This window comes from Mesorhizobium sp. Arg314, assembly GCF_053714275.1.
The window spans coordinates 1-40,748 of the sequence record NZ_JBSKBP010000040.1 but is presented as its reverse complement, the minus strand read 5'-3'; the positions used below and the strand labels follow the sequence as shown (position 1 = coordinate 40,748).

Below are 40,748 nucleotides of genomic sequence, written 5' to 3'. Positions count from 1 at the left end.
ACCCATTAAATGGGCAGGGGCCAAATGCGGAGCAAGGCGAACAGGGTGAGGCCAGTGTCGAGGCGCAGCGCCGACCACACCGGAGCGAGCTTGAACCTGAAAACCCCAACGCCATTGAAGCGCGGCGCCTTCGTAGGAGCCGTGCAGGCTCCCCCGACCGGGACTACGAACGCTGAATATTGCCAGAGAGCGCAGGACGATGCCAGGCACAAATTTGAAGTTCACCACATTGTTGTTCGGCCTTGCGCTGTCATTGCCGCTCGGGCTAATCTTCGCCAGTGTGTATGTTAGCCTAAAGGCCGGCCTCAGCGTCCGGGGACTCCGCGAGTTCGACCTACTGGCGTTCTGGTATGAAACCCCCTTCTATCTCGGCTATGCCAGTGCGACCTTCTACACCGGCTTGATTATTGTCGGCATGACTGCGGTGATCATCATGGTCACCCTCGCCGTACTCATGCTTCGCGCCAAACACTTCGGAACCGCAAGATGGGCGCAGTTTCGCGAAATGCGCCAAAAAGGGTTCATCAAGCCTTACCGGCGCATCACTGGTCCGATATTCGGCAAAACGACCGGCCCGCGCGGTTTTGGACAATATCTCACCAATGGCGAGCAACCGCACAGTCTGGTCGTTGCGCCCACCCGAGCCGGCAAGGGCGTTGGCGTTGTCATTCCAACGCTTCTAACCTTCGATGGCTCAGTACTTGCGCTTGACGTCAAGGGCGAACTCTTCGAACTGACGTCGAGGGCGAGGTTGAAGCGCGGCGATCGTGTCCTCAAATTCTCGCCACTCGACAGGGAGGGGCGCACTCATTGCTATAATCCAGTGCTCGACATTGTCGCTACGCCGCCGGAGCGCCGCTTTTCCGAAACCCGACGATTGGCGGTCAATCTGATTGCGCCCAAGGGTAAGGGGGCGGAAGGATTCATCGAGGGCGCACGAGACCTTTTTGTTGCCGGTGTTCTGGCCTGTATCGAGCGAGGCACACCAACCATCGGCGCTGTGTATGATTTGTTTTCGCAGCCAGGTGAGAAATACAAGCTATTCGCGCAACTCGCAGAACAAAGTAAAATCCCGGAGGTGACGCGCATATTCGATAACATGGCCGGCAACGACACCAAACTCCTCACCTCATACACCTCCGTTTTGAGCGATGGCGGGCTGAACCTTTGGGCCGACCCGCTGATCAAGAATGCCACATCGAGATCGGATTTCTCCATTGGCAACTTGCGCCGGGACCCAACGACAATATATCTGTGCGTCAGCCCCAATGACTTGGAAGTGATCGCACCTCTCGTGCGGCTATTCTTCCAGCAAACTGTAGCGATCTTGCAACGCACTCTGCCGAAAAAGGACGAGGTTTTTGAGGTCCTGTTCCTCCTCGATGAATTCAAGCATCTCGGCAGGCTCGAAGCAATTGAAACCGCAGTCACCACAATTGCAGGTTATAAAGGCCGCTTCATGTTCATCATCCAGAGCCTGTCGGCTCTGACCGGCGCCTATGAGCAGCCTGGTAAGGAAAATTTCCTCTCCAACACCGGTGTGCAGGTGTTCATGGCGACAGCCGACGACGAAACGCCCCAATACATCTCAAAAGCTATCGGTGAATATACTTTTCACCAAAAGTCGAAGTCTTTCAACCCGAGGGAATGGTTAAACCCTAATATTCATATGTCCGACCAAGGAGCACCCCTCTTGCGACCCGAGCAGGTGCGATTAATCGAGGACGACAAGCAAATTGTGCTGATTAAGGGACAGCCCCCGCTCCAGCTGGATAAGGTGAAGTATTATTGTGACCGTCACCTGAAGCGCATTTTCGACAGTCAGGCGGGTAAATTGCCCGAACCAGACCCGATCCCGCTCATCGCGGAGATGACGACTCTCCCCGTAACTGCCAAACTACCAAATCCGGCCGCCGAGACTGCGCCTGGCACTCCCCATCCGCCAGCAGTGACCGCACAAGGCAACGGCGGAATCTCTTTGCAGGATGATAGCTATGCCCGTCGTGTGGATCCCGAGGAAGCAGGCGAGTTTGCCCCAAAAGACGATCTCGATCATGTGCAACAGCGCAGCACCGAGGAGCTAAAATCCCGGCCGTTGGGGCAAAATCTGTACCAGCCTGACAACAAGATCGAAGAAACCGAAGTGCAGCCGCCGGGCATAGCCGGCTCGTCCGAAAACGGGGTGCGACGAACTTCTGAGCAGCAGTCGGGAATGGCTGCGCAGCGCCAGTTGCTGGCGCAGATCGTCGCGCTTCAAGAACGTGCCATTTCCAACAGCAACAGCGGGAAAGATCACGCCCCGACAGGTGGTGTGCCCCGCAGTAGCGAAACCGCTAGCTGAAAAGGCGCGCATTCTCGACGAATTTGTTGCCGTGAGCAGGTTCCCGCGGCGAGGCTTGGTCGAAGGCTCTGTCCAGATCAAGCGCGCTATTCCGACCTTGGCCCGAGCGGGCGTATTAGAAAACGGAGGCCTGTGGACGCGGGGTTTTCCTGACCGGTCAGCTTCTCGAAAGCTAGTTGCGATAGCTTGTCCTAGGCGTCCAATCCCAGTCCAGAAGTGTCAGCGCCCAGCCGGCTTCGGTGGCCTCCTGCCAGTGCGCAACAAGCCCGTGCAGGTGTAGACGCGCGGCACGGTTGAGGCCGTCGTGAGGATTATGACTTGTCATCGGAAGCTTCCTTGAGCTGGTCATAGAGGTCGAGACGGGCGGGCCGGACAGGACTATCCTTGTCCTGAACATGCTGAGGAAGGGCGACATGCAGCAGCGGCGGTTGACGTCGCCGTTCGCGCTGGCGCTCGAGGATCAGTTGGACAGCATTCGGATGAGGCGATGGTCCTTAAAGCGCCAGGACCTCGAGGATCCCGGCCTGCAGTTCGCGGGCTCCGTAGTGCTGGAGCAGCCGGTTCAGCCCGATGACGGCGGAATGCAGGGAATGGCCACGCCAAAGGAGGTGCGCATCCTCGATGGAGCTCAGGTCGTTGCCTGCCACGTTCGCAGCTACGACAAGGGGGCTCAGGTGGAGGATGCCACCCATATCCAGGCGCTCGTCGACGAGAAACGTGCCGCCCGGCGACACAGCGCCACCGACCGGCTCGCGGTCGCCGTGCCTGCCACTACCGCGCTTCTTCAACTCGCAGCGCAGAATGGCCAGGGGACCAGAAAGTTGGGCGGTGCTCGCATCTCTTCTTCAAACGGCCCGGCTCAATGGCCTTGATCCCTACACATGGCTGAGTGACGTTCTTGAGAAGATCGTCTCCAGGGGGTAAAAAGCCACGAGCTTGGCCAGCTTTTGGCCTGGAACTGGAAAACGCAAAGGGAGACGGAAGGCAAACCCTTGTCGAGAGCAGCGTGAAACAGCCCCGGCGCGCACCGATAATGACACTTGAAGACCTGGAGGTCTGGTTCGACACGGCCAAGCCGCCGCCGCATTGCGGGGGCGTGTCAATGTTGAACGGTTTCCTTACGGGGCTCGCCGCGGGGCCGGTCTTCCTGCTGCCCAATGACTGGATGTGGCATGTTGTCGGCGATCACGAGCGGTGGGCATTGATCGGCAACAAGACACAGGCCGTGATCGGTACCATCGTTGATCATTACAACCGGATAGCCCACCAGCTCACGAGACCTGGTGCCTATACCCCGATTTACATGCGGACGGACGACGATGAGGTCCTCGCCGGCGACTGGGCAGATGGATTCTTCGGGGCGATAAACCTGAACCATGAGCAATGGGCACCGCTGTTTGCAGAAAAAAGAACCGGCGAACCGCTCCTTGCCATCCTGATGCGCTCGACCAAGCCCGAATTGACCGACATGCTTGCATCGACCTTCACCAGGCCGCCGGAAAGTCTGCTCAAGGAAGCCTGGCGCGCGTTACCCCATGCCGTCGACGAAATCTACGCCCACTGCAAGCCCATGCGCTTCAACCCAGGGGCACCCGCAAACCAAGCACGATGACGCATCAGCATGAATATCATGCCTATGCTTGCGGTTAACCGGGTGAGGGCACGCCACAATGATTGTCGAGCCGGTCAACGCGGACCTTGCGGAGCTGCGCGGTGTCCTTGGCAAGGCGGGTTTGCCGATCGACGATCTGGACGAACCCGGCCGCACGTTCTTTCGCTTCGCCGACGAGGGCCAGACGATCGGCCTCGCCGGATTGGAGGCTTACGGCGAGAATGTTCTGCTGCGTTTGATCGTCATCGTCCCGGAGGCACGCAGCAAGAGGCTTGGCCGCCGTGCGATAGGCCTGCTGCTTGAACAGGTGCGGGCCAGCCCAAACGCAGCGATGCAATGGATCGCTGCCTTGCAAATTGGGCAGCGGAAAGGTGCAGGTGTAGACCGGCGCTTCATGGGTGAGACCGCAGGCCGAGCCGTGCAAGCCGGCGTAATCCAAATTTGCCAGTTGCTGAGGATTTCGGAGCTGCGCTTCGTTGACACTGCACCGGAAGGCCGGTCCCTTATGTCGGCGGCGGGTGCAGAGCAGCGTCGGTGCCCGGCATCGGAGCCTGCAGCGCGATCTTCGGAACCTTGCCATGAGACCCAGACATTTCGCCGGGCCGGCCTGGATGGACCACCTTCGCCTGAATCACTGCCTTACGGATCCCACTTGCGCGTCGGCCCCGTCGTTCGCTCTATTCGCCATTTCCCCGCGGCCTGAACAGGATGGAGCCGCAAAGAGCACGCTCGCCTCTGTCCCGTCGGCTGGCAATTTCGCTCGTCACTCTGGGGTACCCAAGTGTGATTGAAGGGGTAAGGAATGTTGATAATAGTTGATAAAAGCCCTATCTCAGGTATGCCGTGACCGAGGGAGATTCATATGATCAGTGCTGATCTGGGCAAACAGCTTGAAAGCTACATTCAGCAACTCGTCGAAACGGGCCGCTACGGCTCGAAAAGTGAGGTTCTGCGGGAAGGCGTGCGACTGATTCAAGATCGAGAAACGAAACTGGCGGCACTGGATGCATCAATCATGCGTGGAATAGCCGATGCTGACGCAGGGCGAACCCATGCTGCCAAGGATGTTTTCAGCGAATTGCGGGAACGCTACAAAGCCATGCTGCCGGGCTCGGCCGAATGAAAGTCCGCTTTACAAGCGAAGCCAAGGCGGATTTGCGGCAGATAGGCGACCACATCGCGAAGGACAATCCGCTCCGAGCTTTGTCATTCGTGGATGAGCTGGAACAGAAATGCCTAACGATAGCAACATCCCCAAACGCTTTCCCTTTGGTGCCTCGCTATGAACGGCATGAAATCCGCCGCCGCGTCCATGGAAACTACCTGATTTTCTACCGTGTGAATGGCGAGCAGGTTGTTATCGTCCACGTCCTGCACGGTGCGATGGACTATGCCGCCATACTATTTGAGGGCTAGACCCTGGAGAAGCGGCCGGTCTGCGAGTTGCAAGGCGAAGAACCGTCCTAATCTCGCGACTTGCATGGGGCCGATCTGCACGCATGATCGGCTGCCGGCTGGTCGCGAATTTTGCCTGGCGACGGCCGACACACTCATCCCGGGTCGCGAGATCGACGCGTACATCCTGCTTTTGTTTGTTTGTCGCGGAGACGAGGGACGGCCAAGGGCCTTGCCTTCCGACTTGGCCCAGTCGGCCCAAAGCTGATGAGGTGGAGCGGCCCTTCTCAAACGACGTATCACCCCAAGCAAGGGCTTCGGCTTCATCCAGCCTGATGGCGGCGGCCAGGGCGTGCTTGTCCACGTTTCCGCCGTCGAGCGTGCGAAGCTTTCGACCCTCGCCGATGGTCAGAAGATCAATTATGAGATCGAGCAGGATCGCCGCACCGGCAAGTCCTCGGCGGGCAATCTCAGCAATGCTGGCTGACTTCGCAGCCCCCGAAACAAGGGCTGCGCAACTCACGGATGTGCCGACGGTCGCTCGACAAGCGCACTGTACCCTGGCTCAAGCGGGTGGCCGTGGCGGATTTGCATGGGAAGGCGACGACTTCTCCCGCCTTTTCATATTCGGCGTAGCAGTAGTGGGCAGCTGCTACGCGCCGAACGACGGATCGGCGATCAATCAGCTGTGGTGTTCTTGCGGGTCCGCTTCGCAGCTCTGGCTTTTCCGCTTCCTTGGGTTTGCGGCCGAGACCCATGGTCTTGGCCAATGCCGAACGTGCGGCTGCATAGTTTGGCGCGACCATCGGATAGTCCGCCGACAGACCCCATTTGGCGCGGTATTCGTCCGGCGTCAGGCCGTAGTCGGTCGACAGGTGGCGCTTCAGCGATTTGAACTTCTTCCCGTCCTCCAGGCAGACGATGAAGTCCGGCGTGACCGATTTCTTGATCGGCACGGCAGGCTTGAGAGCTTCTGGCTTGTCCGGCGCGACGCCACCGGCCGTACCCTTCAGTGCTGCATGCACCTGCCCGATTAGGGCCGGGAGATCGCCGACCGGAACTGGATTGTTCGAGACATATGCCGAGACGACATCGGCGGTGAGTTCGATGAGGGCATCAGTTGTGTTGTTGTCGGCTTCTTCTGTCATGGAACGCTCCTTATGGCATGATCAGCAGTCGGCGAAGTTCCACCCCATAGTGATGCCCGGCTGCGAAAGCAATGATTGCCCCGGCAGTGCCATGCACGCGCTCTGGCGGCGGAGCGCTCCATGACCATCGCGCCGACAGCCTGTTGGCTGCTTTCCACAATCTCACCCTCAATGCGATGCAGGACCTGACACACGCTACCGTAGGCCCCGGCTAACGATAATCAACGACATACCGCAGTTTGTCGCGCCTACCATCATGGGTTGAATAGCCCCTTGCCAGTCACAATCAAAACGGTATCCTCGGCAAGCGCGGCACCAGGCTGTCGTGGACCACACGCTATATCACTAACTCGGAAAGACATGACTTGGTCATGAACCCGGAAATCAAAGAACAAGTCCCTGGTCGGACAGCCTCACGGCTTACGGCAAAGAGCATTTCATGATCTACATGAGGCTCCTGGACGCATCCGCCGATGAGGCCAGCGTAGTGTTGATGGCACAGGTGATCTTTGGCATCGATCCGCTACGCGAGCCGGAACGCGCCCGAAATGTGGTGCGAAGCCACCTCGACCGGGCGAACTGGATAATCACCACCGGGTACAAAGAATTGTTCGCCGGCGCGCCAGGGGGATATTCTGCAACTTTACTCGACAAGTAAGTCTCCGAGAGCTGGCGCGGCTCTCAAGCAGGCATCCGCGACAGCGGAACGACGTGTAGCAACCCTGCCAAAGGATGAGACGCAGCAGGTCTCTGAAGACAGCCGAAATTCGCAAGGGAACTGGAGTCGTTACCGGCTACGCGACGCGCGATGTCTCTTCGAAATACCTGCCGATGATGGCGGCGACACTCTCGGAGGTAACCGGCGGGCTGAACAGGAAGCCTTGCAACTCGCCGCATTTTTCGGCGCGCAATGCCTCCAGCTGTGCGACCGTCTCCACCCCTTCGGCCGTGGTATCGATGCCGAGGCTGGCGCCGAGGCCGATGACGGCGCGGACGATGGCGAGCGACTCTGGACACCGGCCGATCTCGCGGACGAATGACCGGTCGATCTTGAGGCGGTTGAACGGAAACTGCCTGAGGTAGCTCAGGCTGGAGTAGCCGGTGCCAAAATCGTCGAGTGCAATGCGCACGCCGAGCGAGCGAAGCTGCTTGAGAATGGCGAGGTTGGTGCTGCTGGCCGACAGCAGCACCGACTCGGTGATCTCGATCTCCAATTGGTGGGGCTCCAGCCCGCTGCCGGCCAGGGCCAGTCCGACCGCTCCGACGAGGTCGCCTTTGCGGAACTGTACCGGCGAGACGTTGACGGACAGCACCAGCTCGCGCGGCCAGGTTGCCGCCTCCCGGCAAGCCACCGCAAGCACCCAGCGGCCGAGCTCGTCGAGGATGCCGGTTTCCTCGGCGATCGGGATGAAATCCGCGGGCGACACCATGCCGCGGCGCGGATTGTGCCAGCGCAGCAGGGCCTCGAACCCGCGGAGCTTTCCGGTTTGCGTCCGGATGATTGGCTGGTAATGCAACTCGAACTCGCGGTCGATTTCGGCGCCGCGCAGCTCTATCTCCAGCGCACGCCGCTCGCGCTGGCGCATATCCATCCCGGCTTCGAACCAGCGGAAGGTACCCTTGTCCGATTGCTTCGCCCGGTACAGGGCGAGATCGGCGCATTTCAGTAGGCTGTCGATGTCGGTGGCGTCGTCCGGTACCAGCGCTGCGCCGATACTCGCGCCGATCACTATCTCGGCGCCGTCGACCTTCCGGATGGTGGTGAGATCGCGGATAATGCGCTGGCCGAGCTCCTCGACGTCGGAGCGGCATTCGACCGCCGGCACCAGGATCGCGAATTCGTCGCCGCCCAGCCTGGCCACAACGTCGGTCTTGCGCACCAGTTCTCTTAGCCGGGCGCTCACCTCTATGAGGAGTGCGTCGCCTGCCGCGTGTCCGAGAGTGTCGTTGACCGTCTTGAAATTGTCGAGGTCGATCAGCACCACGCCGAACCCCCGTCCGTTCTGCTCGAGGCCGTCGGCCGCCCGCTCCAGCTCGCGCGTGAAGACTGTTCGATTGACCACTCCCGTCAGCGGATCATGATGAGCGAGGTAAGTGATATGGGCTTCGGCGCGCTTGCGCTCGGTGATGTCGACGATTGTCGATAGTATTGCCACCTGGTGGTCTACGAGGGTTTCGCTTGTGTACTCGATCACATCGAGCTCGCGGCCGTCGGCGGTGCGGTGCCGGAGCACCAGCTCGCGACCGTCCCTCTCGCGGTTGGTGGGGCAATCGACGCGGATTTCGGCAAGGCTGCGGTCCAGGAATTCGCCGCGACTGTAGCCATAGAGGCGCAACGCCGCTTCGTTGACGTTGAGAAAGATGCCGGTCGACTGGCTGCGCACGAACATCGGCACCGGATTATCGTCGAAAAGAGAGCGGAACAGGGTCTCGCGCGCCTTCAGGTCGCGAATGTCGGTCAGCGTGACCGCCAGCACGCCGCCGGCGATGTCAACGCCGACCTGCAGAGCGATCCTCTGCTGTCCCAGCCGATAGGCGAGCTCGAAGCTCGATATGCGCCCGCCGGAACCCGCGCGCAGTAGCTCCTGTGGTATCTCGCTTATGCCGACCTTGGTCAGCGCGTCCGAGAGCCGGGTGAACTGGAGGCTGTCGATGGTCGATCCAAGAAAGCCCGCCGCGGCCTCGTTGATGCTCAGTATGTGGAAGTCAGACGTTGCGCCCTGCCCATGATCGATCGGACTTAGCGCGATGACGCCTTCCTGCGTGGAGTTGATGAGCAGACTGGCAAGGTCGACCTGGCTGGCGCGCGGGCGAAGGAATAGAACAAAGTATTCGCCAGGCCAGCGGCACGACAACGGCAGCGCGACGATCTCGATCGTGGAAACCTTGCCGTCAAGGACCCAGTGGCAAACTGTGAGCCGCGGCTCGCCTGCTGAGCAGGCCTTATCGATGGCGGAGCCGATCGCCAGATTGAAGGCATATGGCAGTTCCGCGAGGCTGCGCGCGGACTCCGCAATGCCGACGATCGCGAGGAAGCGCTGGCCGCAGCGCAACAGGGAAGGTGGCTCGTCGCCCAAGCGACGAACGACAGCGATCTCATCCGAGAAGCGGCCGACGCTGCCCAACGCGATCTCCTCATAAGGCGGCAGCGCGGCTGCGCCGCAGGCGGATTGCCAGCGGCGCAGGATGAGCCTCACGTCGTCGAACTCCGTTTGGGCCGCTACGCTCTGCCCTGCAGCGTCGACCGTGCCGCGGCCCGTATGATCCACCCCGACCATCGAGTGTGTACCCTTCTGCGGGGAAACGTTTCTGAGAGCCGCAATCATGGTCGCATCTCGCCGGTTCCGCTGCGGGTCCAATCGGGTCGAGGGAGAAAAGCCTCGGCCAGCTAATAAGCAATCTGACGGTAGCGCAGCTCCGGTCGGCCGGAGCATCCGGCATTCTAGGCAAGCCGGTAGATCTGAGGGTCTGCCGCGGCGCGGACGCGCGCCTTGTCTGATCCCGTGCCCCAACTCGTCACAGAACCTATGGCGAGGACCCTTAACGTTCGACTAAACGAAGCGTCATGATCCTGTTACATCGAGTGCCGCGCAGGGGCAATGGTTCGTCGGCCTGCTCGTCGACATCACGCACTGGGACGCCACCGAAAGCCCGCCCCAATCTCGCTCGCAATCTGAGGGCCCGCATGTTTGTGAGGCCTGCTAACCTCTCCGAACTGGACGACGCCAGCCTCGAGATCCATTGCTTCTTTTCATCGCTTCTCTTGTGGGATCGGGACGATGGCTAGGGCTGCGAAGGGCACCTCTTCAAGGGCGCCCTTCGCATCGGCCGGCACGCTTCGGTCCAGGGGGCGAAGGACCGAGCCGCCGCCGATCTGCTTTTTTGTATCCCATTAGCCAGCGCAGGCTGGGTGGGGAAGGCACAGCGCACGCAGTCGTATGCTGCGGGCGCTGTGGTTCAAAGGTCGATCGCTAGAACGAGCGCTGGAAGCGGAGGATGCCGCCGATGCTGTTTCGCTTGTCGGCACCGGTCCAGTTGGTGACGGTGTCTTCCCCGACATGCAGATAGTCGACTTCGGCCGTGACCTTGAGGCCCTTGACGACTTCGTAGGCAATGTTCGCAGCAACGCCGAAGTTCTTGCCTTCGTCATAGGAGAGCTGAGCGTTGAACGAGGTCTTCTCGTTGAACTTGTAGGTGCCACCACCCCAGACAGCCCAGTTGCCGCTCCACTGCTTGTAGAAGCCGCGATCATGGGCATTGACGGCGTTGCCAATGTGGAAGGGGACAAGTGTCGTGTCGTTGCTGAGGTTGTCGTCCGTGCCATAGCCGCCCATCACGAACAGCGACAGTTCGCTGGTAGCGTTGACGTCCAAGCGGACCTTGCCGGCCACTTCTTCGTAGTTGCTGTCGTAAGCCACGACGCCGGTGATGGCGCCCCAGCCCTGCGTGTACTTCACGCCACCGACGACATGCGGAACATAGCTGTCGATCGTGCCCACCACGCCGGAGCCTTCTTCGAGCGAAGCGACGGCCGAGAAGCCGTTGCCGGCGTCGAAATAGTACTGCACGACGTTGGTGTCGAAGCCGCCATAGGGAACCAGCGTATCCTGGATGACATTGCCTGCGTAGCCGATGAACGTATCGAAGGCCGATTCGTCCTTACCGACGCGCAGACCACCAAGCTGGATCCAGGCGAAGTTCAGCGAGGGGCCCTTGAAGTGGGCGACATTGTCGGCTTCGAAAGCGTTGTCGTTGCCGAAGTTAAAGCGAGTCTCGGTGTAGGTCTTCAAGGTGCCGAGTTCGGTTTCCTGGCCGGTCCAGGTCTTCAGGTTGAAGCGGGCGTTCTTTTTCCAGGTGCCCTGCACATCGCCGTTCATCCGGTCCCTGGTTTTCGCGCCGTCGAACGAGCCCAGGTCGCCGCCTGCGATGTCGTAACGGACGTAGCCGCCGATGCGCAGGCAGGTTTCGGTGCCAGGAATGTAGAAGTAGCCGGCCCCATAGACGTCGCAGATCTTGACGTATTCAGCGGGCTCCGGCTCGGCGACGGTCACCGCATCGGCGGCGCGGGCACCGGAAACTGCGATCAGGGCCGCAGCTGAGCCGAGAAGAAGGCTCTTGATGTTCATTTTTCTGATCTCCAGACAAAAGTTAAAACGGGTTTGATATCTTTGCTGAAGGGCAGCGTTGCTACCCCATCCCCAACTATTGAAAAAGAAGCGCACCGCGCCGCCCTTTCGCCCCCGACATGTCCTAACCTGCGGCGGCGTTCAACAGAGATTGTCTCCGAAAACGGGTCTCTTCGACTCTTCTTGAAGTATTGTTGCGCAAATATCACGTTATCTACATGAAAAACGGCACATATTAAACAACTGGCACGAGTGAAACACGAAGTTAGATTTGAGCTATATAACGACTAAACCGATTTAGAGGATTTTATGAAGAATATCATGTTGGGGCGGAAAAGAGATTCGCACTCTGCCTGCCCCACCTTTCGGGAAATCCGAGGCATTGCCGCCATCCGACTGACCGGCGCTAAGAGAGCGCCTGTCTGTTCAGAGCCGCCTGTCCGAAGCTCGGGATTGTGCGGCGTTGGCGCCGCCGATCGCCGACACGCCCCCTATCGGTCATCATACCGGCAGAAGCGCTCACGCAGGATGGGATCGTACCGGCTTACACCATGCGAAGGCTGAAGGTGCCGTGGAACAGTACGTTGAACTTCCTGTTCTTGCGTGTGCCGGAAGCTGGAGCCGACGACATAGGCCCGGTGAAGAAGCTCAAGTCGATGAAAACTTGCGAGCAGCCGACACGACGTCACACACCATGTCCTGCTTGAGCCCCTCAATCGGAACGCGCCCGTGGAGTAGCGGCGAAGGGCGGGTCAGCCAAAACCACGCCAGCCGTGGATTCCCGATTGCCGACATCACTTCGCTAATCCCCGATGCCGGTCTGCCGTCGACGAACTGGGCGAGCGGGAAGACATGTTTGCGGCCGCCCTTGCGCAAGGCAATAACCTCATTGCGCCTTTGCCAACGATGCAGCGTCGAGCGCGGTATGCGGAAATGCTCTTCCAGATAGGTCGATCCGGCGACTTCGCCCGCCCAGTCCTCAATCAGCACCGATTGCAGATCGTTTGTCCGCTTCGCTGATGCGAGTGCTGGGGTTGCCGTCATCGGGCCATCATCCGCGCGATTGGCACCGGCGGGGCCGCAGCGTGTGAACTCCCCGAATCTCCGGAAGAATTCCGGGGCGAACGCAGCGCATTCGCCCTTGAAAGAGCCGATCGCGAGTCGCTGTGCCTGTGGAAGGAAGGGGACGGCGGCGGCGAGGCCGCCGGCGATGGCGCTGGCTGAAATCAGAGTTTGTGTGTCGAGAACAATGCCGTGCTGGATCAGGGCCTGTTGCACGGATTCCGCCACCAGGTCTGCCAAGGCACCCTGCGAGATCCCCTCTGTTCGTTTCTGAAACCTGGTCATGTAACTGTCTTGCGCGCCCCTCGCTCCCGTCACTGGCTGCGGCCGAGATTTGAACGGCTACAGCGGGAAGCGAAAATGGCAGCAGCAGATGCAGCGACCCCACAGGTTGCTGTATTGCATTTTGACATCCCCAACTGACTGTCAAGGCGTCCCGATATGTCAGTCACAGGACGCATCGGTTTCCGTTTAGGTGCGAATTGTGACGGCTGCGCGACAGAGGCGGCCGAAAGAACCTTCGTTCGAAGGAACGACCAAGGTTACCAAAAAAAAGGGCCACATCAGCGGCCCATTTTTACGTCACGATGTTGATTTACGTTCTATTTTTCTCCCTGCGCCAGAGCAATGAGAAAAATCGACCTCTCTTATGACTTTCCGTTTTCTGATGAGGTGCGCCAATCGTGAGCGGCGATGATGCTATCGCGGTGATCCTTTGCTCGGGCACAAAGCTCCCGCCTGGTCCTATCCATGCCTCAGACCTTCGCCTTGCGCTTCGAAGAAGACTTTTTGACTGGAGCCGCCTTTCTCCCCAAGCCTAGCGATTTCGCGAGCGCTGATCGGGTTGCCGAGTAATTCGGGGCGACCATGGGATAATCTTTTGCCAATCCCCATTTCGTCCGGTATTCGTCGGGCGTCATCCCGTGTCTGACTGCAAGGTGGCGCTTAAGTGACTTGTATTTCTGACCGTCTTCCAGGCTGATGATATAATCCGGGTAAATCGACTTTTTGGGATTAACTGCGGGCTTTAGGCTGGGCGCCTCAGGCGGAGTTGCATTTCCAATATTAGACAATGCCGAATTCACACTAGCGATCAAATCCGGCAATCCAGATGCCGGCACCGGGTTCTTCTGGACATAAGCGGAAACGATATCAGCAGTAAGTTCGATGAGATTATTGCCTGATTCCAGGGACATCTTTGTTCTCCTCAATTCCCCCGGGATTCCCATACCCGTCAAATCCGGAATGTGCAATATGCGAATATTCTGGCTAAGAGCTGTAGACGCGCAATTTCGCAGCGTTCGCGACTTTCTACTGAGGATGGCTCACGTCGTGGTCCACGTCGCACGGTTGAGAGTGCAAAGAATCCTGTTTCCGTTACTTGGCTGGAAAGGGCTCAGGCAGGGTCGAACACTTAACCGTAGTGCCAATGTGGCTTAGGCTCTGTACCCAAGAACATAACTCCGAGCTTGTCCCCTCGGCGCCACTGGACCACCGTTTTATAACCTACCCCATCAGTCGGGATGTAGAGAAGGAATTCGTTTGGAACGCGCGCATCAATTGACACTTGCAGCTCCGCGCCTTGCGAATGCATGTTGCGAACGGTGCACTTGACTTCAGAATTTGAAATGCCTGTGAGAATGGACGCTCCTTTGAGAACGCGCCGACGCCGCTGCTCCCTGGATTCTTTTCCCCCGTTCATAGAACACCCATCAAGGTAAGATCGGCTCGCGCTGTGCAACAGCCAGCTTGCGCTGCCGGAGGTCACGCCGCAAAAACCCGGTAACATTACTGTTGTCGGGTAGCAATAACCGAAACAGAGCCATGTATTACAGTTGCATTGTGAGTTGCACTACTCGCTTCCTCGTTGCGTGCGCGGAGTGAAAAGGATTATTAGCGCCGATTGAGCTGCAATCTCATCTCCCCACGGGATGGCGAACGTTTCTTGACGGCCTTGCGTCGTGCCCCAATCGCGATTTTAAGTCTGCAGCCATGCCTGCAGCATGGTGTAGCAGACTGCATGAGCTTCTCATTCCCGGCCGCACCTCCTTCGAACTGGATGGGGCGGCAGGTATGCATCTCACGACGGCCAGGACCGGGAGGAGGCGGCCTGATCGACGTGCAGTTCCAAGGCTACACGTGGCAGCTGCTCCATGGCGAAACCTTCATTTCCTGGGCTGGTTGTCGTCTGATGTGGCGCTCTAGCGTTTGGGTTGACGTTCTTCCCTTGTCTGTCGGCCAACGGCCTTTCCTGTTGCTGTCTTGCCCGGAGCTGATGACGTTTCTTTTATCCGGCCCAGCCGTCTTGTCCGATTCCTGCCCGCTCCATTCGCTGCGCTCCCGTGTTGGGGACAAGCCGGCTCTACGCGCCGTCTCCTTTGGAACCGTCCTCCGGGACAGAAACCAGCAACCAAAGGAAAAGACCATGACCAACAGACGTAACTCCGAAACGAAACCCGAGCCGAAATCGCCGCTCTACCACGCCTACACCGTGCGCGACGGCAAGGAAGGCCAGAAGGGCTTCTGGACCCGCATCGGCTCCTTCTTCGCCCATGACGACGGCGAGGGCGGCACGCTCCTCCTCGAGGCCTTGCCCATCGACGGCCGCGTTGTTCTCCGTGCACCGAAGTCCGACGAGTAGGAGGGGGCCATGCAGATCCTGACCCAGAGTCTGCGGGAAAAGCTGCTGGCGAATGGCCGCCAGCAGCAGCCCCTTCGCGGGACCGCACACGAAATCGACTTCGTCCCGGTCGTCAAGCTGTTCACCCCGGAGCCGGCGCGACCTGGCTCCTGACCGAAATCGACCCGGATGACCGGGATATCGCATTTGGCCTCTGTGATCTCGGGCTTGGTTGTCCGGAAATCGGCAACGTAAGCCTCTCCGAGCTGTCCGCGCTGCGCGGGCAACTGGGCCTGCCGATTGAGCGTGACCTGTATTTCAGCCCCGACAAGCCGCTGTCGGCATACGCCGATCAGGCTAGGCAGCTCGGTCGCATCAAGACCTGACCATCTCGTCGAAGCGGCGCCACCCCAAAGGGTGGCGCTTTCTTCGTCGCCCGCAAGTCCAGTGAGCCGTCAGATCGTGTCCCAGCCTTGGTCGCGAGCATTGCCGTCAAGTCAGAAACCAAAGGTTGAAAATGGTGCTGTTGACGATACTCTGACGCGTAGGCGGGCCTAGCTCAAGACTCAAAGCGAGATGTCGATGGAATTCAAATCACGCCAATCCTCGGGTATAGCCCTTGCCACCGAAGTCCCCTGGTCGGATAGCCTTACCGCATACGACAAGGAGCATTTCACAATCTACATGCGATTTCTGGACGCCGGTGGCGACAATGCCACCTATGAGGAAATGGCAAAGGAGATCCTCGGCATCGATCCCGACCTTGAACCTGAGCGCGCTCGCAGAGCCGCCCGCAGCCACCTCGATCGGGCAAACTGGATATTGACGACGGGTTACAAGGAGCTTTTCGCGAGTTAGCCGCTCAATATCTCAATGCGGGGCGCCACCTGCCAGCAAATATTTGAAACCGTTCGTCGTCATCCACTGCGCCCGCGCAAGATGCGTTTCCCAGGCCCGGAAGGCACGATCGGGCTCGGTCTCAGGGTCGATGTGCAGGACGATCTTGGCAACTTCCCGCCAATCGGCGTCCTCGGCGGCTGCATCGAGTAGGCGAATGTAGGTCAGTAAATGCTCTTCGTCATAACCGGTCAGGACCGGAAAATCTGGCGCCTCATCGGCGACATCTGGGTCGAGCAGCGGCTGGAGCATTTTTCCTTTCTAACGATCGTCGTTGGCGAGGGAAAGGGTCGACGCGGCATCCCCTGCGGCCGAGCCGCAACTGTGACGTCTCTATGCCGTCCCGAGTCCGATGCGACTATTCGGATTCATCGCTTCGATAGAGGGATTCGTAGTCCCTGCCGCCGTAGAAGATGTTGGTGACTTCCGCAGTATCTGCCACCCGGTAGGCGATGAGCGCCGTTCGTTCGAAGGAGACCGTGCGCAAGCCTGGCTCCAGATCGTCGCGCGGACGACCGCCATTGGGAACGTCACCGATCTTTCGGCACCGTGCCATGATCCGTTGCACAAATCCCGATGCCACCACATCGCTCTGGCTGGCCTCGGCGATAATCCGGTAAATGCCCTGTAAGTCGGAAATGGCCTGTGGTCGGTAGGTGACCTTAACGCGCCGCATGGCGCGCGGCTTTGCTTTCGTTTTCCATGAAGCGCGTCATTTCCGCTTCGGCCTCGTCCGCAGTCAGGCTCGGCCGTGGATCCTCGATCGACGCCTTGATCCGTGCCCGGAGAACCGCATTGATTGCTTCTTCTTCGCGGTCGAGGGCGCGCAACGCCGCCCGCATGACTTCACTGGCGGATTCGTAGGCACCTGAGGCCAACCGCGCGTCAACGCTTTGCTGCTGCTTGCCGAGGGAGACGGTGATGGGTTTGCTTGTTCGCATGATTGAGCCTCTCGTTCATGCCCCTTATAGCACATGGCAATTACACTGTCATACACTTTCCTGACAGGGTAGGTGCCACTGGCACCGGTTTTAATGCCGGCAACGACGGCCCCGTTCTGGGTATCTCGAAATGCGCGCTAGTGTTGCGTGGTCTCGCGATAAATATAGGCCTTTTGAGAAATCAGGTCCGCAACATGGAGAAGTGCAGTTGTCACCCTGGGAAGGCCGGTATTGGTTGACTGGATATAGGCTAGCATCGGGGGGCGAAGCTCTCAAAAAATTGCGCCATTGTCTCAATCTCATGGCCCCGCTCGGATGCATCGTAGGGTTGCAAAAATCGGAGCATCCGTTAAGTCACGTGAGAATGAAGCGCATGCGAGAACAGGACATTCCTGCTTTTGTGCAGGAGGTGGCCGCAGCCGGTTGCGACATCTGCGCCGTGGGACCGGGTCACTACGTTATGGGTGATGTCGATGTTCCGCGCGGCCAACGTCGAGGCTTGTACACAAAACTCAAGGAAATCGACGCTCGCTACGGCAATCGCGATCACTTACGAAACAAAATCGCGTCGCATCTGAGATCGATTGGGCGCTATATCGACGCGTCTTCATTGGGAGCCGCGGCTTGGGTGCAATTTCCCACCTCTCAACGCGAGATCGATGATGAAGCTCCGGACCTGGCAGCCGTTACCGCATATGATCAGGCGCACATCTCGACCTACGCCGCCCTGCTGGTCGCGGAGGCCCAGGGCGTCGATTGGAACCACGTAGCGCGCCTTATCCTGAATATCGACCCCCAGCGTGAGTCGGACCGCGCACGTCGGGCTTGGGCGTCGCACCTGGCGCGGGCGCAGTGGCTGGCGACGAGTGGTTTCGGGGAGAATTTGCTGCAATAGGCCAGGCTCGCGCCACATCAAACGTCCGGCCACATCAGCCGACTGTGTCAAGGCGATGGTGGCCCGGCCCACGGGATCGAGACGCAGACCGGGCCTTGCCCCGTTTGAGGGCGGAGCGGAGCAATCACATCGATGCATTTTCGAATGAGTCGAGCAAAGACAAAAGCTAGGGCGCCAGCGGGTCGTGTCTCACTTTGAAATTGAACTGGTGCCTTGCGGCGCGAAGAAGCAGGTCCACCTGAATCTGTGATAGGCCTCGAACTTGAAGTGAGGAATGATCGTCCGGTAAAAGGTCATCAAACGCTCGCATATATGGTATCGATCATCGGGCGACGTCTGGACTCGTTCTCTGGGTATAAACCATTCCGGTTCCTGGGGCTCATTCAAGTAAGCCGGGCGCGGCATCCTGACGAAATAGCCGTCTTTAGTCATCCTGACGTCGTTGGAATCGATCGGGTGGCAATCCTTGTTTCCGCAGCAGTCATACTGAAGGACAGGATCAGTCTTGCCTGTGTACCAATCGTGAGCGTTTGCATCGTCGGCAAAGACAAGGCATATGATGGCTAAATGCCGTGTAACCCGCGCCATGGATTTGACCCCTCACGTTCTGCCATAGCATATTAGTGAGGGCTAATCTGTTTAAATGTGGATGGTCCCTGTGCAGACAGGTGCGACTGGTTGCCGTACGAGGATCGCCGGGATTTCTCTTCTTTTTGTTGCAATCGGGATGATCGCAATTGCAGGTTTCATTATCTATGCAAAATAGCCAGGGGAGACCCCGGCTATCTTGCTCGCTTATCCGTGCTGATGCCCGCATATTCCAATTAATATTCCCAGCAGACATAGAAGAAAAAGGGCGATTATTGATCTAGTATCATTGAACATAATGTAATAGATGAGTCTTTTGAGCAACGTGCCTCCTGTATCGTCTAGTCATGATTGATAAAAAATCTTAACTGACTTGGTCCCGCTGGCGGGCATTTCGGTGCTTCCGCCTTGTACGCCCTTGTTTGTCTTGGACGGGAGAGAGGCGCGCGGCCCTCTCTCCCCGCAAGCCCCGCCGGCGGTCTCCCCCATCTTCCTGCGCTTCGCTCCGTGCAGACCGGGGATACCCCTCCGCCGCCAACGCTTGCCCCCTCGCTCCCCGCTGCTCGCCGCGAGGCAGGGGTTCAGGGAGGCCTGAACCCTTCAGGTCAATCCCTGAAAGCAATCAAGGAGCAAAACCATGACCACGACAGAAACGACCATCCCGCTTGGGAAGCTGGTGCCGAGCAAATCCAACGTACGGCGCATCACCGACAAGGGCGACCGTGCTGCGCTGGCCGCCAGCATTGAACACCACGGCCTCATCCAGAACCTCGTCGTTCGCAAGGCTGACAAGGGCAACAAATACGAAGTGGTGGCCGGTGGCCGCCGCCTTGACGCCCTGAACCTTTTGATGAAGGACGGGCGCAACGTTGAGGGCGTGGCCGTCACCAAAGACTATCCCGTGCGGGTGGTGCTGAAAGCCGATGGCAGCGACACCGAGCTTTCCCTTGCCGAAAACGTCCACCGCGTCGGCATGCACCCGGTCGATGAAATCCTTGCTTACCGCGATTTGGTCGAGCAGGGCGCGGAGGTCGAAAACATCGCCGCCCGGTTCGGGCAATCGGTGGTGACCGTCCGGCAGCGGCTTAAGCTGGCCAGCCTGTCGCCGCGTATCCTCGATGTGATGCGGGACAACGACATCACCCTTGAGCAGGCGCGGGCGTTGGCCATCAGCGACGACCACGAGGCGCAGGAGAAGGCTTGGTTCGAGCAGTCCAATTGGAACCGTGACCCGCGCAGCCTGCGGGCGTTCCTGACGCAGGCGCACGTGCGGGCGACCGACCGGCTGGCGCGCTATGTCGGGTTGGAGGCTTACGAGCAGGCAGGGGGCGGGGTGTTGCGCGACCTGTTCGCCGAGGACGCCACCACCTACCTTACCGACCGGCCCTTGCTGGTGACGCTGGCGACGGGGCGGCTGGAGGTCGTGGCCGAGGAACTGCGGCAGCGCGGCTGGAAATGGGCCGAGGTCTCGCTGGAGAGCAATATCACCGATGGCGGCGGGTTCGGGCGCATTCCTATGCGCAGGCGCGCGCTTGAAGAGGCCGAGCAGGCCGAGCTTGACGCCTTGGCCGCCGAGTTCGACGAACTGGCCGAGCGGATTGAGGGCTACGCCGAAGGCGACCCGCAGTTGGAAGCGGACGAGCAGCGGCAGCAGGAGGTGTCCGCGCGTATCGACGCCATCCAGTCGGCCAGCCAGTCGTTCGACCCGCAGGAACTGGCTTTGGCGGGCTGCCTTGTCGGCATCGGCTACGATGGCACGCTGGAGGTCGTTGAGGGGCTGGTCAAGCCCGAAGACCAGAAGGCGCTTGCTGCCTTGCGAGTGCCTGACCGGGAGCCGGAGAAGGACGACAATGACGGCGACGGCGGCGAGGCGGAGGACAGGGCGAGTGGCCTTTCCGCAAGTCTGGTGGAGGAACTGACCGCTATCCGTACGGCGGCGCTGCGCGTGGAGTTGGTGGCGCGCCCGGAGGTGGCGCTGGCGGCTATGCTGATGCCGCTCCTGAGCCGCACGTTCCATGCCTACGCGCATCGTTCGGGTATGGATGCCGCCGTGGAAGTCCGGGGCGAATGCCTCACCCTGTCGACCAGCATCAAGGAGCCGGATGCCTGCCGTGCCCTGTCAGGCTGGAACGACATCATCGAGGGCTGGAGCCACCATATCCCCGGTGAACCGGCAGACCTGTGGCCGTGGCTGTTGAAGCAGGAGTTGACGCGTCTGCTCGACCTGTTGGCTGTGGTCGCCGCTGCGAACCTGAACGCCGTGGCAGGCCGCTATAACGCTAGCCGCAGCAGGCTTGCCCAGGCGGAAGGGATTGCCGAAGCCGTGGAACTGGACATGCAGCGGTGGTGGGAGCCCGGAGCGCCGTTTCTGGCCCGTTTATCAAAGGCCGACATCGCTGATGTCCTGCGCGAAGCCGGATGCACCGAAACCACCGCCAAGGCGGCCGAGCGGTCACCTAAGGACGAGGCAGTAGCTCTGGCCGAAAAGGAATTGGCCGGGAAGGCTTGGCTGCCGATGCCACTGCGCGGCAGCCGCAAGGCCGAACCGTTTGTGGTTGCCGAGGCTGCTGAATAGTCAGCCGTATCTCCGCAGGAAAGCCCGGTGCCGGTGACGGCGCCGGGCTTTTTTGCTTAGGGCGAGGGTCCCACACCCACCCTCGCGCTCCCGCCCGCCCACAAAAGGGCCCCGCCGCGGAAGCGCCAGACGGCCTCCTGGCCCGGACGCTCAAGATACTTCATACGGCGTTCTCGCCAAGGGTGCGTTTACCGATGGCTCCGATAGTAGGGGCGCACATAGGTCCCGTTCTTGCGGAAATAGCCCCTGACATAGTTGGTTCGAGGCAACCCAGTGACGCAACTGATGGCGCCGTACTGATTGGGAGAAACGCAACCTGACGAGCTCGCGCCCGCTGGCGGCGTGTAGCCGCCAGGCGAGGCCGAAGCCAGGTTTTGCGAGGGTCCCGGGGCAACGTTGGGTCCGCCCGCAGAATTCGCTGGCGAAGCCTCGGCATTCGACGGCGCTATTGCCCCAAGGACAACGTCAGCGTTGTTGCCGAAGGCGACCTGGCCCGTTCGGCCGTCGGAGGTCGCAACGTAACCGGACCCGCTCATGCCGTCGGCAGCTCGAGTAACCACCGCGCGACCGAATTTCCCGTTGGAACAGGTTACGGGGACCGAGATGGTAGGCGAGGTGTCGAGCGCGTTGTAGGTGCCGCTGCACTTGAGCGACCCATCGGCAGTAGCGACTTTGAATGTTCCGCCGGAGACAGCAGCCGTGGTCGTTCCGACCATCGATGTGCCGTCCGATAGCCGGACCGCCGCAGGGAGGGTCATCGAACCACAGGCCGACAGCAATAACAGAGCGGCGGTCGCTCCCGCTAATCGAAGGCGCTTCATAATCAGCTCAAGTCGGAGGGAGTGCAATGTCGGAGAGCTTGCAGTTGTCGATCACCCGCTGCATAGCTGCTTTGGATCCGCGCGAGCTGAAGCTGGCGGAATCACGGTTTCCGGCAATGTCGTAGCCGACATTGACCTTGCCCTTCGTATTCTTGATTTCCTGTATTGCGGCCATCACTTCGGGTACGCGGCCAACAGCCACAATCCCAGCGTAGTTGTCGTTCCAGGCGCGGATCGACGCGTCGAGTTTCAAAGGAGCAGAACTGTTACCCTGCAGGTAGAGGGTCGCCGGGCCTTCAGTGACCGCGTCGAACTCCTTCTTGCGCATGATGTAGGCGACAAACAGCACGTCCTTGCTATCACATTGGACAACGAGGGATTCCCGGTCATTACCCTCTGCGGCGAGGACCTTGGTGACGCCAAACACGTCAGGACCTTCAGTATTAGCCTGCCAGGCCAGCGAAGGCTCAACACTGATCGCCACGACAAGGGACGCGAGCAAAACTATTCTGAACATCTGGAATCCCCGACCCGCGCAAATAGAAAGCAGAAACGCCAGGTGTTGTCGACCGGGCTGGAGAAGGATTTCTTATTGCTGCGCGGCAGTGCCCGCGATCAGAATGCGGATAGAGCTCTTATCTCAGTTTCCGGGTGGAGTTTGACGTCCACAAATCGTAACGATCGCGGCACTTCCCCAGACTGCGCGAGGGACAAACGTAATCGAATAGTCCCGACTGGTTGTCGTCGGACCGAACCAGAAGTAGGGCGAGGCGCTTTTCCACTCCGGCAGGTCCATTGCCGGCGCCCGTTCTTCATCTGCAGCCGGGGTCGGAAATCCATCACGTCCGATGGTGATCATGGAAACGCCGATGTAGCTGCCGGCTTTGAAGTGGCCCACGAACTCGACGGCGTCGCCGACGTACCGGAAACACCCGTCGTCCCGGCCAAGCTTGAATTTCTGGACTGGTGCGGGCTGAGGCCGTTCGTCCTGGGCTTGCGCGGAGACTGACACCAGAATGGATGCTCCGAGAGCTCGCACGAGCGTGCGTAACAAGGTCATGTGGGCTCCTCGTTTTGCCAGGCAGAGCATTGCAGTGATCGTCCCACAGCCGCCAGCCGGACGGGGTCGTCAAATCCTACAAATCCTAGTCTTCAGGTACTGGACAGCCTCACTGAGGGCCTTTTCCTTCTGTTCCTTGTATCCATCTTGCTTTTCATCGACGTCGATCGGTCCGAACCGCACCAAGGTGCCTTTGGCGAAGTTCTTCTGCATCCATTCGCATTCGTTACGACCGCTGGTCAGACATTGAATTTTGGCGCCCCCCAACGCGATCGAGTCGGCGTTGCCGCCGTAGACGAGCTTGGCATCCGTGAGGGCCGAAAGGTCGATGCGCACTTGCCACGTCCCAAATGTACTCTGGTCCCCTTTGTCGACCACGCTGTAAAGAAACGAGCAGTTGCCCTGATCGGTGACGCTGAAGGTTGCAACATGGCGGCTCTGCCCTTGGGCAGATCCGTTGATGGTGAGGACGAGCGGTTTGTCCTGGCTGGCCAGAACCTTCAGCTCGAGCTCTTTGTCTTTTCGAACAGTCCCTTTCTGGAAGCCGCTGAAAATGAACATCGCGACCTCCTCCGGCGACTGTCCATCAAAGGGATTGCTGGAGCCCGAGCAGGCAGAGAGCAGGACGCCGACAAGGGCACCTGCGAGCAACTTCGTTTTCATGACGTTTCCCCCGGGACGATGATTATGGTCTGAAGACGATCTTGTGGCGCAGCGCATCGCTCGGCACGTACCATGAAGCCTGAATGTCATAAGCAGACAGCTGCGGAACCTCTGTTGGCTACGTCGCCCGGGAGGTCGATGTCTCTGACGGCTGGTACTTGCCTTCCTGCTTGAGCTGGTCGGTGGTGAAGCTACCGGCCTGAAAATAAGCGGTGAGTTTGGCATGGTCGACGGCGAGCCCTGGGCAGTTCTTTTCGGCATATTCAGTGATCGCCAAGGTGGCGGCCGCTTCTCCTAGTTTGGGCGGTTTGGCGTTGGCGGCGGTAATACTGGCGATAAGCGCCATGATGGCGAGCGGACTCACCCTGGAAAGAGGGTTTGTCATTATGAGAAGCTCCACAGCGCCGCGGTTCAGTTGTCGCACTTCCAGCCGCGGTAAACGGTGCAGGCCTTGTAGGTGGCGTCGGAACTGCATGCCGCAAAGATCGGCTCCGCCGCAGAGTGGGCCTTCATGAACTGGTTCAGGGTGGCATCCTTGACCACGAAGTTGTCCTCACAATCGCGGGGATTATCACCTCCGTCTCCGCCGACAATGCACGTGAACTTCGCGTCCGTGCCCGAGATCATGATGTCGCCTTTGCCGTCAGGAAAGCTGTCGGTCAGGCCGGAAAAGGCGAAGACGTTTTTTGCCTTGGTGAAGTCATAAAGCCGCTGGAACGAGAGGTTGGGGCGGTTGATGCGGTAGTGGCAAAGGTCGATCTGTTCGACCATGTCAACCGTGACATCCAGGGGTGAAAGGAGGCCTGCGACGGCTTCCCGGACAATCCGACGGTTCTGCGGGTTGTCTTGGGGCCCGGCGTGAGCGCCGATTGCGCTGACGGCAACGCACGCGGCCAATAAGGCTACTTTCCTGATAGTCATGAGGTTTCTCCGGAGGGATGAACAAAAAACGGCTCGCAGCCGGCGAGGCTAGGCTTTGCGGGACGGCAGGAACGCGCGGACGATGCCGAAGAGCACGACACCCCCGACAAGGCCGATCGCGCCATAGGACATGAGGTGGGTCATCAGCTCGCTGCGGAAGGGCGCATCCATCGGATTGGCGCTGAACAGGACCTCGAGCGGAATCTGAAAGCCGATATGGGACGGCCGGGTTGCATAACCTACGAGAAGGCCAAGGATCAGGCCGGCGGGGATGAGCGGAATCGGCATTGATGGCTCCGGTAATGGGCTTGTGGCGTGCAGCGATGGGGCGAGGGAATGGCTAGCGCGAACAGAGGTGCCGGCACTTGGCGCTGGGCCGGGAACGATCAGTTCGCATCATGGGAGAGACCGTCGAGAATGATTTGGGAAGGGCACGAAGGAGCGGGCTTGGCCGCCTGCCTTGCCATCCCCACGGGGAACATTCCTAATCAAAACTCACGACTTTTGCGCACGCCCGCCGCGGTGCACTCGGAGCGCTTTTCTGCTGAAACTTTGTGCAGAGTAGCTGTCAGATAAGCCGAAAAAGAGGCAAAACTTCCTTAGAACGACTCTTGCAAAAGTCGTGACATTTGAAAATCAAAGGAACGGCGTCTAATTGAAATATGGATATGCAAGGGTTTCGACGGAGACCCAGGACTTGGCAATACAGGTCGAGCGCCTGCAGGAGGCTGGCTGCGACAAGATTTTCTTCGAAAAGCGCAGTGGCAAGGATGCCAACCGGCGCCAACTACAGAGGCTGCTGAGAGCGCTGAAACCGGGCGACCTGGTGCAGGCGGTGGTCAGCGACCGGATTGCCCGCGACCCGGTCGACATGTTGGAGATTCTCCGACGGGTTTCGGGCGCCGGCGCTGCCCTGCGTCTTCTGGACGAACCTTTTGTCGATACCACCTCGGAAATCTCCGATCTGCTGCTTTTCCTGCTGGGCTGGGCCGCTAAGTGGCAGCGGCGCCGAATTCTCGAGAACACCGCGAGCGGGCGAGCCAGAGCCAAGGCCAGGGGAGTCAAATTTGGCCGCAAACCGAAACTCTCCATGCAACAACGCTGCGAGGCGCTGGCCCGGTTAGCAGCCGGGGAAGCGAGGAACGACGTGGCCAGCTCGTTCAAGGTCAGCGGCAGCACGATTTCACGATTGCGCTGACGCCGCTCAAATGGAAGGGCATCCGGAACCCGATAGAATGAATTGCAACACGTTGTTTCGCCACCTTCCGGGCAACCGTGTGGAAACGGCGCGCAGACCCGCTGGATGGGTCAGTACAACCTGCGCCCGCTTGAACGTCTGGCCGGATTGCGCAATTGTGGATGCCCCAGTGCCACGGGGTGAGCGATGAAGCGTACGGCACTAAAGCATCGAAAGTGCCTAATGTGGTCGTTTTTAACGCCAAAGAAGGACCGCTCCATGAACAGTGTAGGGCAAGCTACCTAACCGGAAGAGGCCGACAGGTAGGTCTTACGGATGTACGTTCGAAGTATCTAGGTCTTCAACAACCATGCGGAATTTCAGCAAACTCAAACTTTCTGTTGGATCGACTCCGTACGGGGTGCCGTCTTGAGGAGATAGAAGGCATCGTTCATAATAAAGCCATCGAGACCTGCGGTCCGGGCATAAGCCAACAAATCGCTTGCACGATTGATGAAGCCGGTACCATTGAAGTTCAGCGATGTGTTGCAAAGAACACCTACCCCGCTTTTTGCCTTGAACGAAGTGAGCAACTGAAACAGGTGGGGGTTTTGCTCTGAGGAAACCGTTTGAGCCCGCGCTGTACCATCGACGTGCGTGACGGCCACCAACCGGCTATCGAGAACTTTCTGGAAAAAAAGCATGTACGGCGACGGGCGTGCCAAGTCGAAATGGAGCGCGACATCCTGCTCCAGGCAAATTGGTGCGATCGGGCGGAAAGCCTCCCGGTTCTTGATGCGGTTTAAACGCTCATGGGTTGCCTTGGAGAAAGGCGCCGCTAGTATTGACCGGTTGCCAAGCGCTCGTGGCCCGATCTCGCAATTCCCCTGTACCCAGCCGAGCACCTTATCATCAAGCAACGCCGAGGCCACCTGGTCGTAGTCGAGTGGATGGCACTCGAGTCCAAACCGGTCGATCTCATCAGAGATGAAAGGCTGGCCTGAATAGACGTTCCATTTGATCTTCGCATTTCCAGTGAAATGCCGCATCGCGTCGACCGCGGTCCCGATCGCAGAGCCTGTATCATTTGTGCACGGAGGAATGAAAACATCGGAAAACAGATTCGTTTCGATCCATCGACGGTTCCACTCGCAATTTAACCCGCAGCCGCCGGCAATCAGGAGCGGGTAGCCCTTTGTCAGGTTTTTCTTCGCAAAGGTGTGGAACGAGTCGAAGATGGCGTCTGAAACTCGCCTTGCGAGGTTGGTGAACTTCTGATTGGTTACGCCAATGTTGTAGTAAGGCGAGTTCCGCAACTCCTCCTTGCTCAGCAACTGCGTCATATGATCGCGTGGAAGCAAGAAATCGATCAAAGCCTGCTCGTTGATGTCGGGCGCTCCGGTTTGCCCGGAGGCGCAAAGCGCCATTAGCTTACCAGGGTCTTCGTCGCGCAACCGTCCTTTGGGCAATGTGAAGTTCGGATCGGCTAGTGCATAGAGGAAAGAATATTTGTCGCCAGGGCCCGCCATCACTTTTCCTAAATGCGCGACCTGCAGTCGCTCATCGATTTCATAGAAATCGCCGAGCTCCCCCTCCCAGATCAGCGCATAACAGGGCATTCCAATGGGGAACGGCGACATGCCGTAGGCGCCCCAGAGATGGGAGCGCTCGTGGGTCGAGGAATAGAAATGCACCGTCCTACCGAAGAAAGTCTTTTCTGCGACAACCTCCGACCCAGCGGCTATGCCGGAGTAGCTTGCCGAGTCGGCGACGTGGCGCGCGAATCCTGACCTCCTCCACCCCCCGACGGCAATCACGTCCGGAATGGCGTCCAGGCGGCCAGCGGCATCGAGGAACGTCGTCGGCGTCACGCTCGAATATCTGGGAAAGCTATCCTTCTCGGCCTCATATGAATAGAGGAGCTCGGCTTCTGATGCATCTACTGCTGCAATCGTGCCATCATGGTGCGGTTTGAACGAAACTATCCTCATATGTGCCAAGCTCCTCTGGAAGGCCACCAGACCCGCGGGAATCGGGACGGCGACTGCGAAAACAAGTTGCGACTGCAATAACTCTTCGTAGCAAGTACGCTCATACATTAGCGATAAATTTCAGTTAATATGCGTTCGCAAAAATGTAACGTATGTCTCATAGAAGCGACTTTTATTCGACCAAATTTCACAATTCTGATGAATATTCATGAGTCAACGGGGAAGTGTTGTGAATTGCACTCTTGTTACGCGCGCAGATCTGGTATTCTTTTAGACTAGATGGTGAATCAATTTAGACCAGATGGTGAAAAAAAGGAGGGCGCCAAAATCATTCCCTTGCCAGTTGGCGCGTTAGCAAGAGTGGGCGACGGGGATCCAGGCCTCGGCGCAGGCGATCGCTCGATCGAAAATCACTGGGCGCGGCGCTGGCAGCTGGCAGCGGCCCAGCCGAGCGAATGTTCCCCCGACCTCCAGTCCAACGACAGCACTATCGTGTCGTCGCGAGAACCTTACTGATCGAATAGACACGATGGTGACCACATAGAAGCGCCGACCCTGCGCTGACAATCCGGGCTGATCGGCTATCCACGCCCACAGCGGCGCTTCCCCTTCTATACAACCCTGTAGTGCCCAGGATTGTCACGCCATGCGCTGTGTGTAGCGCAGTCGAAAGTGGCAATTGCCTTATCCGAATTCTGTGCTGGCCCGGTCGCGGAACTGCGCATCCGTTCTTTTTTTTCCGCGATACGGAAGAGTGTATACTGATTGCCATTCATGAATTGACGAGCAAGTTCTATCGCCTCGGTTTGGCCGAAGTGCCCATCTTTGATCTCCTCCTCGAGGGTCCTAAGAAGCCATTTCCTTGCCTGAAAGGCATATCCCACCGATGCCGCTGGAAGACGAGAGTCGCCTCCAAACGCGAAAAGCTTATTCGACGGGGCAGTATGTATCATTCGACGCACGAATTCAGACGTGGCCCGTGGATTGAGCGACCAAGCCCAGCATAAGTCTATCGTGACGTTAGGGAATTGCTTCGCGATTGCAACAAGTTCGTTCTCATAAGGGTATGCGATGTGCATAAGCACAAAGTTCGTCCTCGAATGCCTCTGCAGTAGTTCGTGAAGCAATTCAGACCGCGAGACGGTGATCGGAAATCCGCCGACCCCGTTGAGATAACCGGTATGAAGTTTGAACGGCAATTCATGCTCGGCAGCTAAACGTGCGATTAGATCAATACACCAGTCGCCGAGACAATTTCGCGCCTCAACGGGAGTCTTCGCCCCCTCCCGCTTCCACATTTCCAATGCCGCCGCCGCGCTCGCTTCATCACGCAGCTGCCACCGCAATGTGCGATGATAGGCGTGCTGAGATTTGATTGCGATGCCGAGGGCAGCGTTTCGCTCGAAGATTGTCGAAATCGCCTGCTCCAAGCTCGGCAAATCGGAGATGTCTACACCTGTGCTCCCTGCAATCCTTTCAAAGTCAGGCGTTCCATCACAGAAGCGGCAGAGGTTGATATCGTAAAGAAAAAAATCTTGACCCAATGCCTCTGTGGGAATGTTCCAGTCCATCGCATCTATCTGGACGTGATCAAGGTTTCCTTGCTCGCTTAAGAGCCGGAGGCGCTCCCCAGCGCGGCCGTCATATCTCGACTGGCGACGTTCAAGTATATCGCCACTGATTTCGTCTACGCCGTAGAGCTCTTTTGCGATCAGTTTTACGGCCTCACCGTAGCCTGTGTGCTGGGTCCGTCCCCAAGCTTCCGCTATGCCAGCAAATCGGGCCGAGATGCTGTCGTCACCTTTTGCCAAAAGGCGCCGAAGGCTATCAGGAGTAGCGCCTGCTACTGCAAGATCATTTAGAACATAGTTGTCGAACAGGTTGGTTAAAATGTCTGGCGGGTTACGAACATATTCCGACTCAAACTCGGTGTGCTCGTGTGAACTGCACATCCGAGAGGAATTGACGTAATCCGCCAAATCGCGAAACTTCGCAGTGTCCTTTTCAAAATACATGTCTCATCGCTTCTGCAGTGTGAGCACGTCCGCGGTCGCGCGCTTTATGTGAGATGCCGCAACTCGGCCCTGTACCTTGCTATGGCTTGGTTATTCAAATCGAAGATCGCATATGAAACCTTCTCGCGAACCTCCAATTTCACGGATATGTGGCCCTTCAAAGCACGATGCACCGTAGCGCGACCGAAGCCCGTCTTGTTCACGATTTCGGAGATCGTGCAAAACCTGGTCTTGGGGATTTGAACCAGTTTCATTTTGCGCTGCCTTAAAACGGTTCGGGCGCGGCGATGGGAGTTCGCCGCGCCCCTTCGCTTGAAGGGTCAGTTAAGACCGGCCTCCATCAAGCGGTATTTGACCTTGTCGAGATTTGACTTATCGATGATGGCCGGGCCGGTGACGATGTCAGCTTCCGGCATCATGCCGTAGTCCAGGTAGGTCCGAGTGATCACCGTGGGAAGATATCCCTGCAGGTACATGAGCTGGTCAATACCAGCAATCGCTTCACCGCTAGCGATCGCTTCCAGTAAGGCAGGCGATACATCAAATGTCACATTCGCGACTTTCTTGGAAAGATTCTCGCGTCGTTCGACGTCCAGCAATGTTTCGAAGCAAAATGGCCCTGAGTTCATGCAGAAGACAGCGTCTGTCTCAGGATGCGCGAGGAAATAGTTGGACAGCATGGCCGAGCTTTGCGATACGTCGGTTCCAATTGCGATAACCTCGGTCTGGGCTCCCGCCTTTGCGAGCGTGTCGGTAAATCCTTTTGCCATCTGCTCCAAGCCGACATGACCAGGAACGTGATTGGGCACGATCCCGCGCTTGGGATGAGGATTTGCCTTCAAGACTTGCTCGGCAGCTGCGACGCCACTCTGATAGAGGTCAGCCCCAATGCCGATGAGGTATGGCACTCGCTGATCCTTCGGAGCTGGGTCGAGCACGTTAATCGCGATCATCGGAATGCCGGCCGCTTTCGCTTTTTCGATTGTTGGCCGCATTGCTGTCGGGTCGGTGGCTGTAATCACCAGCATGTCCGGCTTCTCAGTGATCGCCGTTTCCATGCGATTGATCGTTGTTTCAATCGAGAACTTGTCGTCCTGCGTCCATTTGATTTTCAGGCAGTTGTCGGCAGCACCTTGCTCAGCACCCTTTTTGACAGTGGCCCAAACAGGCTCCGCGACAGCATGGGTAGCATAATAGATGAGGTATGGCTTCTTCCCGTCGCAGCGGTCTGCTGCGTGCGAAGGTCCAGCAACAATCGCTGCTGAAGTTGCCAGAATGCTTGAGGTCAAGAGTCTTACAGTGGTTTTGGCCATGGTTACCTCCCGTTAGCCGACTAAACGGCAAGCCTTCGGCTCGCACGCATTCCTGTGTTGATGAGATTTGCTAGTTCCTGCTCGCTGACGCTTTCGCGAGACGTCGTTTCCGCAACCTTGCCGTGATAGAGCACGGTGAATCTGTCGCACGCCTCATATGCATGCGAGATATTGTGAGTGATGAAGACGACCGATACGCCTTGACGCTTGGCTTCCTGGATGTAGGCGAGCACTTTCGCCGTCTCCTTGAGGCTCAGTGCGGCCGTCGGCTCGTCGAGGATCAAAAGCTTGGACTGGAAATGCACCGCCCTCGCGATTGCGATCGACTGTCGTTCGCCACCCGAAAGGCGAGCCACTGTGAGATCAACGTCAGTGATGTGAATGCCAAGTTGCGAAAGCGATTTCCGCGCGATTTCGCGCATCCGCCCTTTTTTCAGAAGCATTAATCCGGGCAGCCTGACCGATACTTCCTCCTCGCGGCCAAGGAAAAAATTCCGGTATATGCTCAAGAGTGGAATGATTCCCAAGTCTTGATAGACAACGGAAATCCCCTTCGCTATGGCCGCTCTCGGAGAGTCGAGAGACGTCTGGTGACCTTGCCAAATGACCTGACCGCTCGTCGGCTGATGGACCCCAGCAAGGACCTTGATAAGGGTCGACTTGCCTGCGCCGTTATCGCCTAGCAGTCCCAGGATTTCACCCGGTCTCACGTCCATATTGATCCCGCGCAGAGAATGGATGCGGCCGAATGACTTCGTGATTTCCTTGAGTTGAAGAAGCGGAGAGATTGAATCCGTGGCCATCACACACCGTTCCTTATTCTCACCCGTTGATTGACGACGGCGGCGACAATAAGCAGCAAGCCAATGCCGGCCTGGTACCAGTAGACGGAGATGCCCATCAGCAGCAGGCCCTGCTGGATCATGGTGATAATCAGCACGCCCAGCGCCGCTCCAAGAATGCTTCCGTATCCGCCGTTGAGGGAGGCTCCGCCGACCACGACGGCCAGGACGGCCTCCAACTCCATCCCTTGACCGCGTAGAGCATCAACGCTCGAGAACCGCGCAACGGATACGTAACCGGCGAGACATGCCATCATGGAATTCAGGGCAAACGCAGCAATTTGCACCCGCTCGGCTGGCACACCCATGCCTCGCGCCGCCTCGGCCTCGCCACCTGTGGCAAAGAGCCAGTTGCCAAACCGGGTTGAGGTGAGAACGAAGGCGAATATGACCACCAGCAGGAGGAACCAAAAGAATGGCCCAGGTATGCCATTCCAGTTGAAATCAAAGGCTCTAAGAAACGGATCAGGAGTTCTCAACCGGATTGGAAATCCCTCGGTGAGAGCCAGAAGCACGCCTCGATAAAACATCAAGCCGCCGAGCGTGATGATCAACGAGTGGATCTGCAATTTTGTTACGAGGAGACCGTGGAAAGCGCCAATCAGCAGGCCAGCAACCAAAATGATCGGCAGCATCACCACCGCCGGAATTCCGGCGTTTACGCCCATGATCACCATACCTGCCGACAAACCATAGACGGAGCCGACCGACAGATCGAATTGTCCAGCGATCATCAAGACCGCCACACCGACGGATATGATGCCTAGCGTCGCCGAACTGAGTAGAATGTTTGAGGCGACCCGGTCCGAGAAGAAGTGCGGGGCGAACGCTGAGAAGAACAGATATACCGCGACAGCAGCGATAACGACGCCCGACTCGGGCCTTAGCATCAGCTTATCGATGAATGTCTTCTCGGGGCGTTTGGCGCTAATCGCTGCTGCTTCGCCGGTGCCTCCCGTAGCGACCTGATTTGCATCTAAAGCCATTTGGCTTCTCCTCCCTGAACGAGCATCAGTCATTTCAGGCTCACTGGAGAGCCGCTTCGCGCCGACTTGAGCGCCTCCATGCTGATGTGCAATGCCTGTCGACCGTCCCACACATTCGGAAACTTCGTGGTTTCGCCGCGGACTGCGGCGACGAATTGATCGATCTCGCGAATGTAAGCGTCGGCGTAACGATCAATGAAGAAGTTCTTCAAGGGGTCGGTGTGGATCGAGTCCGCGCCGTAGACCTGCACATTGGTCTTACCGTGGTTCTGCGACTGCACCATGCCTCTTGAACCAAAGACCTCGATGCGCTGATCGTAACCGTAGACAGCCCGCCGGCTGGCCGAGACCTGGCAGACCGCTCCTGATGTAGTTTTCAATGTCGCTGTTGCAGCGTCATACTCTCGATCCGGATTAAGCTCACCCTCGAGGTGACTGCTCGCAGTGGCATAGACTTCTGTTGCCTCGATCCCGAGAAGCCATCGGGCGATATCAAAGTCGTGGATCATGGTGTCATAGAAGATGCCGCCGGGTGTGGCCTTCATATAAGCCGGCGGCGGCGGATTGGGATCACGGCTCGTGATCGACACCATCTCGACCTCGCCAATCCCGCCACTCTCGACGATTTCCTTGAGCCGGGCATGACTGACGTCGAAGCGCCGATTGAAACCGATCATGATCGGGTGTTTATAATGGCACAATTCGGAAACGAGGACCTCGACATCCTCCATGTTCATACCGACGGGCTTCTCGCAGAATATCGCTTTGCCCGTTCTGGCGGCGCGGCGGATGAAATCCGTGTGTGTTTTGGCCGGAGAGGCAATCCACACAGCTTCAACACTCGAATCCTCATATGCCACGGTCGCGTCGGACAGCCACGTAGCGCCGGTCGCGTCTGCCACCCTTCGGCCAAGGGCCTCAGATGGTTCAACGACATATCTGAGCACCACGTCAGCGTGCCGCGCTAGGTTCTTCGCGTGAAGCTCGCCAATAAACCCAGCGCCGATCAGCGCTACTGTGATTTTATGGCCCGTCATTTCTTCAACCGATTCCAACGTCGTTGAGGTATTTGCGGGTGTCGCGCGCGATAGGGAAAGGCCGATCCGGAGGCGCTGGATACATATCCTGTTCCACGATCGCGTAGCCCTGGTACCCGATCTCATCGAGGACTGATTTCAGTCGTTTGAAATCGACCATTCCCTTCCAGGGTTCGCACATGATGTTTTTCGTCACGGCCTGCGCGAACGACCAACCCTGACGCCTCATTTGGGCTAGGATATCCGCGTCGCAGTTCTTCAGGTGGATGTAGGGAATGCGGGCCGCATGCTTTTTCAAGAATGCGCATGCATCACCGCCACCATAGGCGTGGTGCCCTACGTCGAGGCAAAGCGACACATCCTCGGCCGGGGTTGCAGCCAAGAGACTTTCAATGTCTTCCTCGGTTTCCAGATGACTGTCGACGTGCGGATGTACCGTCACAACCAGCCCGTAATGTTCGCGGACGATCTTTCCAATCCGGCCAATGTTGCGGTTGAACCGTTCGCGCTCTTCCGCAGACAATTCCATGCTGAGGACGACTTCGCCAGTGAACAAATCGGTAGTCATCGCCGGAAGCAGAACGACGAACTTTGCGCTCAGCTGCTTCTGAAGCGCGGTGATCGCCGGAAGCTGAGTAAGAAGGCTCTCGATGCTCTCTTCGTCGAGAAAATTGCATCCAACGGTAGACGCAACCAAAGTCAAATTGCGCTTTGACAGTTCGGCCTTCAGCACCGCCGCTTCCGTCGGAAGGTATCCCCACGGGCCCAACTCGATGCACGAATATCCAGCTGCCGCGACCTCATCAAGGAACACGTTCCACGGTACCTGGGAGTCGTTGTTTGGGAACCAGATACCCCACGAGTCTGGAGCGTTTCCAACCTCAGTACGCGTCAAGATGCTCCTCCCAAATCCCAAAATGCCTCATTTTGCATCCGTTGATGAGACACTCATCCAATTGTTAAAAAACGTCAACATCTTTTTCAATCATGTTGAGTTTTTAAGACACATTTGGGAGCGATTGTCGCCTTCTGCGTTTTGCATCAGGAGTAAAATGAGGTATTTTGAGACACATCACTGGAGACATGAACCGTGAATAGACGGGTAACGATCAACGAACTCATTCAGGCAACGGGACTATCCCGCGCCACAATCGACCGCGCGCTCAACCAGCGCGGCGGCATCCACCCTCGGACCGAAAAGGTAATAAGCCAGGCGCTCGAACACCTGAGCCAGACAAACGCAGAAAACGCCGCGGCATCTTCTGCAGTCCGCACTGCAGACGCGGTGCTCCGTGTGGGGCGTGGACTGGCCGTTCAAATCGAGTCCGCCTGCCAAAAGCTCGTTCTTCCTCTCAATTTCGTCGACATGCACCAAAAGAACGAAGACGAGATGCTCGATGCAGTAAGCGATGCTTGCAAGGACGTCTCGCGACCATTGATCCTCACCGCAAAAAATAACGAGCGGATGAATGCCCTGCTTCTGCAAGCACGGAAGCGAGGCAAACGCGTTGTCACATTTGTTTCCGATCTTCCCCATGATAGCCGCGATGCTTTTGTCGGCATTGATAATCGGAGTGCCGGACAGACTGCGGCCTATCTGATCGGAAGCCTTCTGAAGGACCGGGTTTCGGCGACCGTCGGCGTGGTTCTCGGTGACTACGCGTTCAACAATCATGAAGACAGAGAGATTGGATTCCGCTCGCACCTTCGGGCAAATTTCCAAAACATAGTGCTCACCGATGCCGCGAAAGGTGAGGATTCTCCTGAGCAAACCTATCTGGCTGTTCGCGATCTTCTCAAAAAACATCCAGATGTCGCCGCGATCTATAATGTCGCCGGCGGAAATGCGGGCTTGGCGAGGGCGTTAAAGGAGACTGGACTGGCTGGCCGGACCCGCGTGCTAACCCACGAAGCAAACTCCATCACAGTGCCGCTGATGCGAGACGACGTAGTTCAATATGTGATCGCGCAGGACCCGGCTGAGATGATCAAATTGGCCGCGAATGTCGCCTTTGTGGAGACGCCGCCGCCACTCAAGGAACAGCATCTCGTTGATTTCGGCCTGCATACGCGCTTCAATTTGCCGAAATTCGGGTTGGAGACGGAGTAATGAAGCCTGCGACTGGATCTGCGCGCTGTGCCGGTCTTGGGAAAAGCCCGATCAATACCGTGACCTTTACCGCCACCTCTTCCAGGGTGGCGGTAAGGCGGTTGATCTGCGAGGCCGTTGCGGACATTTCTGGCCCGTAGCGGGTGACGAGGTATTCCCGGTTCTGACTGAGGGACTGGAGATGCTTGGCGGTTTTCGCACGAAGGCGCAGCCCTGCTGCCATGGTGTGCTCCGTCCGCGCTGACAAGTCATGGTGCATTTTGCGGATCTGATTGGGATTGTGCCCACGATGGAGCAAGAATGCGGTCAGGTAAAGTTCAATGGCATGGATTGCCGACAATCTGAACGGCGCTCGCGTGAGCGGTTTGCCGGGCCGGCCGAGGGGAAGGAGCTGGTGTGCCGCCTTTCGGTATTCTTCTGCCAACTCGTGAATCTGCTGCGGGGATGCCAACTCGCCCGGATACTTGCGTTCTTCGCTTGCCACTTCCGCCCCCCTTACCGTTTGCGGTAGTAAGCATCCCATGCCAGCTTGATGTCCGCAAATGTCCATTCCCGCCGTCGGCCATAGGCGGGACTTTGGCGGGTAGGGCATCTGGCCAGCCCGCTTTCCCGTTGGAATTTCATGAACCACGCTGTCGATTTCGGCTTGCCGCGCGGCGTCGGTTCAATCTGGCAGATGAGGCCGCTATGCGCCCAATGGTCTTGTGGGCTAGCAATGGAGGCCGGGTCCGCCAGGTAGGCGCGGAGTTTTAGTAAAGTGGCGTCGTCGGGTGTCTGATGGAGTTCCGCACGCATGGACGCGACGGCTAAGTTCGCGCCTTCCCGGGCGGCTTGCGTCAGCATCTCGCGCAACTGGGCACTGGTCAGCACAAGCGCCTGCATGGCTTCCATGGGCAAAGGCTTTCGTTGTTGGATTGTCGCGGCAGAAGGTCGCCACAAGGCCATTGCCTCATAGGCAGAAAATGACGTCAAGCGTTAGATGCCGAGCAGGACGCCAAGCCGTTCGCTCACCGGGCGCAGCGGATCCACCAGCCCGAGATCGTAGATCATGGTGGTTTCGAGATTGCCTTTGTGGTCCACATAGTGGGAGATCGCCTCGTGCGATACGCCCTGAGCCGTCAGCATCAGCGAAATCGCAATCCGCTTAAGGTCATACAGCTGGAAGTACGCTGGCACGCCGGGGAGGGCCTTGAACCGGTCCAGCCCCTTGCGGAAGTTGTCGCGTGGCCGACTATGATCGGTATGTGACGGGAACAGCAGCGTACTTTCGGGCCAGCGGGCACGTTGCGCCCGAACCATGGCGGCAACCCGGGAATGGATGGGCACCGAGCGATAGGCATATTCATAGAGCGAGCGCGACAACTGGATGCCTTTGGTGTTGTGTTTGTGCCAGACGAGCTGATCGAGGTCGAAGTGGCTGAACTCGGCCTTGTTGAGGTCGCTGGGACGGGCCATCGTCAGGAACAGGATGCCCATGTAGTTGCAGAGTTCCTGCATCTGATCATTGGCCGTCGCCATCTGGCCCTTGACCAGCGCCATGTTTCGCTTGGCAGGCCCTTCCAGATGGTTGATTTCCGGCACCGCCTCGTACACCGGATAGAAGATATGCGCCGCAATCTGCCGTATCTGTTCGGTGGAATAATTGCGGCGACGTCGGATCTGCTTGCGCGCACGGATTGGCGTGCACGGGTTGCGCATGTCCACCAACTGCATGCGGATGGCCCAATTGTAGAGAGCCAGAACGTGGCGAAGAGCGCTGTTGAACACGTACGGGGAGGTGAACTGCCTCTGGAATTCCTCGATATGGATGGGCTTGATGGCTGTAAGCGGCCGGTCGGCAAACATCGTGCCGAAATCCTTGTATAGCCGCTTGCTGTTATACCCGCGGCGGCTGGCCACCTTGGGCGCCGGCCGCAGCCAGTGAGCCACGAAAATCGCGAAGTTATAGCGATAGCCAGCGGATAGGCCGCTGACGTGGCTTTCCCAGTATTGGTCAATGGCCTCGCGTACGGTGAGGAAATGCTTGTGGCGTGTGTCGATCCGATCCAGGTCAGGGTCTTTGCTGGCCTTGAGCTGCTGGTCTCGTTCAACGATCGCCAGACGGGCAGAGGCGACGCTCATCGTAGACGTCGAGCCCAGAACCTTCCGACAGCGCCTTCCGTTGAATTGGTAGGCATGGACGAAGGACTTGTGACCAAGAACGGTAACGCGGAGCCCAAGGCCGGCCACCGATCCGTTGCGAATTTGGCCGTTGCCGGCGACGGCGTGATCCCAATAGAGTTCTTGATCCTTGTCAGCCGGGCAAATCGCTTCGAAAACAACATCGTCTGTCAAAAATATCTTGGGCATTTCATGTAACTTCCATGTAACCGATTTATAGCAAATGTTGCATGGAAAGTGAAGTAATGATTGATACCGATGTCCATAAAATGACGAAATAACAAATGATTACATATTTCAATATTGTGGTAATATTAGCCTGGAGGCACTCTGATATGTGAAGCGTATGACCTTCCGCGCGCCGCGGAGAGGTACGACTGGACGTCCCGAGCATTTGCACGCCGTCGCTGCCGTGCCAGCTAAAAGCAGCGCTAATTGGCATGGGGCAATGCCGCGTGGCTGATGCTCAGGCAGGCCCATTCGCAAGGCATGTTCGGAACTTTCGGCCGAACTCAAGGCCGTGCGTATCAAGGTTTTGAATGATTGTTGTTGCGCGTCACGTGCTTGCCTGGCGACCAGATCACGTAGAATGCCCCCAACTTCCATATTGGCACGCGTCGGTCCCGTTCGCTGTCTCGCAATTCACGATAGGTCTTCACCTTGAGGGTGCCGCCCGGCATTCTGATACGCAAAGCGGTTTTCCATCCGCCTTCAGTATGGCGCAGCTTATGTGCTTTCTTTTCCTCATGGAGGAAGTCAATTTAGACCTCGCTCATTGCGCAGAGACCTTAGAACGCCTGATTGCGTTCTTTTTCGGCAAAAGTGTGCACCAGACCGCGCCACACCGTCTCGCACGCGAGCGAAGCCGGCACCGGCAGTTGACACGTAAAGAGTTTGGTCGAGAGTCGGCAGCACGACATCGGATCCGCGCCATGGTCGATCACGCATATTGACGACCGCGCCGATCTGGATGCCGGCCTGGCTTCGATTGGCAATCCGCGACCTGACGAACATTGACGTCATCATATACGACCGCGGGGCGTCACATCCTTGCGCATTTAACGGAGCTCCGATTCCGCCTGCGCCGAAACGTTAACGCGCGTCCGTCAGTCACAGATGATTGTTCTCGCTTAACCGGATCGCCGCGAATGACAAGGTATACAACAGTCACAAAGTATCCGACCTGCAACGCGAGAGCCGCAAGGGTGGCCAAAATTACCGAATACAAGACCGACCAGGTCGCAATGAAGGCCAAAGCCAGAAGAAGGATCAGCGCGCATGCGGAGAATACCAAAAATCGCGGAAAATACATGTGCTTGCCCTCAACCCCTTACTCCACGGTCACCGATTTCGCCAGATTGCGGGGCTGGTCGACATCGGTGCCCATGGCCGCAGCGGTAAAATAGGCGAGCATCTGGATCGGCAGCGCGTAGATGATCGGCGAAATGATCTCCGGCACCTCGGGCAGGATGATCGTCTCCATCGGCTTGATGCCAGCCTGCGCCGCGCCCTTGGCGTCGGTGATCAGGATGATTTTGCCGCCGCGCGCCGCCACTTCCTGCATGTTCGACACCGTCTTTTCGAAGATACGGTCATAGGGCGCAATCACGATCACCGGCATGTTTTCGTCGATCAGCGCGATCGGCCCATGCTTCAGCTCGCCACCGGCATAGCCCTCGGCATGGATGTAGGAAATCTCCTTGAGCTTCAGCGCGCCTTCCATGGCCAGCGGAAAATTGGTGTCGCGGCCGAGATAGAGCACGTCCTTGTGGCGCGACAGCTCGCGCGAGATGCGCTCGATCTGCTCGTCGAGCTCCAGCACCTGGGTGGCGAAGCGCGGCGCCTCGGAAAGCTCGCGCACCAGCTGCTTCTCCTCATCGCGCGAGATGGTGCCGCGCGCCACGCCGGCGCGGACTGCAAGTGCTGCCAGCACCGAAAGCTGGCAGGTGAAAGCCTTGGTCGAGGCGACGCCGATCTCCGGCCCGGCAAGCGTCGGCAGCACGACATCGGATTCGCGCGCCATGGTCGATTCACGCACATTGACGACAGCACCGATCTTCATGCCGGCCTTACGGCAATAGCGCAGCGAAGCCAGCGTGTCGGCGGTCTCGCCCGACTGCGAGATGAAGAACGCCGCATCGTCCGCCGAAAGCGGCATCTCGCGATAGCGGAATTCCGAGGCGACATCGATATCGACCGGCAGCCGCGCATAGCGCTCGAACCAGTATTTCGAGATCAGCCCGGCGAGATAGGCGGTACCGCAGGCCGAAAGCGCCAGTCGGCCGATCTTGGCGAAGTCGAACGGCAGGTCGAGCGGCTTCGACATACCGGAGACGAAATCGACGTAATGCGCCAGCGTGTGCGAGATCACCTCCGGCTGCTCATGGATTTCCTTTTCCATGAAATGCCGGCGGTTGCCCTTGTCGACCATGAAGCTGGTCGACAGCGACTG

General features: G+C 58.2%; 37 protein-coding genes and 4 pseudogenes. 15 read left to right on the top strand and 26 right to left on the bottom strand.

The features are described 5' to 3' along the window. Positions 1 to 199: 199 nt before the first annotated feature. The 4 genes and pseudogenes from virD4 (at position 200) to ACWGS9_RS28260 (ending at position 3,953) form a co-directional block, all read left to right on the top strand. Entirely contained in the window at positions 200 to 2,341 is a 2,142-nt protein-coding gene (gene virD4, locus ACWGS9_RS28275) for a type IV secretion system ATPase VirD4 (protein WP_454508330.1), read from the top strand. Positions 2,342 to 2,754: 413 nt separating this feature from the next. After that, positions 2,755 to 3,213 carry a hypothetical protein gene (locus ACWGS9_RS28270; protein WP_454508336.1) on the top strand — a complete coding sequence of 153 codons (459 nt, stop codon included), beginning with the start codon at positions 2,755 to 2,757 and terminating at the stop codon, positions 3,211 to 3,213. Continuing rightward, positions 3,152 to 3,351: pseudogene (locus ACWGS9_RS28265) on the top strand (transposase domain-containing protein); the annotation flags it as partial. The gene ACWGS9_RS28270 and the pseudogene ACWGS9_RS28265, both read left to right, overlap by 62 nt. Next, the gene (locus tag ACWGS9_RS28260; protein ID WP_454508329.1) at positions 3,348 to 3,953 is read left to right on the top strand and encodes a UPF0149 family protein; all 606 of its coding nucleotides are present in this window, start codon (positions 3,348 to 3,350) and stop codon (positions 3,951 to 3,953) included. The pseudogene ACWGS9_RS28265 and the gene ACWGS9_RS28260, both read left to right, overlap by 4 nt. Before the next feature lie 34 nt (positions 3,954 to 3,987). Here the strand turns inward: ACWGS9_RS28260 and ACWGS9_RS28255 are convergent, their stop codons facing one another. After that, entirely contained in the window at positions 3,988 to 4,392 is a 405-nt protein-coding gene (locus ACWGS9_RS28255; RefSeq protein ID WP_454508328.1) for a hypothetical protein, read from the bottom strand. A 423-nt stretch (positions 4,393 to 4,815) separates the two neighbouring features. Here ACWGS9_RS28255 and ACWGS9_RS28250 point away from each other — a divergent pair, with 423 nt between their 5' ends. The 3 genes from ACWGS9_RS28250 (at position 4,816) to ACWGS9_RS28240 (ending at position 5,835) form a co-directional block, all read left to right on the top strand. Then, positions 4,816 to 5,076, top strand: a complete 261-nt coding sequence (locus ACWGS9_RS28250; RefSeq protein ID WP_454508327.1) for a type II toxin-antitoxin system ParD family antitoxin — start codon at positions 4,816 to 4,818, stop codon at positions 5,074 to 5,076. Next, positions 5,073 to 5,369: a type II toxin-antitoxin system RelE/ParE family toxin gene (locus tag ACWGS9_RS28245; RefSeq protein WP_454508326.1), complete on the top strand. Its 297-nt coding sequence runs from the start codon at positions 5,073 to 5,075 to the stop codon at positions 5,367 to 5,369. The genes ACWGS9_RS28250 and ACWGS9_RS28245 overlap by 4 nt, the downstream gene beginning before the upstream one ends. A gap of 277 nt (positions 5,370 to 5,646) precedes the next feature. Next, positions 5,647 to 5,835, top strand: coding sequence for a cold-shock protein (locus tag ACWGS9_RS28240; RefSeq protein ID WP_454508335.1), 189 nt, complete (start codon positions 5,647 to 5,649; stop codon positions 5,833 to 5,835). A 191-nt stretch (positions 5,836 to 6,026) separates the two neighbouring features. Here the strand turns inward: ACWGS9_RS28240 and ACWGS9_RS28235 are convergent. Continuing rightward, positions 6,027 to 6,496: pseudogene (locus tag ACWGS9_RS28235) on the bottom strand (Ros/MucR family transcriptional regulator). A gap of 397 nt (positions 6,497 to 6,893) precedes the next feature. Between ACWGS9_RS28235 and ACWGS9_RS28230 the strand changes: the two are divergent. Continuing rightward, positions 6,894 to 7,154: pseudogene (locus ACWGS9_RS28230) on the top strand (hypothetical protein); the annotation flags it as partial. Between the two features lie 136 nt (positions 7,155 to 7,290). Here the strand turns inward: ACWGS9_RS28230 and ACWGS9_RS28225 are convergent. The 4 genes from ACWGS9_RS28225 to ACWGS9_RS28210 form a co-directional block, all read right to left on the bottom strand. Continuing rightward, the gene (locus ACWGS9_RS28225) at positions 7,291 to 9,822 is read right to left on the bottom strand and encodes a putative bifunctional diguanylate cyclase/phosphodiesterase (RefSeq protein ID WP_454508325.1); all 2,532 of its coding nucleotides are present in this window, start codon (positions 9,820 to 9,822) and stop codon (positions 7,291 to 7,293) included. 645 nt (positions 9,823 to 10,467) lie between these two features. Beyond that, positions 10,468 to 11,622 (bottom strand): porin, encoded by a 1,155-nt coding sequence (locus tag ACWGS9_RS28220; protein WP_454508324.1) that lies wholly within the window; start codon positions 11,620 to 11,622, stop codon positions 10,468 to 10,470. A 648-nt stretch (positions 11,623 to 12,270) separates the two neighbouring features. Beyond that, entirely contained in the window at positions 12,271 to 12,969 is a 699-nt protein-coding gene (locus ACWGS9_RS28215) for an antitoxin Xre/MbcA/ParS-like domain-containing protein (protein ID WP_454508323.1), read from the bottom strand. 470 nt (positions 12,970 to 13,439) lie between these two features. Then, positions 13,440 to 13,880, bottom strand: coding sequence for a Ros/MucR family transcriptional regulator (locus ACWGS9_RS28210; RefSeq protein WP_454508322.1), 441 nt, complete (start codon positions 13,878 to 13,880; stop codon positions 13,440 to 13,442). A gap of 1,229 nt (positions 13,881 to 15,109) precedes the next feature. Between ACWGS9_RS28210 and ACWGS9_RS28205 the strand changes: the two genes are divergently transcribed. From ACWGS9_RS28205 to ACWGS9_RS28195, 3 genes and pseudogenes are all read left to right on the top strand, one after another. Further along, positions 15,110 to 15,325: a hypothetical protein gene (locus tag ACWGS9_RS28205; RefSeq protein WP_135905211.1), complete on the top strand. Its 216-nt coding sequence runs from the start codon at positions 15,110 to 15,112 to the stop codon at positions 15,323 to 15,325. 9 nt (positions 15,326 to 15,334) lie between these two features. Further along, a pseudogene (locus ACWGS9_RS28200) lies at positions 15,335 to 15,690 on the top strand (DUF2958 domain-containing protein). 196 nt (positions 15,691 to 15,886) lie between these two features. After that, the gene (locus tag ACWGS9_RS28195; protein ID WP_454508321.1) at positions 15,887 to 16,162 is read left to right on the top strand and encodes a methyltransferase domain-containing protein; all 276 of its coding nucleotides are present in this window, start codon (positions 15,887 to 15,889) and stop codon (positions 16,160 to 16,162) included. Positions 16,163 to 16,174: 12 nt separating this feature from the next. Here the strand turns inward: ACWGS9_RS28195 and ACWGS9_RS28190 are convergent, their stop codons facing one another. From ACWGS9_RS28190 to ACWGS9_RS28180, 3 genes are all read right to left on the bottom strand, one after another. Then, complete coding sequence (locus ACWGS9_RS28190; RefSeq protein WP_454508320.1) at positions 16,175 to 16,453, bottom strand: DUF2285 domain-containing protein; 279 nt, start codon at positions 16,451 to 16,453, stop codon at positions 16,175 to 16,177. A gap of 106 nt (positions 16,454 to 16,559) precedes the next feature. Beyond that, complete coding sequence (locus ACWGS9_RS28185; protein WP_454508319.1) at positions 16,560 to 16,877, bottom strand: type II toxin-antitoxin system RelE/ParE family toxin; 318 nt, start codon at positions 16,875 to 16,877, stop codon at positions 16,560 to 16,562. Then, the gene (locus ACWGS9_RS28180; RefSeq protein ID WP_454508318.1) at positions 16,864 to 17,142 is read right to left on the bottom strand and encodes a type II toxin-antitoxin system ParD family antitoxin; all 279 of its coding nucleotides are present in this window, start codon (positions 17,140 to 17,142) and stop codon (positions 16,864 to 16,866) included. Before ACWGS9_RS28180 ends, ACWGS9_RS28185 begins: the two co-directional genes overlap by 14 nt. Positions 17,143 to 17,515: 373 nt before the next feature. Here ACWGS9_RS28180 and ACWGS9_RS28175 point away from each other — a divergent pair, with 373 nt between their 5' ends. Both ACWGS9_RS28175 and ACWGS9_RS28170 read left to right on the top strand, forming a co-directional pair. Further along, positions 17,516 to 18,037, top strand: a complete 522-nt coding sequence (locus tag ACWGS9_RS28175) for a hypothetical protein (protein WP_454508317.1) — start codon at positions 17,516 to 17,518, stop codon at positions 18,035 to 18,037. A 1,225-nt stretch (positions 18,038 to 19,262) separates the two neighbouring features. Continuing rightward, positions 19,263 to 21,200, top strand: coding sequence for a ParB/RepB/Spo0J family partition protein (locus ACWGS9_RS28170; protein ID WP_454508316.1), 1,938 nt, complete (start codon positions 19,263 to 19,265; stop codon positions 21,198 to 21,200). 828 nt (positions 21,201 to 22,028) lie between these two features. On the opposite strand, the gene ACWGS9_RS28165 is transcribed toward ACWGS9_RS28170, so the two are convergent. From ACWGS9_RS28165 to ACWGS9_RS28140, 6 genes are all read right to left on the bottom strand, one after another. After that, positions 22,029 to 22,538 carry a hypothetical protein gene (locus ACWGS9_RS28165; RefSeq protein WP_454508315.1) on the bottom strand — a complete coding sequence of 170 codons (510 nt, stop codon included), beginning with the start codon at positions 22,536 to 22,538 and terminating at the stop codon, positions 22,029 to 22,031. A gap of 123 nt (positions 22,539 to 22,661) precedes the next feature. Next, the gene (locus tag ACWGS9_RS28160) at positions 22,662 to 23,081 is read right to left on the bottom strand and encodes a hypothetical protein (RefSeq protein ID WP_454508314.1); all 420 of its coding nucleotides are present in this window, start codon (positions 23,079 to 23,081) and stop codon (positions 22,662 to 22,664) included. Positions 23,082 to 23,150: 69 nt separating this feature from the next. Further along, positions 23,151 to 23,744, bottom strand: coding sequence for a hypothetical protein (locus tag ACWGS9_RS28155; protein WP_454508313.1), 594 nt, complete (start codon positions 23,742 to 23,744; stop codon positions 23,151 to 23,153). Between the two features lie 118 nt (positions 23,745 to 23,862). Further along, positions 23,863 to 24,129 (bottom strand): hypothetical protein, encoded by a 267-nt coding sequence (locus ACWGS9_RS28150; protein ID WP_454508312.1) that lies wholly within the window; start codon positions 24,127 to 24,129, stop codon positions 23,863 to 23,865. A gap of 26 nt (positions 24,130 to 24,155) precedes the next feature. After that, complete coding sequence (locus ACWGS9_RS28145) at positions 24,156 to 24,665, bottom strand: hypothetical protein (protein WP_454508311.1); 510 nt, start codon at positions 24,663 to 24,665, stop codon at positions 24,156 to 24,158. Between the two features lie 48 nt (positions 24,666 to 24,713). Continuing rightward, a complete protein-coding gene (locus ACWGS9_RS28140; RefSeq protein ID WP_454508310.1) occupies positions 24,714 to 24,953 on the bottom strand; it encodes a hypothetical protein in 240 nt (79 codons plus the stop codon). A gap of 367 nt (positions 24,954 to 25,320) precedes the next feature. Here ACWGS9_RS28140 and ACWGS9_RS28135 point away from each other — a divergent pair, with 367 nt between their 5' ends. Then, entirely contained in the window at positions 25,321 to 25,863 is a 543-nt protein-coding gene (locus ACWGS9_RS28135; protein WP_454508309.1) for a recombinase family protein, read from the top strand. Positions 25,864 to 26,231: 368 nt separating this feature from the next. Here ACWGS9_RS28135 and ACWGS9_RS28130 read toward each other — a convergent pair whose 3' ends face one another. The 7 genes from ACWGS9_RS28130 to ACWGS9_RS28100 form a co-directional block, all read right to left on the bottom strand. Then, on the bottom strand, positions 26,232 to 27,833 hold the full coding sequence (locus ACWGS9_RS28130) for a carbamoyltransferase C-terminal domain-containing protein (RefSeq protein WP_454508308.1): 1,602 nt from the start codon (positions 27,831 to 27,833) through the stop codon (positions 26,232 to 26,234). A 611-nt stretch (positions 27,834 to 28,444) separates the two neighbouring features. Next, positions 28,445 to 29,848, bottom strand: coding sequence for an amidohydrolase family protein (locus ACWGS9_RS28125; protein WP_454508307.1), 1,404 nt, complete (start codon positions 29,846 to 29,848; stop codon positions 28,445 to 28,447). A gap of 320 nt (positions 29,849 to 30,168) precedes the next feature. Then, positions 30,169 to 31,161: a substrate-binding domain-containing protein gene (locus ACWGS9_RS28120; protein WP_454508306.1), complete on the bottom strand. Its 993-nt coding sequence runs from the start codon at positions 31,159 to 31,161 to the stop codon at positions 30,169 to 30,171. Positions 31,162 to 31,181: 20 nt separating this feature from the next. Further along, positions 31,182 to 31,964 carry an ATP-binding cassette domain-containing protein gene (locus tag ACWGS9_RS28115; protein ID WP_454508305.1) on the bottom strand — a complete coding sequence of 261 codons (783 nt, stop codon included), beginning with the start codon at positions 31,962 to 31,964 and terminating at the stop codon, positions 31,182 to 31,184. Then, positions 31,964 to 32,989 (bottom strand): ABC transporter permease, encoded by a 1,026-nt coding sequence (locus ACWGS9_RS28110; RefSeq protein WP_454508304.1) that lies wholly within the window; start codon positions 32,987 to 32,989, stop codon positions 31,964 to 31,966. The genes ACWGS9_RS28115 and ACWGS9_RS28110 overlap by 1 nt, the downstream gene beginning before the upstream one ends. 29 nt (positions 32,990 to 33,018) lie before the next feature. Then, the gene (gene iolG / locus ACWGS9_RS28105; protein WP_454508303.1) at positions 33,019 to 34,026 is read right to left on the bottom strand and encodes an inositol 2-dehydrogenase; all 1,008 of its coding nucleotides are present in this window, start codon (positions 34,024 to 34,026) and stop codon (positions 33,019 to 33,021) included. A 4-nt stretch (positions 34,027 to 34,030) separates the two neighbouring features. Further along, on the bottom strand, positions 34,031 to 34,921 hold the full coding sequence (locus ACWGS9_RS28100; protein WP_454508302.1) for a sugar phosphate isomerase/epimerase family protein: 891 nt from the start codon (positions 34,919 to 34,921) through the stop codon (positions 34,031 to 34,033). A gap of 195 nt (positions 34,922 to 35,116) precedes the next feature. On the opposite strand from ACWGS9_RS28100, the gene ACWGS9_RS28095 reads away from it, so the two are divergent. Continuing rightward, complete coding sequence (locus tag ACWGS9_RS28095) at positions 35,117 to 36,136, top strand: substrate-binding domain-containing protein (protein ID WP_454508301.1); 1,020 nt, start codon at positions 35,117 to 35,119, stop codon at positions 36,134 to 36,136. On the opposite strand, the gene ACWGS9_RS28090 is transcribed toward ACWGS9_RS28095, so the two are convergent. The 4 genes from ACWGS9_RS28090 to glmS all read right to left on the bottom strand — a co-directional run. Then, a complete protein-coding gene (locus ACWGS9_RS28090) occupies positions 36,102 to 36,620 on the bottom strand; it encodes a HEPN domain-containing protein (RefSeq protein WP_454508300.1) in 519 nt (172 codons plus the stop codon). The two genes, ACWGS9_RS28095 and ACWGS9_RS28090, sit on opposite strands and share 35 nt — an antisense overlap. Before the next feature lie 11 nt (positions 36,621 to 36,631). Beyond that, on the bottom strand, positions 36,632 to 37,027 hold the full coding sequence (locus ACWGS9_RS28085) for a hypothetical protein (RefSeq protein WP_454508299.1): 396 nt from the start codon (positions 37,025 to 37,027) through the stop codon (positions 36,632 to 36,634). 84 nt (positions 37,028 to 37,111) lie between these two features. Continuing rightward, the gene (locus ACWGS9_RS28080; RefSeq protein WP_454508298.1) at positions 37,112 to 38,485 is read right to left on the bottom strand and encodes a tyrosine-type recombinase/integrase; all 1,374 of its coding nucleotides are present in this window, start codon (positions 38,483 to 38,485) and stop codon (positions 37,112 to 37,114) included. A 1,141-nt stretch (positions 38,486 to 39,626) separates the two neighbouring features. Beyond that, positions 39,627 to 40,748 (bottom strand): glutamine--fructose-6-phosphate transaminase (isomerizing) (glmS, locus tag ACWGS9_RS28075; RefSeq protein WP_454508297.1); only part of this gene is annotated, 1,122 nt, incomplete at its 5' end.

Excerpts from the sequence above, each read along its gene's own strand:
- ACWGS9_RS28195 (WP_454508321.1), top strand. The coding sequence starts at position 15,887 with ATGGAATTCAAATCACGCCAATCCTCGGGTATAGCCCTTGCCACCGAA.
- ACWGS9_RS28245 (WP_454508326.1), top strand. The coding sequence starts at position 5,073 with ATGAAAGTCCGCTTTACAAGCGAAGCCAAGGCGGATTTGCGGCAGATA.
- ACWGS9_RS28170 (WP_454508316.1), top strand. The coding sequence starts at position 19,263 with ATGACCACGACAGAAACGACCATCCCGCTTGGGAAGCTGGTGCCGAGC.
- ACWGS9_RS28085 (WP_454508299.1), bottom strand. The coding sequence starts at position 37,027 with ATGGAAGCCATGCAGGCGCTTGTGCTGACCAGTGCCCAGTTGCGCGAG.
- ACWGS9_RS28125 (WP_454508307.1), bottom strand. The coding sequence starts at position 29,848 with ATGTATTTTGAAAAGGACACTGCGAAGTTTCGCGATTTGGCGGATTAC.
- ACWGS9_RS28205 (WP_135905211.1), top strand. The coding sequence starts at position 15,110 with ATGACCAACAGACGTAACTCCGAAACGAAACCCGAGCCGAAATCGCCG.
- ACWGS9_RS28165 (WP_454508315.1), bottom strand. The coding sequence starts at position 22,538 with ATGTTCAGAATAGTTTTGCTCGCGTCCCTTGTCGTGGCGATCAGTGTT.
- ACWGS9_RS28250 (WP_454508327.1), top strand. The coding sequence starts at position 4,816 with ATGATCAGTGCTGATCTGGGCAAACAGCTTGAAAGCTACATTCAGCAA.
- ACWGS9_RS28115 (WP_454508305.1), bottom strand. The coding sequence starts at position 31,964 with ATGGCCACGGATTCAATCTCTCCGCTTCTTCAACTCAAGGAAATCACG.
- ACWGS9_RS28190 (WP_454508320.1), bottom strand. The coding sequence starts at position 16,453 with ATGCTCCAGCCGCTGCTCGACCCAGATGTCGCCGATGAGGCGCCAGAT.
- ACWGS9_RS28150 (WP_454508312.1), bottom strand. The coding sequence starts at position 24,129 with ATGACAAACCCTCTTTCCAGGGTGAGTCCGCTCGCCATCATGGCGCTT.
- ACWGS9_RS28210 (WP_454508322.1), bottom strand. The coding sequence starts at position 13,880 with ATGTCCCTGGAATCAGGCAATAATCTCATCGAACTTACTGCTGATATC.
- ACWGS9_RS28225 (WP_454508325.1), bottom strand. The coding sequence starts at position 9,822 with ATGATTGCGGCTCTCAGAAACGTTTCCCCGCAGAAGGGTACACACTCG.
- ACWGS9_RS28160 (WP_454508314.1), bottom strand. The coding sequence starts at position 23,081 with ATGACCTTGTTACGCACGCTCGTGCGAGCTCTCGGAGCATCCATTCTG.
- ACWGS9_RS28215 (WP_454508323.1), bottom strand. The coding sequence starts at position 12,969 with ATGACCAGGTTTCAGAAACGAACAGAGGGGATCTCGCAGGGTGCCTTG.
- ACWGS9_RS28140 (WP_454508310.1), bottom strand. The coding sequence starts at position 24,953 with ATGCCGATTCCGCTCATCCCCGCCGGCCTGATCCTTGGCCTTCTCGTA.
- ACWGS9_RS28120 (WP_454508306.1), bottom strand. The coding sequence starts at position 31,161 with ATGGCCAAAACCACTGTAAGACTCTTGACCTCAAGCATTCTGGCAACT.
- virD4 (WP_454508330.1), top strand. The coding sequence starts at position 200 with ATGCCAGGCACAAATTTGAAGTTCACCACATTGTTGTTCGGCCTTGCG.
- ACWGS9_RS28270 (WP_454508336.1), top strand. The coding sequence starts at position 2,755 with ATGCAGCAGCGGCGGTTGACGTCGCCGTTCGCGCTGGCGCTCGAGGAT.
- iolG (WP_454508303.1), bottom strand. The coding sequence starts at position 34,026 with ATGACGGGCCATAAAATCACAGTAGCGCTGATCGGCGCTGGGTTTATT.
- ACWGS9_RS28110 (WP_454508304.1), bottom strand. The coding sequence starts at position 32,989 with ATGGCTTTAGATGCAAATCAGGTCGCTACGGGAGGCACCGGCGAAGCA.
- ACWGS9_RS28080 (WP_454508298.1), bottom strand. The coding sequence starts at position 38,485 with ATGCCCAAGATATTTTTGACAGACGATGTTGTTTTCGAAGCGATTTGC.
- ACWGS9_RS28155 (WP_454508313.1), bottom strand. The coding sequence starts at position 23,744 with ATGAAAACGAAGTTGCTCGCAGGTGCCCTTGTCGGCGTCCTGCTCTCT.
- ACWGS9_RS28175 (WP_454508317.1), top strand. The coding sequence starts at position 17,516 with ATGCGAGAACAGGACATTCCTGCTTTTGTGCAGGAGGTGGCCGCAGCC.
- ACWGS9_RS28180 (WP_454508318.1), bottom strand. The coding sequence starts at position 17,142 with ATGCGAACAAGCAAACCCATCACCGTCTCCCTCGGCAAGCAGCAGCAA.
- ACWGS9_RS28185 (WP_454508319.1), bottom strand. The coding sequence starts at position 16,877 with ATGCGGCGCGTTAAGGTCACCTACCGACCACAGGCCATTTCCGACTTA.
- ACWGS9_RS28145 (WP_454508311.1), bottom strand. The coding sequence starts at position 24,665 with ATGACTATCAGGAAAGTAGCCTTATTGGCCGCGTGCGTTGCCGTCAGC.
- ACWGS9_RS28220 (WP_454508324.1), bottom strand. The coding sequence starts at position 11,622 with ATGAACATCAAGAGCCTTCTTCTCGGCTCAGCTGCGGCCCTGATCGCA.
- ACWGS9_RS28130 (WP_454508308.1), bottom strand. The coding sequence starts at position 27,833 with ATGAGGATAGTTTCGTTCAAACCGCACCATGATGGCACGATTGCAGCA.